Below are 57,671 nucleotides of genomic sequence, written 5' to 3'. Positions count from 1 at the left end.
GAACCGGCCACGCCTGCACCCTTGCCCAATCCGGCGGCTAATGCGGCTGCGCCGAAAGCCGCACCCAATGCCGCACCCAACCCGACGGCTCCCTTGCCCAGCCCAACGGCCCTTGCGCCTACTCGGGTGGTGCAACCGAGCCTGATTGAGCGGGCAATTCAAAATCTCCGCAGCGACAACGCGGCCGATCGCCGCAAGGCCATTTGGGAATTGGGACAACGGGGCGACTCTCGGGCCCTGCGTCCCCTGATGGATGTGCTGCTGAATGGGGATTCCAAACAACGAAGCCTGTCGATCGCAGCTTTAACCTCGATCGGGTCGCGGGTGTTGGAACCCACCCTGGAGGCGATGGCCCTGGCCCTGCGGGATCCAAATCCGGAAGTGCGCACCAATGCGATTCGGGATTTAACGCAGGTTTATGAACAAGTGACTCGCCTCAGCCAAATGATGGGCATGGCGGCCCGCGACCCGGATCAACAAGTGCAACAGACTGCGAGTTGGGCCCTGGGCAAGTTGGAGCAAGTACGGGCGATCGCGGAAACGGTTCAAACCGGCGGCAGCAGTGCGTTTAATGCTTCATCTTTGACGGAATCGCCCCTGATGGCGGGCATTGCGCTGCTGGACAGTGACCAACCGGCGGAAGCGGCTCCCCTACTGGAGGCGGCGATTCGGCAACATCCCAGCGATCCCGATGCCCATTTGGCTCTGGCGAAGGCCCTGGAGGCCCACGGCGCACAGGCCCAGGCCCTGCAAGCGGCGATCGCGGCGAGAGATCTTTACGCCTATCAAGGCCGTGGCGAAGCGGCTAAGGCGATTGAACAGACTTGGCAAGCAAGGGGGCTTGACCCGGATCAGGCGGCCTATCGGGTGGCCTGGGCTGGGGTGCTGATCCAACAGGAACAGTGGGACGAGGCAACGAAGGAACTGGAGCAGGCGATCGCCCATAATCCTCACGACCCGGAGCCACACCTGGTGCTTGCCCGTCTACGTCGATCTCAACACCGTTCTGCTGAGGCGATCGAGCATCTGAAACAGGCCCGAGATCTTTACTTGGCCTTGGGAGACCAACCGGCGGCCGATCGATTACAAACCCTGATTCAGTCTTCTTGATTGGTCTTCCTGAGAGGATTTGGGTCGGGTTTTGCTCGATTGAATTTGCCCGGTTTAGCTTGCCTAGTTGAATCTATCTGGTTAAATTTGCCCGGCTTAACTTGCCTGATTGAATTTGCCCGGTTGAATTTGCCCGGTTGAATCTGCCTGACTCAATCTGATCCGTTTTTAAACGCTTCTGATCTCACACGCTTCTGATCAAGGCGATCGGCTATGGAACCTCTTCTCAAAACATTGGCGCAGTGGCTGCGGATTACGATCGCACTCTGGGCTGATAACAGCTATTGGATGGCTTGGAATTTATTCTTGGCCATTGTCCCTTTGGGAATTGCCGCTTGGCTTTTTCGACACCGCCCCGCTCGATCGCCCCGATCGCCCCTGTGGTGGGGGCTGGCGATCATGTTCATTTTGTTCTTACCCAATGCGCCCTATGTCTTGACCGATTTGATTCATTTGGTCAATGACATTCGCTATCGCTACACGTCCCTTTGGGCCACGGTGATGATCGTGATTCCGCAATACGTTCTGTTTGTGGCCGTGGGCTTTGGGGCCTATGTTTGGTCGCTGGTGTGGCTGGATGGATGGCTCCGGGCGATCGGGCGCAGCCGCTGGATTCCGCCCATGGAACAGTTGCTCCATGGCCTGTCGGCGGTGGGGGTGTTTGTGGGTCGGTTTTGGCGCTTTAACAGTTGGGACTTGTTCACCCAGCCCCATACCTTGCTGGAGCGGATGGCCAACGACTTGGCGGCCCATCGTCCGGCCCTGGTGATTGGATTGATTTGGGGCGTGTTGGCTGGTTTGTATGGGCTGCTGAAACCCTTCGCCATTGGCTATGGTCTCTATCGCCAGCAACAACACCAGCCCGATCGCCCCTCGTCTCCGGGCCAGCTCTGAGCCATTGGTGACCGGGCCCTTTGGCTACAAGGCCATCACAGCGCTGCTGACTAATTGGGACAGCAATTGCAGCGCCAAAATGGCCAGCATGGGCGAAAAATCTAAGCCACCCAGGGGCGGGATGATCGATCGAAACAGGTTCAGGTAAGGATCGGTTAACTGCCCCACCGTGGCAAAGGGTTGGGAGAACCAATCGATGTTCGGAAACCAACTCAGCAGAATCCGAATGAAGATCACCAGCGTATAGATATTGACGAATTGCAGGATGGTGTTGGCCAGCAGGTTGATTGAAGTATCCATGGGCAAGTACCGGAAAAAAATCGCGCCTTCAAAGGCAGCAGCGCAAAAGTGCAACGCACATCATAGTAGGCATCATAGGCGCAAACACCCGTGGCGGGGCGATCGGGATCCTGTCCCGCTGTGAGGAGATAACCGATCGTCTCTCGGAATTGCCCCCAGGAATTGCCCCCAGGAATTACCCCCAAGAATTACCCCCAGGAATTTAGAGGGCCCCCCTTGGCAGTGATCGGGATCCAGCTCTTAAGCTGGGAATAGCCCCTCAAGTTGGCCCCTCGATCGCATCACCGAGGTGGCGGCAGTTGGTGACATGGGGCCCCAAGCGGAAACGCGGAGATATGAATGGACGATTGGAAAGATGATTGGGCCGGGAGCTGGGCTAAGAATCTTGAACAGTGGTTGACTCCCATCGCTCGAGATTGGGAGCCGATCGCCCGGGAAGTGGAAGCCACGTTGGATGCAGTGATCATCACCATGGCCGAGTCGGTGGAATCAACCGTGACCCAGGTGGATCAATGGCTGACGGATTCGGCTCGGGAACTGGAGCAAACGGCCCTTGACCTTCAGGAGCAAGTGGAAACCCATTTGGCTGAACAGTGGGGAATTGAGGTCGATCGACTGTGCCAGGAGGTGGACGGGGCGATCGAACAGTGGGCCACCGAGGTGAACGATTGGTTAGCGCCCCTATGGTCAGACTGGGCGGAAACCGGTTTTCCGGCCAATCCTTTCACCACCGAAGAACCGGAATCGGAGGGCGATCGGGCAGCTTTGGCCCCGCCGACCCTGAACCAATACGATGCGCTTTACGACCAACTCAACCCCAAAGTGCCGCCGGTTGACCGCCATGCCGCCTGTGTGGGCTGTCGTCACTACCATGGCCGGGTCTACAACGGCACGCTGCTGATCTGCGGGATGTATCCCTTTGGTTGGACGGAGGGTGCTTGTCCGGATTGGGAAGCTTAGGTGCAATTCCAGGACTGGGGTGCAATCCTGACCCGTTTCTAGGGCGATCGCCTCAGATCGGCCGGAACGATCGCCCCATCCAGCTTGGCTCCCGTTAACCGCACCATCAGCCGCCCACCGACGGTCATTTTGGCATTGGTCAAATTGGCTCCCCGGAGATCAGCCCCACTCAGGTCAGCCCCGATCAAGTCCGTGCCGCTCAGGTCGGCCCCGCTCAGGTTTGCTTGCAGCAGATTGGCCCGAAACAACCGGGCCCCGCTCAGGTTGGCCCCGCTCAGGTTCACGCGGTGCATAAAGGCATCCGTCAAATCAGCCCCCGCTAGGTCAGCCCCGCTGAGGTTTCGGCTCGCAAAATCCCGTTCCCGCAGGTTGGCCCCGCGCATCTTGGCTCCGCTCAAATCGGCAGCAGGACGAGGCGGCGGTTGATCTTGCCATTGGGGCGGCACGATCGGGGGGCGCGGTCGTCTTGGGGGCGGTTCGGGCGATCGATTGGCGGTCGTTTCCGCCGTGGGGTCACCGGGGGGATGGCTATTAAAGGGCGATCGGCGTGGTGTTTTCCAAGCGAACGGTTCCGGTTCGGGATGAATGCCTTGGCCATGAACCGAACCCGTTGATGGGCCTTGGGCGCTGTATCCATAGGCGCTGTATCCACCGGAACCATTGGCACTGGCTCCATAGGCCCCCGCCTTGGGGGTTGATTGCCCATTGACTCCAAATCCTTGAGCGGAGCCGTTATGGTTCGTGCTGTGGTTTGTGCTGTGGTTTGCGCTGTGATTCGCACCGTGGCTGGCACTATGGCTAGCCCCTTGGTGATGCACACCGGCATGGTATGGATTTTTGTGGTGATGGGCCGTCGATCGCCCGTGGGGTTGGGCGGTGGTTCGTTCCGTTGGGGCCCCGCCGTTGGGCCGCTGCCGAAAATGGGCCCGAAAAAAGCCCCGCGCTTCATTGAGCTGCTTCAGCTTCTCTTGGGCCTTGGCTTTCAAACGGGGATTGTCGTCTGGGATCCGATCGGGATGCCAAACGAAAGCCAGGTCTTTGTAAGCCTGGTTCACTTCCTCGGCTGAAGCGCCAGGTTCCAATTCCAAAATTTGATAGTAGCGCCGACTGTCGCTAAAGGCCATGTAGCGCAAGCACTTGCCCCAACCATGAGCAAGTGGTGAGTTGTTGCCATTTTAGCCGGGTGGCTGCCATCGCGCGATCTGGGTTTCGCGGCGGTGGGGGATGATGGGCTGTTCTGATCAAAAATTCAACTCAACAATCCAAGGTGCTGTATGGGTCGCGATCGCCAATCATGTCGCTCAGGAGTCTGGTGGCTCAGGAGTCTGAGAATCGTCGCCGCCCACAGCCACGGCCGCCGGTAGCGCCTGTTCTGAGTTGGAGTTGATCGCCCCTTCGCGGCTCGATCGCAGCCAACGCGGCCCCTGATCCCAATGATCCAGCACATCCTCAACCAACAATGCCTGGAGCCAAACTTGGGCCACCACGGTCAGCGGCAACGCCAACACCAGCCCCGTGAACCCAAAAAAGGTCGCAAAAAAGATTTGGGAAATCAGTGTCACGGCCGGTAGCAGGGACACCTGTTTGGACATCACCATCGGCGTGAGCAAATTGGTTTCCAACTGCTGCACAATCACGTACCAACCCAGCACCAACAGGGACTTGAGCGGATCATCCAACAGCGCCACCAACATTGGCGGCAACACGCTCAACACCGGCCCCACATTGGGAATGAATGTCAACAAACCCGCCAAAACCCCGTGGGCCAGGGCCAGCTTCACCCCCATCAAGGCCAACCCCGTGCCGCTGAGGACACCGATGATCGACATGTTCAACAAAATGCCCAACAGCCAAGCATCGAGAGAATTGCGGCAGCGATCGAGAATCGTGATTACCCGCCGCCGATAGAAGGAGGGAAAGAGCTGCACGAAGGCATTGCGATAGGGCAATGGATCGAACAGCATCATCAGGGCCAAGATGGTCACCAACAGCAGGTTGAAGAACCCGCCCAGGGTGCTGGCAAACAGGGCAAACCCACCCCGAAAGAGCGGATTAATGGCCGGTTGGGCCTGGGTGAGCAAACTGCGGAAGTCGGGGTTGGGAAGAACCGTTTGTAACCACTGGCCCAAGGGTTGTTGGGAAAGGTTGCTGAACCAGGTATCGAGGCGATCGAGCGCCACGGGAACCAACTCGGTCAGCTCCCGAAACTGAGCCGCAAAGGGGGGCACAACCAACAACATGGCCCCCAAGAAAAAAGCCACCAACAGCCCGATCGCCCCAAAAATTGCCTTTGTTCGATCCTGGAGCAGGTTGCGCCCCCGAAACTGGAGGGTGAGCAGGGCGCGGGCCAACCGGTCGATCGCGACGGCAATGGCGATCGCCCCAAAAATCATCAGCACTAACTGCCGCACAGCCCACAGCACATACAGGGCCGCAATAAAAACCAGTAAGCCTAACCAGCGTCCGAGGGTCATGAACCGAGCGTCCTGTGCGATTTCTTGTGCAATTTCCTGTGCAATTTCCCGTGTAACTGTCTGGGCGATTTGCGGGGTGATTTACGGGGCAATTGCTTGGAGTGATCTTGGGGTGATCTGGTGATCTATGGTGATCTATGGATGTTGGGGTGATTTACGGATGACTTACGGGCAATCTACGGGCGATCGGGTTTGTTCTGCTGCCACATCCAACCCGCCAAAATCAGCGATGGCAACAGGATCATGACCCAAGCCACCCAGTCTGGCGGCGTGCCGATCGATCCATAGGCAATTAGCTTGATGGCCACCGACAGCACCACGGACAAGACCGCGACTTTCAGCACCATGCTCAAGGTTTCTGGGTTGGGCGATCGCATCAAGATTCAGGGTTTCTTCCCTAGGCGGCGGTTTTCGCAAATTCAGGCAGCATCATAGCTCACGGCTTGGGAAGCGACCAACTGCGCGATCGCCCTGCGCGATTCAGTTGTCCTGGTGGTGGGGCGATCGAACCGCAACCGTGAGGACTGATACAATATCCAAAAAATCCAAATCCAACCCTCAAAACTCAATCTTCAAAATTCAAAGAAATTCAAAAAACTTCCAAAAACTCAATTAGCCCCAAAGATTTCATCCCAAAGATTCCATCCCAAAGATTCCATCCTAAAAATTCCATCCCAAAGCTTTAACTCAAAAAAGCTTTAACCCAAACAACTATTGCCTGACCTTTCCATGACCGCCACTGCCTTTGTGAAACCCGGCCCCGCCTCGCGTTTGGTGAATGGGCTGCTGTCCATCAAACCCCTGGCTAATTTTGCTCGTAGCCGCGCCCGCAAGATGATGATTGAGCGGGCCGAAAGCATGGGCATTCCCTGGCGCAAGACGGCCGCTGAGTTGCAAAGTCGGGATTGGTCGGCGGAACTGGCCCAGGTCAGCAACCCCAACCTCACCTATCCGGACTATTACCTCAATCCTTTCCATGCCTATCCTGAGGGGAATTTGGGCTGGGAGCCGGCCAGCGAGGTGGAAGTGGCGGCCTATTCGGTGCATTCCACCATTTTTGGCGAAAAAACCCCGGAAGGGGACGCAAAATTGCGGGCCGCTTACCATGATGTGCTGAAGGCCACGGTGGCGATCGAGCCTCGGGAGATTGTGGACTTGGGATGCAGCGTGGGGATGAGCACCTTTGCCTTGCAGCGAATTTATCCCCAAGCCCAACTGACGGGGGTGGATCTGTCGCCGAATTTCCTGGCGGTGGCTGCCTACAACACTCACCATTCCCCCATGAATCCCGATCGGGCCCAGCCCCGTTGGGTTCATGCGGCAGCGGAAAACACCGGCTTACCGGCCGCGAGCTATGACTTAGTTTCGGCTTGCCTGCTATACCATGAGCTGCCCCAGACGGCGGCGATCGCGATTTTGCAAGAGGCTCGGCGGTTGCTGAAGCCCGGCGGCTATCTGGGAATTATGGACATGAACCCCAAATCCCAGATTTATGCCCAAATGCCGCCCTATATCCTGACCCTGCTCAAGAGTACGGAGCCGTTTTTGGATCAGTACTTTGCGCTGGATTTGGGCGAGGCGATCGAGCAAGCGGGCTTTGAGCTGATCACTGTCCAATCCACTACGGTGCGTCACCGGGCTTTGGTGGCTCGGGCGCACTAGGGTTGCTGGGCCACCAGGCTCAGGAGTTTATCCACGGCGTGATCCCAGGTGAACCGGCTTTGCACCCAAGCGGGGCCGGCCACCCGGGCTGCCGTTTGCCATTGGGTGCGATCGAGCCAGGTTTCGAGACAATCAACCAGGGCATCGCAATCCGGCTCCCACATCCAAACGGTTTCGGAAACGCCATCCGGGTATTGAACGGGTTTCTCAATCAGTTGGCTGGCGATCGAGAGGGTGAAGGCGGGGTTGGTGAATTCATCGGTGGGCCCACCTTGGGTGCAAATGACCGGTAACCCACAGCCGATCGCTTCCAACACGGGCAGGTTAAACCCCTCCGCGCGGTAGGGCGACACATAGCCATCGGCCGCTTGATAGAGCTTGGCCATGTCTTGGTAGGACAAAAATTTGTTGAGATAAATCGTTCGATCGAGCAACCGTTGGGCCCGATCGGTCGGCAACAGCGATCGCACCTGATTCACCCAGGCAGCTCGCCCCCGATCGCGTCCATAAACCGCGTCATTGGCCTTCAAAACCCAGCGCAATTGGGGCGATCGCTCCATCACTGCCCCCAACGCCAAAATCAACAAATCGCCACCCTTGCGGGGAATTGTGCCCCCCACGTTCAGCAGGACTTGGCAACCCTCCCAACCCCAGGCCAGCCGCAGATCCGCCCGATCGGCCGCTGCCAAGGGGTGATAAATCTGGGGATCGACCCCATGGGGCAACACCACGACCCGATCGGGCGCTGCGCCGCTGTGGATTAGCCCTTGTCGCGACCAGGCCGAAGGGGTGAGCACCACGGCTCCCCGATCGCCCCCGGCCGCCGCCCATTTGCCCGTTTTTTGGGCGCACCCCATCCATTGCCAATATTCATGGTGCAGCTTGCCAAATTCCGCCGTGGCAAACACAAACGATCGACGGGCGATCGGGTCTGGCTCCAATCGGTAGGGCGAATCGATCCGCAATAGTCCATCCACCGGGTCGCCATCGGGGGCCGGAATTTGGGCCAATCGACGCGATCGCTCCGGATCCAATTGCCCCGCGATCGGCTGCCAACCATGGGCCAAGGGTTGCTCGCGATGAAACAGTTGCAGCCCCGATCGCTCCAGCAGCGCCAAGCATTGGAACTGATTCACCGTTGTGTAGGAGTGGGGAGCCGACAGCCAACCTTCCACTAAAAACCGCATTGCCGATCTGCCCGCCACCACAACGCCATCAGTCCCCACTTTCGCTTGTTAAGATTAGGCCGAAACAAGAACGGACTCAACATCCTGTTGGCCACAGTCCTCAATTAATCCTTCTGAATTGATCTTGCTGAATGACTTTTAACCACCACTCGGCCAACAACAATCATCACATCCATTCATCGCAGGCCAAAATCATGAACGAAGAGCTAGTCACACCTGATAATGCTTCAAAAGCTCTGTTGCAATCCATCTTTGATGAAGCGCTGATGGATGTTTCGATCGATGACGATGGCGACATTCTGATTCAGGAAGAAATCAAGTGCTATGTGTTCCTGAGCGAAAACAAGGATCGGGTGCGATTGCTGACTCTTTTTGGCATTGCGGAAACGGCCACCCGCGCCCAATGTTTGGAGTGCGTGAATGCCATTAACAGTGAATATATTATGGTCAAGGCCTATATTGCTTCCGAAAAAACCCTGGCCATGGAATATGACATTTATCTCAAGGGCGGCGTTCCTAAAAAGACAATTGCCCTGACGGTCAAGCGTTTTTGCACCATTCCCCGTCGGGCTGTGAATGAAGAATATGCCCGTGATGTGGTGGAGTAACCGCGCAGGTTGAAGCACTCCTAGGGTGTTGGTGATGAGACACAACGATCATTGCGCCCGGCTCGCAGGGAACCCAGCAAGGTTTCCACATAAACACAGCTTCGATCGGTCAAATCAGGACGGCCTGCCATTTGGAAGGTGATCCGCTTTCCAGCGTTGTCATTGCTACTAAACTCAGTGCCGTCCTGAGAAGAAGCTAGCCAGCCGCGACCATTAAACTGCACCACATAACTCCCGCTGTCGCGAGTGAAGTCTGATTTCCCGCCGTCGATCGCGGCATAGGTCGATGCTTCGGCTCCCAGGGGCCGCCAAACGGCTTTGCTGCATTTTGCCCCCACGGCGGGATGCACAGAATATTGAATGGCACGCTTGTCCTCTGGGTTGGTGCGAAAACAGGCTTCCCAGGGTCGTCGTTGCTGTCTGGCTTTGGATTGGGCCGATCGCAGGGCCCGAAACGCATCGTCTTGGGCGGCTCCGAGCCGTTGGCCATCCACCATCGACAGCCAAACGGGCGCGCTAATGGCCATCAGAATGGTCACCATCAACAGCACCACCAACAGTTCCAGCAAGGTAAAGCCCGATCGCGCGGTTGGTTGCGGGGTTGCCTGGCGATGGCGCAGGGTTTGGGCCAACAGCCAATGGATTGTTTGGCTTCGAGATTGGCTCCGAGATTGACTCCGAGATTGACTCAGAAATTGCAATAAACGATCGGGACGGGGAAAACGGCGAGAGGCAATCATAGGAAACCTCGGGTTCGGGGAAGGGCAACAAACAGCAGAACAAGAAGCAGAAACCCGCCGGGCACTAAGGTTCGGTGTCGCGCCGCTGGTAATGCAAGAACACTTCTTGGCCTTGGGCTTCGGCACTGACCAAATTGAGCCACTGGGCCCTGTGAAGCGGCAAACCCACACCATCCATGGGCGTGGGGGCGGCGGCTCCACCCACCAACAGGGGGCAAACCGTCAGCCACAGGTGATCGATCGCTTTCATTGACAATAGGGAGCCGACCAAGTTCCCACCACCCAAGACGGCGAGCTGTTGGATTCCTTCCTGGACCAGTTGGGCGAGAATTTCGGGCCATTGAAAATCCCGATCGCCCAACGGGCCGAGCAAGATTCGATCGAATCCATTGGCTGCTTTTGAATGGGGGGATGGATCCTCGGAATCTCCTGAGGCAGACCAGCGATCGAGCCATTGCCGAGATCCGGCTTCCGTGGTCAACAGCCATCGGGGCACGGCCTGGCGAAAGAAGCCATAGCCAGGGTCGATCGCCCCGGAGGCAGAACAGATAATTTGGGTGGGTTGCGGAGGTTTGCCCTGGTCAACTCGCCCCTGAATGAGTTCTGGACTCAGAACCGGCATGGCCAACCCTTCCGAGCGGAGGGTTCCGGCTCCCATCAACACCGCATCGGCTTGGGCCACTTGTTTTTCCAAATGTGCGCGATCGGCCGGACTGCCAAAGCGTCCCGGCGACCCATGCGCATCGCTGATTTTGCCGTCAGCGGTGATGGCAAACACCACCGTAATTTGGGGTCGATCGTTCACCCGCGTTCACCCAATGCCACAAAACAACCAATGCCACAGGACAACTGCGATCGGGGCAGCCGCGATCGGGAGCCTGTCTGCAACCCTGTCTTCAGACCCTCATCGGCCACCGGGGCTTCGGGGCTGGCCCCTTTGAAGTGGAATTGAGGGGGCTGAGTCAGATCTCGCTGATCAGATCTTGCTGATCAGATTTCGCTGATCAGATCTCTGTAGATCTCTCAGATCGGTCAGATCTCTAGGTACACTTTGCCCAAAATTACCCCGATCGGGATCAGATTGAGGGAAATTCTCCCGGTGATCGCCCCCATGGCTATCCTAGAGCGATCGGAACTGGTGGGTTTGGGTGTCGTAACAGCGCGATCGGGGTTTTTCGGGAATTTCCAACTCCTTCATGGCCCAATCTTGGCGCGTAATATCCAAATTAGGATTGAAGTAGGGATCAGTTGCTTGAATCATCGATTTCCAGCGTTTAAAAAACTTGGCGGAATCTTCCGGGTGTGGATCCCCTTCAAAGGTTTTGCCCCTTGTGTAGGATTCGTGGTGAACCAAGGTGGCATCGGCACAAAAAACCGCCCGATAACCCACTTCTCGGGCCCGCAAACACAGATCCACATCCCCAAACCCAACGGCCAAAGACTCGTCATAGCCACCAATTTTGGCGAAGGTATCGGCCCGCATTAGCAAACAAGCGGCCGTGACCGAGGACATTTCGCGACAGGAAATTAGAGCGCCAATGTAGCCCGGTTCTGCCTCTCCAGAGGGCAAGGAATCCCGCATGAATTTGCCGAAATGTTCCGCCATGCCATGCATTCCCACGCAAACGCCCGCATGTTGGATGTAGCAGCGATCGGGATAAAGCAACTTAGCGCCCACGATGCCAATGTCTGGTTTTTGGGCAAATTCTGCCATTCGCTCCAACCACCCATCCTCGATCGCCTCAATATCGTTATTGCAAAAGAGATAGTGGGTAAAATGCCCGGGCGGCAACTGGGCAACGGCCCAATTATTAATCGCTGAAAAGTTAAAAGGGCCAGAATAATTTAAAACTCGATGTTGATCCTTAAGGGATCGAAAATAGCGAATGGATTTCGGATCATTGGAATCGTGATCGATCAAAACAATTTCGTAGGCGACCTGATGCACGGTTTTGGCAATGCTATCAATGCATTGTTTAACCAACTCTCCGCAATTTTTGGTCGGGATCACAATCGCGATGCGGATGGGGCCCTGGAGGGGATAGCGCACTCGGAAATAATTAAACCGAAATCCCGTTTGCACTTCACCCGGATCGCCCGATCGATCTAAATGTTCGCTTAAAACAGCCCGTGAAATCTCCAATACATCCGATCGGCGCTGATTGCCGGTGCTGGTCAGGTGTTGTCGCCACAGGTAAAGAATTTCGGGAATGTGGCTAATTCGTTTGGCCCGCTCACAGGCTCGCAAAATCAGGTCGTAGTCCTGGGAAACGGTCAAAAACTCCCGAAACCCGCCAATTTCCTGCAAGAGAGACCGCCGAAACCCCACCAAATGCACGATGTAGGGGTGCGATCGCAGCAACTCCAGCGAAAAGGCCGGCCGAAAAGCAAACTCGATCGGCTCGCCTTCGGGAGTTACCAGCACTTCATCGGAATAAAACAAGTCTGGATCATCGGCCAAGATGGTTTCCGCCACCCGCAGCAGGGCATGTTCCGGCAGTTGATCATCATGATCCATCAGCACTACAAAATCGCTGGTGGCCAAGGCCAAGGCCGAATTGGAGGCGGCGGAAATTCCCCCATTGTGATCGCGGTAGGTCACTTTGATTCGGGAATCCTCGGCCGCGAGTCGATCGAGCGTGGCCTTCACCTGGGGATCGGGCGATCGATCATCGGCAATGCACAGCTCCCAATGGGGATAAATTTGGGCCCGCACAGACTCGATCGCTTCCGTCAGCCAGCGCTCTGGCGTGTTGTAAACGGGCATGATGATCGAGATTTGGGGCGGATTTTCCAGGGCCGCCGCTCGATCAGCAAATCGCCGTCGATTCTCGGGCGACAGACCCCGGCGATATTGATCCCAAGCGGCTAGTTGGGCCCGTTCTCCCAACAGTCGCCGCCGGAGTTTGGTGCGCAATTTTTGGGCGATCGCCCCCAGGCCGCCTCGTTGCCACAACCGCCAAGCTCGTCCGGGCCAACTGGCCAACCGCGCAATCGCCATACCTGTTGATTAGCCCTATGCCGTGAGCAGTATATCGCTTCAGGGCCCGCCCAGAATCATGCCCCGAGGATTCACCATCCTCGCCTCGCGGTGTTTCTGAATTAACGCCCCACTTCCTTGAGTTCTCGGCCAAAGGGCAGCAGCGCCATCACCAACAGCTTGAAATGTTGTTTAGCAAAGGGCAAACCAATGATTGTGATCGCCAAAATCACGCCATGGATCAGATGTGAAAGGGCGATCGCCCAACCAAAGAAAAACACCCAAATCACATTCAAAATCACCCGCAAAGGGCTATCAGCATTTTCCACCGCCACCACTTCTTTACCGAAGGGTGTCATGGTTGCCAAACCAACTTTAACCTGTTGAAGACCAAAGGGAATTCCCACGATCGTTAAACACATGCTGAGACCGCCGATGATGTAGCCCAACCCACTGATGAGGCCACCGAAAATCAGCCAAATGATGTTACCTAATAAGCTCATGATTTTAGGTTTGGTGATCTAAGTCTTGCTTGGTCAAATTAACTCAGCTAACCTTGTGAATCTCGTCACAAAGAAACAGTTCAAACATTTCTCGAAGCTCTAATTTAGGCTTGATCCTGAGAGCCTGCCAGACTTTCTAAATCAGCTAAGTCTTGGGATCTGCCCGATACTTTTTTATTCAGCCGCAAGTTTTCCAAGTCAATCCAGCAAATCTTTAGCCCATCTAGATCAGACTCGATTTTGCTCTGATAGCAGGTTTCAAAATCAACTCCATCCGGTGACGTGATTAAGTCAATTCGATTGGGAGGATAACCGAGCTGAACCACTTGATCGGATTGGGCAAAATCAGAAGCTACTAGATTCAAGCTCGCAAAGCCAAAGGCAGCGAGAGCCTGAATCACCTTTTGGGCATTTTCTAGGGTTGGCTGAATCCAAATGTCTAGATCTTTGGTGTATCGAGGATGTCCATGGAATGCCACGGCATAGCCACCCACAACGAGATAGCGAACTTGGTTAGCGTTTAAGCACTCGATAAACTCTCTGAAATCGGGGTTCAAAACCATAGGCCCATTGATGATATTCGCGGCGAATTTCTTCGAGGGCGGCCAAACGGGCCTCGGCGGGTTGACTGCGCCAATAGGCTAGGTCGCTTGCTTTGGCTGCCTGATCATCTTTCATGTTGAGAATGCGGCAGCTCATCACCATTTTACGAACCATTTTGGACTCCTATTTGGACTCCTGATTGAGCAAAATTGTCCCAATGGCCCCAGGATAGCGAAATTTCAGCGATTGCCTACTCTAAAAACAGCAGACGACGCAGCAGTTGTTCCAGTTCGTTGGCCGTGCGATCGATGCCGAGGGTTTCCACGGTGGCTCGTCCCGTTTGGGCCAGGTTCACCCGCGACACTGCGTCGGTGGTCAGTTGCAGCAGGGTTTGGGCGATCGACTCGGCCACGGGCAGCACCGTGCCGTAGTGAATCCCGGCGGAAAGGGTGGGATGCAGGGGCAAATCTTCGCCCACCAGCAGGGCCGCACAACCGCAGCCGATCGCTTGCAGGGTGGGGAGGGCGCTGTTGGCGGCGGAGGGGGCCAAGTGCAGTTGGGCCGTTTGCAACGCGGCGGCCAAGGTGGCCCGATCGGGCCAGCCCAATTCCTCGCAAGCAAAGGGCAGTGGCTCCGGCGCGTGGGAACCATAGCGGCGAATTTGGAGATCCGGTTGCTGGGCGGCCAGGAGGCTTAACCCGGCAATGATGGCCGATCGCTGGTCGGCATCGGCGGCGCGATCGTCTAACCAAAGGATCGATCGGGCGGGGCCGCTGTGGCGTACCCAATTGGGCGTGGTGGGCAAAAAGTCTGCCGTTAATCCGCCTTCTAGCCACAGGGGCGGCACTCGCAGGGCCCGGGCCGTTTCCCAGCGATCGGCGAGGGCCTGGCCGAGGGCGATCGGCCGCAACGGCAGCCCACAGGAACCGAGGGCCGTTTCGCGCTCAAGAGTGCCTGGGGCTTCGCAATCCACTTCCCAGTTTTGAACCAAACGCACCCGCAGCCGCACGGTGGCCCAATCGGCCACCGCACAGGCCGATCGCCAATCGGTGGCCAGGGCCACATCCAAGGCCGGTAGCCCCGTTTGGCCTTCTAACACCTGCACACCGCTGCCTTGCAACTGGGTTTCCCAAGCACGACAGGCCTGATGGACTTGGCCGCTGCTGCTGGCTCCGAAGGGTTGCACCACGAGCCGCACCTCATGGCCTTGGGCATCCAGGGCCCGGGCCAGGGCGGCGACTCGATCGACCTCCACGCTGTCGCTGGCTGCGAGGGAAACCACCACGGCCACGGTCAGCGCAATGGGTTCCGGGATCGATCGGGCTAACAGGTGATGCCAGCCGGCCCAGGTTTCTCCCAAGGCGGCGCGGGTGAGGTAGCGCTGGCGGGCCGCTTGGTTGGCCGCTTGCCCCAGGCGATCGCGCAAATCCTGATCCTCAATCAACTGGCCCAAGGTGGCGATCCAGTCTTCGGAGTCACCACACAGGAACCCCGTAACTCCCGGTTGAATGGCTTCCGCATAGGTTCCCCAATGGGAGGCCACCGTGGGCACGGCCAACAGGGCCGCCTCAAAATATTTCAGCTCGCTCTTACCGGCGGTGAATTCCCGATCGCGCTCTAGGGGAGCCAAGTTGATATCCAAACGGGCATACACTTCCGGCAGTTTTTCCCAGGGCAAAATCGGCAACCGCTCTAGTCGATCGCCCCAGGTTGCCGCGAAGTCCGCCGATAGTTCCAAATGCCCCACCACCAACAGTCGCGCTTGGGGATAGCGGGTGGCAATGACCTGCAAGGCGGCCTCACATTCCGCAAAGTCCCGCTGGTGGGTTTTGGTGCCGCTGAGATAGCCCAGGCGCACCACGGAGCGATCGCGCTCATCAGTTCTGGCCGCCAGGGTTTCGGCCGCTTGCCGTTCCATTTCGGCGCTGGCTCGGTTGGGCAGCAGCGCCACGGGAGTGCCGGGGAATCGCTGTTCGATCGACCGTTTCAAGTTGGCAGTGCTGGTGCTGACCCCATCCACCCGGGCGATCGCCCGTTGGTATTGGTGCATCATCTCCTTGTAAACCTGCCGCAGTTCCTCTTCGCCGCTGTTGGCATCTTCCAACTGGTAGAGCAGATCCGGATCAAAGACCAAATCATCGGTTTCAAACACAAACCGCACGCCCTGTTTTCGCCCTTCCTCGATCGCTGACTCCAGATTGGGATGGAAGGTGGGCCGGTGCATCACCACCACTCGGTATTGATCCAACAGTTCTCGGTAAGGATATTGGGCAATGTCGTAGACCTCAACGCTGTAGCCCAAATAGCGCAGGGCTTCCGCCTGGTGCAGACAACGGTAGCGGTAGGGCGCACCGCCGCAGCCGCTGATGAAGGCAAACATCCCGATCGGGCGATCGTCCGCCGTTTGCACCTTCACTGGAGCCGCCAAGCGTCCTTCGCGCACCCCCACCAACAGGAAATGCTCAAAGGCACTGCGATATTGCCCCAGTTCCACCGCCAAGGCCGCGTCGCCGTAGGTTTGCAAATAAAATTCGCTGTCAAAGTTGGGATTGGGATTTAGCCCCTCCGCCATGCCCACTTCAAGGAAATGTTCGATCGCGCTGTTGAAGTCCTTGGCCGCCAATCGCGCTTTCACCTGGGGATAGGTTTCCAGGTAGTAGCGGGTTTTGAAGAGGGGGCTGGGGTCGCGCCCTTCCGTTGCCCCGTTGGCCACAAAGTGGGTAAAGGCCTGGCTATAGGTGGCATTGGGCAGACAGTTCGCCACATCCGGCTGAGTTTCCAGATAGTAGGCCGCATCAAACAGCCGCAGGAGGGCGTGGGGCTTGCGCAAGTCCAGGCTGGGCAGCTCTCGCTTAATGGCCTCATAGATCGCAGACTGTTGGGCCGCCGGATCGGGGGCGATCGCCAGTTCCGGGGGAATTTGCGACAGGGCCACCAGCGTGCGCGCAAACAGCTCCGGATCAAAGTGATCGGCCGCTGGCGGCCGCAGTTTGTATTTCAGCTTGATCCAAAAATTCCGCAGGGCCCAAAACTTGCTGCTGCGAATGATGTCTAACAGGCGACGGGTTTCCTCAAGGCGAGATCGCAACTCCCGAAACTGATCTTGGGCGGCGGCGATTTGGGCCTTGGCGTGATCCCGCAGTTCGTTGGCCCGGGCGATCGCCTGGCGACCGTGCTTCACTTCCAACTCCGCCAGTTCCAATTCCTCGTGGAGGTCGGAAATTTGATCCCGCAGGCTTTCTAGGTCTTGATTAGCCGCTTGCAGCAGGTCTTCTGTGCATTGCAGCCGGCTGTCATAGGTTCCAATCAGGGCTTGGTACTGATCCACTTGCAATCGCCCCTCGATCGCCCCCTGTTCGGCGGTCAGGACTCGGGCCTGATAGCGACTGAGATCCGCGCGGGTTTGCTCCAGTTGAAATTGGCTTTGGGCCAAGGCCGGTTGCAGTTGGGCCAGTTGTTGTTGCAGTTGCCGAAACTGCCCTTGGCGATCGCGGGTCTGTTCAGCCAAGGCCCAATCCTGCAACCAGGTGAGGGCATCGGTGGGCGCGCTGGGGTCGATCGGCAATTGTGGGTGTGGAGCCAGGGCCCGGGCGTTGAGCTGCTGATAAAGGGCGGTGGCCGTGGGATAAAAATGCTGGAAAAGGGCTTGGCGTTCATCGGCGATCGCCTCCCAGTCGGGCAAAATCAGGGTTTCGGGGCCCCATTCCACCGCCCCGGCTGCCAAGTCCACCAAAATGGCGCGATCGCCCAATTGCTCAAGGGCCACCAACAGCGCCTCGTGGTAGGTTTGCCAAACCCGCAGGGCCCATTCTGGATCTTCGAGGGCCCGATCGCCCGCCGCCCGAAACAGGGCCGAAACGCCCACCCAAGGGGCACAGGACACCAACACAAACCGAGCGGTGGGGAACTGGGTTTGCCAATCACTCAAAAACAAGGTGGCCAAAGCATCCGCTACCACCACCGGGCCTGTGGGCCAGCGGCGACAAAGCTGCCCCAAGCGATCGATCCAAAGGGCCGAAACCGGCTCCGGTTGCCGCGTCACCCAACCGGACTCTTGGAAACCTTGGGCCCGCAATACGGCCTGATGCCAGGGTTCCACGGAAACCGGTCGCCAGCCCAACTCTTCGAGGGCCGCCGCCACCCGATCGCATCCCACCGGCAACAGTCCAGTAACGATCGCAATAGTCGGCTCAGTCATAGGAGGGGGTTGCAAGATCGACAACGGGTGCGTGGCAATGGGCGTGCATCTGGGCGTGCATCTGGGAACCGGTGGGGTTCTCAGGAAAAATACCACACCGGCCCGGCCCTCCAATGGCTGGCCCTCCGAATGCCCAGCTCGCCCGCCAATGGCCATCGCATTCCTTGGCCAGTGTTGGCCATTGGACGATCGCCCGCCGGTCGCTATCCTGTCTGTGTGTTGCCTGTGCCCCGAGCAATTATCGTTCCTGCGTCTTCTGTCCCTGCCCTCCGCTGCTTACCCCTTGCCATGACCGCCATCGATCGCGCCTTTTGGACTGATGTTTTAACCTTCACCGCCGACCTGGCCCAGCGCACGGGTCAGCAACTGCTGAAGGACTTTGCGGGCGATCGAGCCACCACCGAAAAAGACGACGGAACCTTGCTGACCCAATCGGACACCTGGGCCGATGCCACCCTGCGCCAGGCGATCGCCGATCGATTTCCCGATCACGGCTTGCTCAGCGAAGAGGGCAACCATGATTTGCCCGATCGGGATTGGTGTTGGATCATTGACCCGATCGATGGAACCACCAATTTCAGCCACGGCATCCCTGTTTGGGGCATTTCGATCGGGCTGCTCTATCGCGGCTGGCCCGTCTTTGGCTATCTGTACTATCCCCCCACCCAAGAAGCTTGTTATGGCTTTTGGCCCGGTGAAACGGGATTGGATCTCGAACCAGGAGCCTTTCGCAACGGCCGCCCGATTCGAACCACCAGCGCCGACCCGGGCCCCAACCAAACCTTCAGTTTTTGCACCCGCAGCATTGAGCGGGCCCCACGCCCCTTCTGTTGCAAAATCCGGGCGATCGGGTCGGCTAGCTACAACTTGCTCACCGTCGCCACCGGTAGCATGGTGGGAGCCTACGAGCTAACGCCCAAAGCCTGGGATATTGCCGCCGTTTGGCCAATCCTGCAAGCGGCCGGAGCCACCTGGATTTCCCTAGAAGCCTATCCACCCTTTCCGCTCACCCCTGGCGACAGTTATGGCAAACGTTCTAATGCCTGTCTGGTGGTGGCTCGGGCTGATTTGGGCGATTTTTTCCGCCGGGCGATCGGGATTTAGGAGCCTCTGATTTGGCGGCGGTTGGGGGCAGTTGGGTCATGAGATCCCCAGGTCTCAGATCTCCGATCCCATCTTCGATCCCCAAGTTTTAGATTCCCTGGGAATCTAAAATCAAAATTCCCGTAATCTGCAAAACCCCTCCCCAAAACTTTCCCGCACGAACCCAAGGCCCGGAAGCCGGGCGGCTACCCGCACAAAATTCAGTGGACAACCAGGCTCGGAATCCTTATATTGGGATGTTGTCTAGATTGCGACGGTGTTCTTAGGAGGTCATTATTCCCGAGCAACTTACCCTAACCGTCAGCTTACGAGGCACGCGCGAAGTTAAGGGAGATTGTCAACTGTTCCGCCTCACAGGGCTGCTCGATGCATTTTCGGAACCCACGTTCCGTAAAAAGCTGGGGCAGTATGTTGAAGACGGCCCGCCCCATGTGGTGCTGGATCTAGCGCATATCGATTTTGTAGATAGTTCTGGGCTAGGCGCTCTGGTGCAACTGGCGAAAAAGGCCCAGAGTGCAGGTGGTAGTTTCCAGATTGTGACGAATCCCCGCGTCACCCAGACCGTTAAACTCGTGCGTCTCGAAAGCTTCCTATCGCTCCAGGATTCGGTTGAAGTGGCGATTAAGCGCGTTTCTGAATCGAATCAAGGCTAAGATTGGCTGTGGAGTTACAACCGGCGATCGCGACGGATTCTCCGAGTGTCGAAGCAGGCTGGCTAGCCGCCGCGGCCTTGCGATCGCCCCTCCCCCTCAGTTCGTCAATTCCCGCAGCCGAAATTCAACGTCTGTCGCCGGCTGCCTTGGCCTATTTAGGCGACTCCGTTTACGAACTTTACATCCGCTGCTATTACCTCTTGCCGCAATCACGCACCCGCACCTATCACGATCGCGTGGTTGCCCAAGTTCGCGCTGAAACCCAAGCCCGCCATCTAGAGGCGCTGCTGCCCCACCTGACCGAGGCTGAACGTGAGATAGTTCGGCGCGGTCGCAATGCCACTGATAAGCGTCCAAAACGGCTCGCGGGTGGAATATACCAGGCCGCCACGGCCTTTGAAACCTTGGTGGGTTATCTCTACCTAACCCAGCCGTCCCGACTGACCGAGTTGTTGGCCCGGTTGGATTTGTCGCCGTCTGTTTCCTCTCATGCGACTTTAGATCGCAACTCTTCATCATGACTGATTTTTCGTATCGTAAGGGTCGTACCGGCAATTCAGCAGGCCAAGCCGGTCAATCCAGCAAGTTTGAGCGTCCGGGGAAACCGGTTAAGGGCGGACAGTTTCAGGGCAAGGGACGGTATCAAGGTTCCCAAGGGGGAGAAGGCTCGAAGGGGCGTTACGAGGGACGGCGCGATCGCGCGGATGATTTCGGGTTCTCCGGGGAAGACCGGGAACGCCGCAACTATGACGGGGGCGAGCGCCGGGATTTTGGCAAAGACCGGGACTTTGGCAAGGAAAAGAAGGACTACGGCGGCCAGCGATCGGGCTATGGCTCCCAAGGTCGATCGGGTTATGGTTCCCAGGGTCGATCGGGCTATGGCTCTCAGGGATCGCAGGGATCCCAGGATCGATCGCAAGGATCGCGGGGCTATGGCTCCGGCCAGCGTGATGGCGAGTCCCGGGACTTTGGCGGCAAATCCTTTGGCCGCAAGCCTTTTGGTGGCGGTCAGGGCGGCCAGTCCTTTGAGCGCCGTGGCCGGGATGGCGATCGCCCGAACCGTGGGGGCGATCGACCCTTTAGCCCTCGGGGCGATTGGAACCGGGAAGAGAACCGGGACTCGCGCGGTGGCGAGGGTTCAGACTTCCGGGGCAAGAAATTTGGCAAGGGTCAAGGCAAGTTCAGTCGGCCCTTTGGCGATCGACCCGATCGTCCTGACCGGCCGGAGCGGAACCGGGATGAGCGTCGGGATGGTGACTATGGCTCACCCCGGGGCGATCGGGGTGAACGGATCGATCGCAGTGATCGCGGTGAACGGGGGGATCGGTCTCCTCGGTTCGATCGCGGGGGCGATCGCCCGGCCTTCAGTCGCCGTCCCGAAGGGGGCAAGTTTGGCGGCCGCCGGGATGGGTTCCGCGAGCAACACCGGGACGGCCAAGGCCGGGACTTCGGCGGGCGCGATCGCGCTGCCCATGCCTTTGATGGCAATACCCAAAATGGCAACCCAACCACGGGCGAAGCCGAAACCAACAATGACATCATCTACGGCCGTCATTCGGTGTTGGCAGCCCTAGAGAGCGAGCGTACCCTGCACAAACTCTGGATCGTGCCCCAGTTGCGCTACGATTCCCGGTTCATGGGGCTGCTGCAAACGGCTAAGACCAACGGCACAATCATCGATGAAGCCACCTATAGCCAACTGGCACGGCTGACGGATGGGGGCAATCACCAAGGTGTGGCAGCCCAGGCGGCGGCCTACGATTACTTGGACTTGGCGGATGTGATTGAAAAGGCCAAGGCGGCCACCGATCGCGCTGTGTTGGTAGCAGTGGATGGGGTGACGGATCCGCACAATTTGGGTGCGATCGCCCGCAGTGCCGAAGCCTTGGGCGCAAAGGGTATCATCATTCCCCAACGGCGGGCCGTGGGCGTAACTTCCACGGTGGTGAAGGTGGCGGCCGGCGCGATCGAACACCTGAACATCGCGCGGGTGGGCAACTTGGTTCAAGCCCTGGAAACCCTGAAGGCTGCTGGTTTCTGGATCCATGGCTTGGCCGCTGAGGGCAGCGAACCGATCGACAAGGTAGACCTCACGGGCCCGATCGTGCTGGTGATTGGCGCAGAGGGCGATGGCCTGAGCCTGTTGGTGCAAAAAACCTGCGATGTGTTGATGTCGATTCCCATGAGCGGCCACACGCCCAGCCTGAATGCTTCGGTGGCGGCGGGAATGGCGCTCTATGAAATGAGCCGTCAGCGTCGCCATCAGTCCTTGGACTTGCGGGACTCCTAGAAGCGCGACTGCGATCACGCCCTAATTTTGCCTCCCAGCGGGCCATTTGCTAGGCTGTCCGGAGACTTAGCCGCCACCGAACCTCAAGGGGCCGGGAACGGTTAAGCCCCGGGGTTACCTCGTGCCTCCGGTGCGAGTTGATGAAAACCCCGGCCATGGCCTGAGTTTGGAGGTGGTGCGTGTCTCAATTGCCGGATGGGCCCTTGCCCGAGGATCGATCGCGATCGGCCCGCGAGACTAATGATGAATGGATTGCGGTCTTAGTAGCCCTGCTAATCTTTGGGGGATTGTTCTGGTGGTTTGCCAGTCGTCAATCAATCCCAGCGGGTTGGCAGGGCTTGCTGCGATCGCGCCCCGTTGCCCCTGAAGCGCCTAAGGGCACAGGCAAAGAACCCACGAGGGCGATCGCCCCGAAGCCCCAACCCGACGCGCCCGCCAAGGCCCCAGCCGCCTCCCCCACGGCTCCCCCGGTGGCTAGCCAAACCCTGGCCCCTGCGGCTCCTGCGCCCATCCCCGCCGCCCCAGCCCAGCCGATCGCCCCTGCGCCGTCTGTTGCCCCAGCCCTTGCGCCAGCCGCCTCGGAGCCAGTGGCCGCGCCCTTTAAGGATGTGGACGGGCAACATTGGGCCTATCCCTTCATTGAAAAACTGCGGAAAGACAAAATTATTGCTGGGTTTGAGGATGGTTCCTTCAAGCCCGATCAACCGGTGACCCGGGCCGAATTGGCGGCCATTTTGCGAGATGCCTGGGCGGGGCCCACGGTGCGATCGCCCCTACCCTTCCCGGATTTGGCTGCCGACCATTGGGCAAAATCCGCTGTCGATCGAACCGTTGTGTTAGGGCTGATGCGCGGCTATCCCAATGGACAATTCGCCCCCGACCAACCCATTTCTCGCCTTGAACTCTATATCACCCTCGCCTCTGGGCTGAATTTGCCGCTGCCGGAACCGCCCGATCGCCAACGACAACTGGAGCGTTACAGCGACGGCTTGGCCCTGGCCCGCTGGGCCCAGCCCAAGGTGGCCGCCGCCAGCCAAAGCAACCTTGTCACTTACTATCCCTTGCGCGATCGCCTGGATGCCCAGCGGCCAGCAACCCGCGCGGATGTGGCCGTGGCGCTCTATCAAGCCTTGGTTTGGCAAAAACGCCAAGCCCCGATCGCCTCGCCCTATCTGTCGCCCCAACCCTAGGGAAGCGATCGGGCAGTTTGTTCAGGGCAAAATCAACCCCCCAGCGGATTTCCGATGAATGCGGTACGGGTTCCCGGTGTGGATGCTGCCTAGGGCGATCGCGCTAGGTTGGGAACCGAACAGGCTGATCAACAGCCATTCTTCAGCATTCCGCACCGCAACCAGCCCAGAGGGAGGGGCGATCGCCGTGAATCGATCGGCTAGGCAATCTCGATTATCGCAAGTCCGTTTCCAGCCACGGCCCGGCGTTCCCACCCTCGGGGCGATCGCCCTGCTGTTGCCCTTGGTGGGCTGTGGATTCAGCTTTAAAGCCGACATCCAAAACGGCAACTTGGTGGTGAACAGCGGCTACGAAATTTCCGAAACCCTGCTGAACCAAAGCCCCATCAGCTTCAAAGGCGATCCCGCTTCCTTTGTGGAAACCATCGATCGCTTTGAAATTCAAGAGGGACAGGTGCGCGCCTTTGGCAAATTCGTTTGTCCCGACAAGCGCCTAGAACCGGGGAGCCTCGATTTTGTGTTGCAAGCCAGCTCCCGGCAACTGCTTGAGGCCAAAATTGCCCGTGTGGATTCCCCCTGTATCACCTTGGCTGACCCTCGAATCATCACCGTGAATCAGCTTTTGGCGGATAGTTTTCAGCGCCTGGCCGCCGGAACCCGAGAAATTGAAGTGACCCAAGTGAAGGTGGGTGACCAAAAAATCGCGATCGACTTCCAATGGGTCACACCGCTGGAGTCACCCAGCCCCGCCGCCAGCCCCGCCGCGCCCGATCGCCCCGCCAATTCACCATCCACCCCCAACAATCAAGCCCCTAGCGATTCATTGCCCAACAATCCGCTACCTAACAATCAACCTGGCACAGATATCTAGCTAGCATTGAGCCAACAGAGATTGGGTTAATCCAAATCTTGCTAAATCTCGCCCGATTTCGCCGTTAGCCAGCATTGATACCTAAGATGCAATTAGGATGCAATCTGAGGTTGATCCAAAAGATCGATTCAAGAGGTTGATCCAAAAGATCGATTCAAGAGGTTGATCCAAAAGATTGATCCAAAAAATTCAAGCAGCATTAATTCAATAGGGCAAATTGGGATCAATGAGGGTGAATTAGCGGTATCTAGGATATTGGAAAGTAATTGCCTGTGTGAAACCATGACTGACCTAACCCGAGACTATATTTTGGCCGTGGACGCTTCCAGCTCCATGGGCATTCAGATGCCGAACGGTCAAACCCGTTGGGCCGCCGTTGCCGAAGCAGCCTTTGGACTGGCCCAGGCGATCGAGCAATTTGATCCCGATGGCATCCAGGTTTATACCTTTGCCTCTGGGGTCAAGGAATACGGCAACGCCAACGCTCAAACCGTTGCCAATTTGTTTAGCCAAAATCGCCCATTTGGGTCAACCAACCTGGCTGGACTGTTGAACTTGGTGTTGCTGCAAAAGTGGGTTCCCGAAGTGCCCACCACCTTGATTATCGTCACGGACGGGCAACCAGACGACAAAGCCGCCGCCGCCCAATCCCTGGTGGCTGCCACCAAAAAAATGCAATCGGACGAGCAACTAGCGATTACCTTTGTCCAAATTGGTGATGATCCGGGTGCGACCAATTTCTTGAAATTCCTGGATGACGAGTTAATGGGATTGGGCGCTAAATTCGATGTGGTCGATACCTTTTCCGCTAGTGAATTTGGCAATCGATCAATTGAAGAAATTCTGCTTGCCGCCATCCAAGATTAAGAGAAATCAATGGGCGCAATGTTCAAGCATCAACGATCAGTGAAAACGATCAGCGAATGGGTCATGATTCAGCGACCAATTTCCTGAAAACCATGGGCATTAGTTGCATCAATTCTCTAGACGCTCTGATCGTTTAACCACCTTTTTTCTATCAAATTGAGACATGATTAGCCTCAAGCGTGATTACATTTTGGCGATTGACGCTTCCAGCTCCATGGGCATGACCCTTCCCAATGGGCAAACCCGCTGGGCCGCCGTTGCTGAAGCGGCTTTTGGGCTGGCCCAAGCGGTGGAAAAACTAGATCCAGATGGAATTGAGGTCTACACCTTTGCCAGCAAAATTCGTGAATTTGGGAATGCAACGGCGGCGACGGTGGCCGAAATTTTTAGCCAAAATGAACCCTTTGGCTCCACCAATTTGGCAGGGCTTTTGAATACAGTTTTGCTGAAGAAATGGCAAGGCGGAAGTCCCCTTAACCCTGCTGGTGATTACCGATGGTCAGCCCGATGACAAAGCCGCCGCGGCCCAAGCGATCGTCGCGGCCACCAAAAAGATGTCCGTTGATGAACAATTAGGCATTAGCTTTGTGCAAGTGGGGAACGATCCGAGCGCAACCAACTTCTTAAAGTTTTTGGATGATGAATTAATGGGGCTGGGAGCCAAATTCGATGTGGTTGATACGTTTCCTGCCAGTACCTTTGGCGATCGCCCGATCGAGGAATTGCTGCTGGCTGCGATTCAAGACTAAAATCGTTGGCTGAGAAATGTTTTCTAGCCAATATTTTTTAACCTCGGTTTTTGACCATTTCTCCACGTCACCTCTGAGAACTTGAGAGATTTTATATGACTCAATGGACAATGCGATCGACCTTGAAATCGGCCTTGGCGGCCACTATTGCAGTGCCGATGGTGGCCCTGTCGGCAGCCATGGCCAAAGCGGACACAGAGTCAGTAACTTTCACGTTGGTGAATGGCACTAGCTCAACCATGACGCATTTCTATGCTTCGCCCCCCAGCACCAGTTCTTGGGAAGAGGACATTTTGGGGGTTGATGTATTGAACCCTGGCGAGTCCGTTGACATCACTATTGATGATGGCCGTGAAGATTGTACCTATGACTTCATGGCTCGCTTTGCTGATGGCTCAGATTCGGTCAGTTCAGGCACAATTTGCGGTGGGGAAACCTATACGTACACCGATTAAGCCCAGGTGTCTCGATCGATTCAACACTGAAATGGGCAAAGCTCGATCGAATCAAAAGACATTTCAGAGCGAGCCGATCGGCTTGTTTTGATTAATTCCACCACTGCACAGATTTCATAGAACCCCAGGAGATGATCAATGACTCGTGAATCGCTCCTGGGATTTTGATTTTGATGAAGGTCGATTCTGGGAGGCTGATAATGGCTAATTTTGCCGAAGAACATAGCGAAAAAAGCAAAATGATCGCAGGGCAACTATACCTAGCCTCCGATTCCCAACTCATCCAAGAACGGGCCCGGGCCCGCCAACTTTGCCGTCGCTATAATGCCACCACCGAGGAAGAACCCAACCTAAGGTTCAGCATTTTGCGCGATCTTTTAGGCACAGCGCCACCGGAAATTTATATTGAACCGAATTTTAAATGTGACTACGGCTATAACATCCATTTGGGCAATCATTTCTACGCCAATTTTGATCTCATCATTCTGGATGTTTGTGAAGTACGAATTGGCGATTATTGCCTAATTGGCCCTCGGGTCAGCATTTTGACGGCAACTCACCCGATCGACCCAGATTTGCGGCGATCGGGTCAGGAATTTGGCAAGCCGATCTCGATCGGCAATAACGCTTGGATTGGTGGCGGTGCGATTATCAACCCCGGCGTAGCGATCGGTGACAACGTGGTGGTTGCTTCCGGTGCAGTGGTCACCAAAGATGTGCCCGATGGTTACATCGTGGGCGGTGTCCCCGCCAAAATCATTCGACATTGCACCGAAAATTCGCGTGAAAATCGGAATTCATGAATCAAAATTTTGGTTTTGTTGCTCAATCGCGATCGCCCATTCTATCGGTTTTTTCTCTGCTGTGATACCGGATCAACTTTTTCAGTTTGCTCTAACAGGTTTGTTCCACTGCTGGTACTTATCAACTAGTTTCCTCTTCTTGAAACGGATTTGCGTACCACTGTACGTACCACAGTTCTAAATCCTCATCATCTGGATAGTCCTCATACTTTGGAATATGAATCTGGTAAGAATCATGAAAAAACAAGTTGAGACTGCTATCTTCCAAAAATTCATATCCTGTGAATACGCTTTGATTTAACGGATGAAATAGATTGCACCATTTTTTGAATCTTGGATTGTAATCAATATCTTCATAATGTGGGCAGAAAGAGGCATCTGTAATCAGTTCTCTATGCTGCATGAACGACCAAGGTGGGTCAATCCAAATGTAACCTTGCCTCTTTAACTGGCCTCTTTCTTCAAACCTGATTTTGATTGAATTACAAGCGATCGAGTGGGAGCAAGTTTTCCCAACAAAATCTCTCAGAATTGGTTCATACTGCTGTCGGTCACTAACGGTGTAATCCAATTTTCTGCCTCATTCCCAGTGCTACAGATATGCTAACAACCTTCCATCTTCGAGCTATTAACCTTGACGACTGACAAGGGGTCTGCCAGACACGTCTATAACCTTACCGATCGCCCCAGCAACACCACAGCCCTAACCCAACAGCGCGATCGCCCGTTTCGCCAGGTTCTCAGCCATCAAACCATTGAGGCTCATCAGACGATCGGCTCCAGCATCGCACTTGTGCCACCGGTCACGCCCGACAACGCATCACTGAGGGGCGATCGAACGTCGCATCATCCATAGCAAGATAACGACCCAGGCTCAGCGACCCGGCGCATGGGGCGTAACGATTGCAAACTAGGTGTCATGGTTTGTAACTTCCTCACTTCAGCCTCCAACTCTCCGGCAAGAATCGCCCTAACTACGCGAAAACGTCTTCACCGTAGGCTTTCGCAATCGCGGTGTCGAAACGGCTGGCAAACTCGCAGAACTCCTGCCCCCAACCACTGCTCACACTGACCTCCTGGATTGGGCCGGTGGGAAGAAACAAAAGCTCAATGTCGGAACGCTTGGGTATGTCACCAGACTCAATGCGAGTAACAATGCTGTCAATCTCTCGAAGTGCTGCCGGTGCATCCTTCCATGAAGACCAATCAAAGTTATTGTCGGGCCGCGAAAGGAACTGGCGCACCTCTCGGAGAACCTCAACCAACTGTTGGTGCTTGGAATTCATAGAGACGTACGAATGACACCTAATTATTTATTAGACCGCAGTTGCGGGATGACTCTTTCAGCAGAGCGTTGTCAAGCAGTTGCAGTGTAATTTCAGTATGAAGGCTATTGTTCCGCAGTTACGAGATAATACCCCCACTTATAGAACTTCTACCGCAACGATCGCCCTGGGATCATCACAGCCCTAACCCAACAGCGCGATCGCCCGTTTCACCAGCTTCTCCGCCGTCAGACCGTTGAGGCTCATCAGATGAGCGGCTCCAGCATCGCACTCGTGCCGCCGGTCACGCCCAACAACGCATCACCACCGAAGGAGCGATCGAACCTTGTGCACATCATCCACAGCAAAATAACGGTGAAGCTGTGCGACGGCAGATCAACTTGAGCACTCATCGATAGCCTCTATTACGTCTGAACGAAAGCAGTGTTAGCCGTCGCCACTGCGCTCAAACTCACGCTCAATAATCTCTTTGACCAACTCAGGTAGTTCCTTTTCTACGCTGACAGCCCTTTGCTTGAGTCTTTCATAAATCTCAATGTCATCTCCTTCCCAAAGCAGATCTATTCTTCTAATCTGTCGCATTGCAATATGCTCATAGCTTTCTGGATAAGCCCAGTAGCAGGATAGACAAATAGATTTATCCTTAATGCTGTTCCAGTTTTCGCAATGTTCGCATGACCACGACTTAGCCCGGTTAGCTGAGCCACAAAGCAACATGAAATTTTCTGGGGCTAGATCCGGCTCACCAGCAACTTCAAAAGGAACACGGTGATCAATTTGTAATTCGCGTTCATTGACCTCTTCAAGATAAATAAAACACCTGCATCCATATCTGCTAATCAGTGCCTCTTTAATTTGCTTGGATAAACCTGTTCTGCCAGAAAGGCGAGTGAATCTTGCCTTGCTAATATCTCCAAATCGATATGCAGCTATTTTTCTGCCATCGCTTCCAGTAACACGAAAAGTTTCTAATGGGATACCGTTTTCTCTGACATCTCTAGCGGCTCTTGGAGGATGGTTATAACCGTAAGTTTCTTTTAATTCCTCAGTTGTAATAAATCCGTGTTGCAAGATGTGATCAATGACTGCTTTCGGTCTCTTTGCTGTTACAGAACGGCAAAGTTCCAGGAAGTCACCGGGTAGCGGCTGCGAATTCTCCATGCGTTTCCAAGAGGGTTAGCTGCTTTGGTTGCTGGTCAATATAGCTAAAATGATAAATTTTAGTATTCATTAAGTTTTTGGATAAACTTGGCGACAAGTACAACGATTCGATTGTATTTTCTGCTTTGCCTAGTAAGGTGGACTGCGAAGATCTGCCAACTTCGATTTCGATTTTTTCAAGGTTTAAGCACTTAGGAAGAACTTTGCCAAATGCCTTATCACCCAATTTACCGTCATAACTGATGATAAATGCAGATCCTTTGCGATTTAACTGTTCAAGCGCTAACACAAAATCATCGAAGTCTATCCCAGACAAATATCTTGAATCTCTATTTCCGCAGACACCTTGATATGGAGGATCCATGTAGATAAAATCATCTTCCTGGATTTGTTCTAATACTTCTCGGTAATCCAAATTGGTAAACTTACATTTGCTTCTGAGCAAACTAGAAACACCAACTATGTTTTTTCTCATTGTTTCTGGTCGCGTTCCTTTTCGTCTTTTGTCCGGACTTTGGTTAAACAGTCCTTCGGAGTTGTAGCGAACCGAACCTTTAACGCATCTTGCTAGTAGATAAAGAAGTAGTTTTGGATCGTTGGTCTCATTGAATTTTGATCTGACTTCAAAATAATGGTCTACAGAATTGGGATGTTGTTGATTCCATAGCTCTAAGTAAAAATCGGCTATTTCGTCTGGTTTTTCTACAGCTAGTTCTAGAAGCTTGATGAGCGGGTGGTTCAGATCATTTAACCAAAAACTCTGGGTGATCTGACTTGCGGACGTAGCAACACTAATTGCAGCAGTTCCAGCAAAAGGCTCTACTAGCCTATTGAGTTTTTTTGGAAAGAACTGGAGGATGTGTTTTGCTAGCTTCCTTTTGCTGCCTTGATATTGAATGAAGTGGGGTAGGTTTGCCATCGTCATACAAGGACAAATGATCTTACAGTGGCTTATCAGGATGGTTTGAGCTTATCGCTTAATTCAAGCATTTTTTTGAGGGCGACAGGGGGGCGAGGCTGAAGTTTAAGACGGCTAACGATTCATTCGGCTGCAATGATCGCCCGTTTCACCAGTTTCTCCGCCGTCAGACCGTTGAGGCTCATCAGTTGACCAGCGGTGGCTGTCGTTTCGCCGCGCTTCCAGGCGAACACATCGTGTGGGGCCGTGCTGCACAGGACGATCAGCTCCAGCATGGCGATCTCATCCGGTGCGGTCGTGACCAAGGATGTGGCCGATGGTTCCGTCGTGGGCGGTGTCCCCGCCAAAATCATCCGCCATTCTATCTTGAAGGAGCCTGATAAGGTGTGACAAGACTATTAGTCTGATGACCCTTCAGAGTGCTTGGTGTATCCTCAATCGCGCTTTATATCCATCCATTGAATTGACTTGTCAGCAATGGATTTTTTCTTGCAAAGCTAAGAAAATCTTAACTTTTTTGCATCAGAGTATACCTTTAATATAAAATTCACATAGACGTTGCATCGGATTTCGATCATGGAACTATCAAGAGTTGAGTACCTTTTGGAGCAACTTCTAGATAAGCAAGATACTTTAATTGATCGAATTGAATCATTAGAACAAACACTAGATTCACATCTGAGCAGTGTTGATGTTGCAGTTGATGGATTAAAAAGGCAATTATCTCAAGTCAATGAGGAATTAAACTGGTGGAGTGATAAGCACTCGCTTGCCAAGCAAATCCTAAGTGCAATTAGTAGCTTAGAGTCAAACAATAGTATGGAAGCCAGTAATATTGTCTCTAGTATAGAAAGCCTTGAGCAGTCTGTCGAAAAGATTAATGAGGAATTGAATTGGTATGGGAGTCAGCCTTCATTCGCTAAGGAAGTTTTAGAAGAGCTAAGGAAAGAGGCTTGACGCTTTTTATAGATAAAACCTATAACGTCTCGCGCCCAACAATGCATCACTGCTAAAGAGGCGATCAAGCGTTCTGCATCATTCATAGCAAGATAACGACAAAAACGGGCAGTGATAGACATCTATAGCAATCTCGCCAAGAGGATGTCTGAAAAGTGTTTTGAGGCACTGATAAAGTACCAAAATCATGGAAGCAAGGGGCTTAAGCTTATTTTTTTCAAGGATCGCTGGGGCAAGCAGAGTATCAATCCTGACTTTTTAAACATCCTCTTAGATATCAACTTTGCCTGAGGTTGGCGATGGTTCGCGATTAGTTGCCTTCCACAAGGCTGTGATAAACGTATATGTCTTGTCAATGGCTTGATACGCTTGTTCTATATCAGCTTTGTAACAAGCTACAAAGTCAATATCTTTTAGTTCTTGCTTTCTAAAATCAATATAGCCTTCTCTATGTTTGAACGAGTTTACCATCTCGCGCACTTGAAAGAAAGTATCTGCTTCCTCCAAGTCTTTTACTCTAATCTTATATTTGTTTTCAATAAGCTTGAGAATATCCTTGAAAGGGAGGTCATTCACTCTTTTTAATGACCGAATAGAGTTCAAGGTCATATTGTGCCAGTCCAATGCTTTGGGCCCGCTATGTTTTTCTGACTCCAGCCATGGGACATGAGCAGATCTTTGAAGCTCACTCTCGCTTAGAGCGTTGAGTTCGTAAAAAACAGTACGAGCCGCCATCTCTTGACGTTCCATTGGGTAAAATAAAGCATTATCGAAGTCATCTATGTCTTCATATTCGCCAGCATGATACTTTTCAAAAACACTCTGAATCTCCACTCCAGCTTCAGCGTCAGTGTGTTCAAGGAAATTCTTGATCGCACCGAGTCTGATATGGAGAATGATGTAACTCCCTCTCACGGCTTCCATAACCCAGGTTTTTTATTAAATCTTAAAAGTGGCGGTGGATTTTTGATGTAAAGATTGTCCAGTCTCACGGGCCATCAGCCACGTACATAGCTCAGATTCATCACTTTACTGGATAGAAGCATAGCTAAGCTGTCAAAAAAATTGGGGCAACTTTCTGGGGCAGACGATCGCCCGCCCCCTGAAATTAGAAACCTAGCCCAACAGCGCGATCGCCCGTTTCACCAGGTTCTCCGCCGTCAGACCATTGAGACCCATCAGTTGACCAGCGGTGGCCGTCGTTTCGCCGCGCTTCCAAGCAAACACATCGCGCGGAGCCGTGCTACGCAAGACGATCGGCTCCAGCATCGCACTCGTGCCGCCGGTCACGCCCAACAACGCATCACCGCCAAAGAGCCGATCGAACGTCGCATCATCCACAAAGTGAGCATCCGGCTCCGAGCACATCTCCACCGCCACATCGGTCGATCGGTACAGGCGACGGGGGCTGATCACCGCCACAATCCGCGAACCGATGCCCTGGGCCGCCAACTGTTCCGCCGCCGCGATCGCCGGGGTCAGCGTCATGTCACCAATCACCGCCAAGACCACGGTTTTCTCACCGGGCGTTTCTTGCAACACAAAACCGCCATCCTGCAAGGCTTGGCGCGTTTGCTCAAAGGTCGAGACGATCGGCAGCGGCGACTTGCTGACCGTAATCGTGATCCCCTTGTTCACCTGAGCCAGCGCCCACTCATAGCAAGCCTGGGTGCTGTTGGCATCGCAGGGGAACAGCGGGAAGATGTTGCCGTTGCGCATCATCGCCGCGAAGTAGTTTTCGATTTCCGGGCGTTGGTGCGTCCAACCGTTGCGCCCTTGCTCCAGCGCGCCCGCCGTGAACAGGCAGACCGTGGCGGGGGTGGGGCGGCGCAGTTCGGCCATGGCTTGGGTGACGGTTTGCCAAATCGGCAGCCCGTTGATCGCGAAGGACTCGTAGGAACACCAGAGCGATCGCGCCCCAAACAGCGCTTGACCCACCGCCAACCCGGCGCAGGCATCCTCGTTCAGGGGTTCGTAGACCTGACCATCGGGCTGTTGGAAATAGGTGGGGTCAGTGGTCGGGTGAACGATTTTCAGACCCACGTTGATGTTGTTGATCCCCGAGGCGGCGTTACCGTCGGCATTGGTGACGATGAAATCCGGGTCGGCCTTGCCCACTTGCACCACCAGATCGCCCATGGCCGTAGTCGAAACTTTCTTTTCGCCGGCCGGGAATTCCACCAGGTTCAGCTTGCCCAAATCTGCCAAGGGCCGAACGCTTTCGGTGACGGCCACTTGGGAGCCGGGGCCACCGCCCGATCGCTCAAAATTCGTCCGCACCAGTTGCCAGGCTTCCGGCGACAGGGCCCGTTCCTTCAGGGCCGCCACAATGTAGTCCCGTTCCAGGTTGTCGCCGGGATAGAGGTTGTGAGATTGGGCCCCGCGCTTGTGAACACCCGCCCCCTTCAGTTGCTTGATGATCAGCACCGTCAGTTTGCCGCCCAAGGCCAATTTTGCCGCCTTGTCCGTGGCTTCCAGCACCGCCTGGGCAAACACCAACCGCTGGGCAAAGGAGAACTGGGTGCTATCGACGTAATCGCCCGGCTGGTTGGCATCGTCGAAGTCTTTGGCATCCAGCAGCACCACTTCTTCAAAGCCATTGCCGCGCCAGTAGGCTTCCATGGCGGCGTTGGACTTGGTGGAGACCATGCTGTGGTGCTCTTGGCTGTAGCCGTTCCAAATCAGAATCGGCAGGAAGTTGGTGGCTTGCGGATAGGCGGTGTTGAAGTGGCCAAAGCTGCTCATGATGTAGGGTTCGCCCAGGCCGCCATCCCCGATCGTCACGGGGAACAGCGTGCCGGGGAACAGCTTCGCGCCGGCCATGGCGAAGTGCTGACCCTGGCCGAGGGGGCCGGCGGGGGCGAGCAAGCCGGGAATTTGTCCCGACAGGTGACCCAGCAGACCGTGGGTTTCCCGGAACCGATCGCGCAGTTGCTGTACCGTCGTAATGCCCATGGCTTCGAGCGATCGATCCAAGAACACCTGGGAATAAAAACCGGGCGCGTGGTGGCCCACTTCCGTGGTGAAGTTCTTGTAGCCCAGCATGATCAGCGCCGCCATCACATCGGCGGAACTGGCATAGCCGCCGGGGTGGCCCGATTCCTTGCTGGCGGTCATTTGCACGGTCAGGTAGCGCAGGGCATCGGCCGCCAGGAGAGTTTGGAAGGCCGCCGCTCGATCGCTCGGACTGGCGATCGCCCCTGTGGTCGCATCCACGGCTGGCGCAGCACCCAGGGTGTCAAATTCGGGCCAAGGCGCACCGAAGTATTGAATGCCGTCGCAAAATGCAGGCGTGGTCGTGGGTGCGGGGGTTGTGGCGGTCATGGGCAATTCACCTAGTGGTTCGACTCTCTCGACTGTAAGGCCAGTCTTGAGGCGATATTTTACAACCTTGATGTTGCTAAAGTCGCAAGCCGATCGAAACCGGCCCCTTGGCTGCCTGTGGTGCGGGTGGCCGGTTGGCGGGCCGCGGGCGGCGACCATCGGTCAAACTAGCTGATAAAAATCAAAATGGGTCACTGGTAATGTGGTCTTCCCAGTTGCGATCGCTGTTAATTGGTGAACTGAGTTGGCAGCGATTGATTCGATCGATTGTTTTTGTCTATGTGGCAATTACGCTGTATGTCTTCTTTCGGGCGGATAGCATGATCTTTTTGCCACCGCCGCCGAGCTATGTTGACAGTCCTGAAATTTTGAAAATTCCGGTCAATCCTCGGGAAAAAATTTCAGCCCTTTATTTGCCACAGAAAAACGCCCGATCGACCATTCTTTATATTCACGGTAATGCCAGTGACTTGGGGCAAATTCGGCCCTGGCTGTTTCAGTTACATAACTGGGGCTATCCGGTGTTTGCCTACGATTATCGTGGTTATGGAACCAGTGACGGCAGCCCCAGCGAGGCCAATGCCTATGAAGATGCGGAAGCGGCCTATCAATATCTCACCCAAACTTTGAAAATTGCGCCGCGCAATCTTCTGGTTTATGGGCAATCGCTCGGGGGCGGATCGGCCACGGAGTTGGCGCGACGGCATCCGGTGGGAGGCTTAATTTTGGAAAGCACTTTCACCTCTGCTTTTCGGGTGGTATTGCCGATTGCGATTTTCCCCTTTGATAAGTTCACCAATCACAGTAAGTTGCCCCAGGTGCGATCGCCCGTTTTAGTCATTCATGGTCAACAGGATCGAACGATTGATTGGTCCCACGGGCAGCAACTCTACGCCGCCGCCCCCGGAATGAAGCGATCGCTCTGGATCGCTGGTGCTGGCCACAATGATTTGAGTGAAGTGGCAGGCGATCGATTGCGGCAGTCTCTCGCGGAATTTGCCGCCCTAGTCGAGACCCAAAACACCGCGCCCTAGGCCATCAAGCCTGTTGATAGACTGGGGGAAATTCCCCGATCAAAACTGGTCGCCTATGTTGACCCTGGCCCAATGGACTGTGGCGGAATATCACCAAATGATCGCGGCGGGCCTATTGGTCGATCGCCGTGTGGAACTGTTGAACGGGCAAATTATTGAAATGTCACCGGAAGGGCCGGAGCATACCTATCGCGGCGAAACCCTGGCGGAGTGGCTGCGCGATCGCCTGCGGGGGCGAGCCTATGTGCGGGAAGCGCGACCGATTACCCTAGACCATTCGGAACCGGAGCCGGATATTGCAGTGGTGCGGGGCGATCGATCCCAATTTGTCCAACGACATCCCGGCGCGGCGGATCTGTTTTGGGTGATTGAAATTGCCCGATCGACCCTGAAAACCGACCTAACCCACAAGCGGGATCTCTACGCGCGGGTGGGAATTCCGGAATATTGGGTGGTGGATTTGGTGAATCGGCGGGTGGTGGTGTTTCGGCAACCGGAAGCGGGCCGCTACAGCCAAGAGGAAACGGTGAGCGATCGCCCGATCGCCCCGCTGGCCTTCCCGGACTGCGCGATCGACCTAGCCCAGCTCTTTCAACCGTAGAGTCTGCCGCGTGACGACGCGACAACGCAATTATGTTGACCCTGGCGCAATGGACTGTGGCGGAATATCACCAAATGATCGCGGCGGGCCTGTTGGTCGATCGCCGTGTGGAACTGTTGAACGGGCAAATTATTGAAATGTCACCGGAAGGGCCAGAACACCGCTACCAGTGCAGCAGTTTGGGCGATCGGTTGCGGTTGTTGTTGCGCGATCAGGCTTGGATTAGTGAGGCACACCCGATTACGCTGGATGACTCGGAGCCGGAGCCGGACTTGGCAATTGTTCGGTTGCCTCGATCGGCCTTTCGCGATCGCCACCCGGGGCCAGCGGATCTGTTTTGGGTGATTGAAATTGCCCGATCGACCCTGACCACAGACCTGACCCACAAGCGGGATCTCTACGCGCGGGTGGGAATTCCGGAATATTGGGTGGTGGATTTGGTGAATCGGCGGGTGGTGGTGTTTCGGCAACCGGAAGCGGGCCGCTATAGCCAAGAAGAAACGGTGAGCGATCGCCCGATCGCCCCGCTGGCTTTCCCGGACTGCGCGATCGACCTAGCCCAGCTCTTTCAACCGTAGGCAAATCGGGCGTAGGAAAATCGGGAATTTCCTGCACTAGGGGCCAGTGCGAAACGAGGGCAAGGCTTCAAATTGGGCAAACTCCGATTCAAGTTTCCACTGCACCCGGGCGCGATCGCTTTGGGCCAAAAAGCCCCGACAACCCGCCGAAATGGAAGCAGCGTTGGGCGAATCTTGGGCACAGGCGGCAGTCACTGCGTCAAAATTTGACGAATTCCAAAGACTGGCTCCCGAGAGGAAACTATATTCCAAACTATTGCGCGCCAACCGTTTGAGATCGGCATAGCTCAACTGATAGCGCAAAATCGCCAATCCATACTCGTTGCTCAAATCAATGCGAGCAATGCCCTCATCATCGGAAGCCAACGTCATGGGCACACCGGCCGCCAGATATTCGCGGAAGGGATGTTGGTTGCCAGCCACATTCAAAATCACCTCATTACTGGTGAGGCAAATTTCGACTAACACCCCCCGTTTGCGCATTTCTGCCATCAGTTGAAAGGGGTTGTTTTCATAGAGAATGCTCACCCCATGGCCAATGCGACTGGCCTGAGCCACTTCCACCGCTTGCCGAATATGAAAACGCAGATCATTCGGTGGCACTAAGCCCAGGGTTAATTCCCCCGCGTGAAGAGAAATTTTGACTTCCGGAAACTGCGTTTTTAGAAATTGCAACATCTGCATTTGTTGCTGGTAGTCGCGCAGGGCCACCGGATTATCTTCGGGCGCAACTAAGTTGATCCCCACAACGCGAGAGTTTGCTTTAGCCAACTCAAAGGCATAAACAAATTGGGCAAAAACTTCTTCGGGCGCTTTGGTGCGTGTGGTTTGTTGCAAATAGCGCACCGTCACTTCACAGCCCGGTTGAGCCATGGGCGTATCGCAGCGTAAAGTGCTGGCGACCTGGCGTTCAAGATTCGCCACCTCCTGGCTCCCTCGGGCCACCAGATCCATTAAGCCGCGATCGAGCAGCGCGCGCCGCATTTGGGCAAAGTCGCCACTCCAGCCCACCGCCCGCCCCAGTTGACGCACTTCAGCGCCTTGAACGGTCATCAACAGTTCTAAATAGAAAATATGCTGATCAGCGGCGCGATTGGCCACCTCCGCCACCATGTCATCCTGGCGCGACGGAGCAGAAGAAATCTCCGAAAAGCCGCCAAATGCCTGGAAAAATTGATCATGTCCCGATCGATTGGCAAAAGGCAGATTGCGCGTTGACCACAGATTAATCAGGGCATCGTAGGTGTCAGGACGATTGGGCAACTGCGAGGCGGGAAAATAGCGGCTGTTTTGGCCACAGGCACTCGGTGGAATCAGGGTTAGGGCCTGGGGATCAATGCAGTAGCCATCGGCGGCGGCCCACTCCAAATAACGCTCCGCATAAACGGCCCCGCTCAGGTGTGTATGAATGTCGCCCCCTTTCGGCATTCGCTGCACAAAGGCCCGGATCGCAGGGGGACTGGCGCGGTGTTGCTCCAGCCATTGGCTCACTTGGGCTTCGGCATCACGGCGCGATCGCGGGTTTACGGGAGCTTCTTGGGCGGCAACGCTGGAAACAACCAGGCCAGAACCAAGCAACAGTCCCCATAAAACAGCGAAGGAGGAAAGTTTGGGCATGGAAAACCGGGGGCGGTGGGAGAATTTTGGTGAACTGTACCGCCAATTTTTGCTCAATCATTCAACCATATTCAAATTCTAAATAAATTTACATTTTTGTTCTCAATATCTGTCTAAAAATCGGCTAAGGATTGCAATATTTTTCTGGAAATTATCCATTATTTACATCGTTTACCTCGCCAACAAGGGGATCAAGCCCCTTGTTCCACGTGATTTCATGGTGGCAATGTCAAGATTTTGGGTGATTTGATTAATAGCCTGAAGCCCTTTTTTTTGATTAATAGAGTGAGAATTAGATCGACATTTGGTTTGATTTGGCTTGATTTGACTTTTTAAGCATCCTCTAGGGGCTGTTTTTGGGTTTGGAATCAGCTTGAAATGGTTGCAAAATTGCTTGAGTTTCCGGGTTGTAGAGCCGGAGATAATTCCAATAATTGCCCAACACGTTTTCCACATAGCCGCGCGTTTCTGAAAAGGGAATTTGCTCCACAAATCGATCGAGATCCGCCGTGCCAAATTGCTTCACCCAGCGGTTCACATTGCCCGGCCCGGCGTTGTAAGCGGCCACAGCTAGCAGACTGTTGTTGTTATATTCCCGGTGGGTATAGTCCAAAAACCAAGTGCCGAGTTTGATGTTGTCCGGGGGATTTTCCAGGGTGTAATCCTTGAAGCCGATTTTGTTGGCTACCCATTCGCCCGTGGAAGGCAACACCTGCATTAAGCCCACGGCATTGGCGATCGAGCGGATGTCGCGCTCAAAGTGGGACTCTTGGCGAATTAGCCCCAACACGAGGGCCGAATTCAGGTTTTGGGCCCGGGCCCCGGCGGTGATCGCATCCCAATAGGGACGGGGATAGAGCCGCCGCCAATAGTTCAAGTCTCGACGGGCGGCCGCAAACTGTTCCCGATCGCCCGGTTCCTCTCGCCACCGCAAATTGGCCAGGGCAAAAAGACCGGCTAAATAATCGCCATTGCCCAGTCGCAACGTGCCGTCCGTATATTGCTCTGCAAAGGTGGGCTGGTTGCGGTTTTGGAATTCCGTTTGCCAATAGTCAAAGGCAGCGCGGTCTTGCTCCAGTTGATAGAGCGCTTGCAGGGTGGGCGATCCGGCGGGTAAGGGGGCGCGGGGGGGCGGCGGTTGCAGGGTGGGTTGCCCCGATCGAATGGTGGTGAAATCTCCGACCGGTAACCCCAACTTCACCGCCGATCGCCAGGCGTAGTAGGACTCGGGATACTGTTGCAGGGTGTGGCGGTAGGCCGCTTGGGCGGCAGCTTGGTCTCCCAACTGGGCGGCCCATTGCCCAGCCCAAAAGCTGGCCCGGGGGGCATCTTCATGCTCAGGGTTTTGTTGCACCAGGGCGATCGCCCATTGGCGGGCCGCTTGGGGGCTGGTGGTGGCGGCTTCCTCGGCCAGTTGCCAGCGCAAATCGCCGGCCGCGTCGCTGTTGCTGAAGGTTTTGAAGAGTCGATCGCGATCGGCCGTGGTGGGCTGTTGCTGATTTTTCAGGATCCGCACTCGCTCCAGCAGGGCCCGAGGGGCATGGGTGGGGTTGGCCAGGGCGCGATCGAGCAGGGCCAAACCTTCGGCCGGCGGCACTAACCGGGCCAAACGGGTCATGCCAAAGGCCGCTTCCGGAGCCTGGGGAAATTGCTGAATCAGGCGACGATAGCGGGCGATCGCCTCGGGCCGTTTGCCCCCTAGTTGGGCCCCCCGCCCGGCCCGATAGGCATGGAGCGGGCTGGGCGTGGCTTTGGCGTAGGCATCACCGGCCTTGGCGTATTGACGACGATCCCAATAAATCCGCCCGATCATGGCCCAATCGGCGGGGGTGATGGCGGTGGCGAACTGACTTTCTAAGGGCCCCAGATAGTTGCCCACGTCCCGCGCATCGGGGGCATGGCGCAATAGATATAGGAACCAGTCGGGGCGATCGGGCGTTTGGGCTAACCGTTGCTTGGCTACCGCGATCGCCCGGGGATGGGATTTCCAGGGAGAATCGGCCGCCACCAGGCGATCGAGCCACTTTGGATCCTGTTGACCCAACCCATAGAGCGCTTCCGCCGTGGCCGGATCCTGGGGAAATTGCTTCAGCAGGGTTTGCCAGGTTTGGCTGGCCCCAGCCCGATCGCCCCCTTGGAGTTGCGCCTTGGCCCGCAGGGCCAACACCGGAGCCAACAGCACCGGATCATCAGCATTTTCCAGCCACTTCAGGGCCGTTCCATGGTCTTTGACGCTCAGGGCTTCCGTGGCCAACACATAGCGTGCGCCCGATCGGGTCAAGGGGCTGGCCGACTCCGCCAACTCCGTCAGGGGAGGCACTTTAGCCGCTTTGGGATCCTTGGCCTCGGGACTGGGCGTTTCTTGGTAAATTCGGGCCGCGGCCACTTCGGCTAATCCCGTTGTGGGGGACTGGTTCGCCTGACGATTGGCCAACCAATCTCCCATGGGCGACAGGGCCGCACCAACCCCCAAGGCCACGGCTCCCGCAGCCCCCAAACCCACCACCCAAGGGCGATCGCGCCACAGATGACGTAACCCCACTGTCCAAGTTGCAAACTTCACGGCCGGCCTCGATCGCAAGACACCCTAGCCATTGTGCCGCAGTCCCTAGGCCGATGTGGGTTGGGCCACCACCTCCGCCACCGGCACCACCTCCGCCCCTTGGCAAGTTGGCAAGGGTTCAATCAAGGGTTGATTCAACAACACCATGGTGGTGCTTTGGTTTTCCTGGAAACCAATCCGTTCATAAAACGCCTGTTGATTGGTGGTCATTAAATAGACTCGCTCCACCCGGCAGAGTTGCGGGTGCGCCAAAACCGTTTGCACCAACTTGCGCCCAATGCCAGCCCCTTGATAGGTGGGATGAACCACCACATCCCAAATCGTGGCCCGATAGATGCCATCGGAGGTGGCTCGGGCAAACCCAATCAACCGATCGCCATCCCAAGCGCTAATCACCGGCAAACTGTTGGCCACGGCTAATTCCACGTCCTCTCGGCGGCGATCGCGCGCCCAAAATGCCGTGTCCTGAAACAGTTGATGGAGTTGGTCAAAATCAATCTCTTCGGCGCGATCGCGAAACTGAATATGGCTGCAATCGAGAGGCATGGCAGTCGCAGGCAAACAACGACAATTGCAGTTGATGGTAAACGACCCATCCCAACTTTGGCAGCGTCCTGGCACACGGAAATGCAGCCAGGTTCGATCGGCCCAAAATTCCTTCCAAAATCCCTTGCTCCAAAACCTAACCCTAATCAGTCTCTAACCTGTCCCTAATCGATCCCTAATTTGCCTCGGGTAGGGTGTTGGGGAATGGCTGCCGGGAATGTATCGCCCTCCGTCAGCGCCCGATCGCGCCCTTGGTTCCAACTCGCTCCGAAAGCCGGGATCAACAAGCCGGGATCAACAAGCCGGGATCAACAAGCCGGGATCAGCCCTTGCCGGAACATCTGAACTATGAAGGGCGATCGCGTCAATTTTCCCCAACCCGCTAGCAAGCACTATTGGGTTCATAACCATTTGTAAGTAAATCGCAACTAAAAAGCCCCATTTCTGACTTCTTTATTGCTATAGATCGCATTTTTTAACAGTTGCGAATTATTTCAACCTATGGGGATCAAACCCATTAGAATCAAATCAGTTAGCGCTAGACAACCTAGTTAGTTAACTCCCTTAACCATCGTTTCAAGTTATTGCCTCGTTTCGTAGAGGGCTACATAGATCTTGTGGCTCTGTTCGTTAACCAAAACCCCAGTGGTTTTGATGGGCTTGTAACATGCAGCATTGTCATTGATTCTGAATCAGAATCCTCTCGGAAGTCTTAGTTGGCTAAAATAATCATTAGCCAATCCGTTAGCCAATTAGTTAGCTCAGCTAAAGCGCAGTTGGTTATCCGTCTTTCGCAGTTGGCTTGTCACTATTTTGCGGTTCGCTGTTTCTCATTGATCGTTTGATCAGTCAGTTCTTGCTTGTTTTGTGGAACTGCTGGCAACTGAAGACAGGTTTTCTTGGCTTTTTGACCTTGATGATGTTGATGGCTGGCTTGAGTTCTGATTAACTCGCTGGCTCCGCTGAACATCACGGGTCACCCTTTCGATATCTCAAAGTCTCAAACATTTCGTCTCAAACATTTCTGATGACTTAGGAGGCTCCCTAATTCCTCTCTGATTGCTGTTTGTGTTTGATTTTGATTTGACTTGCATTTGACGACGATTGATGATGTTGGATTTTGGTTGGGCTTGGTTGGAAGAGAACTGGATTAAGTCGTTTTCAGTCTCCAAGATTCAGTTGGAAAGATTCAGTCGGTCTGAATTCTCCTAAGACCAAGCCCCCATTCCACCATCCAATTTTCAAGTATCGGCCATGAGCATGGTGATCTGAGGCTCAAAACAAGACCGGAAACGGCCATGTCGGCAACCGCTGGAGCACTGTCCTAGCAATCGCCAGCCCAAGCATTGGCCTTGATTTGGTCAAAGGGTTTGGGTCGCTTGTGTCGGTTGCAAGCCTGCCCATGGCAACGTTTGTTGCTGATGTTTCTGAGGTTTCTGAGGTTTTTGAACGTTTCTTGCCAGAGGCTTTTCTGCCGAAGGCTTGCTGTTGAATTCCGAACTGTTTCCATTGTCGAATTGAGTATTAGCTGATTGAACGCTGATCGAACATTGCTTGAATAATGGATCAAAGAGCCACCCTCATTGGGTGGTTTCTTTTTGGGATGACTTGCTGGGAATTGGCAACAGCTTGCTGAAGGAGAAATTAGGGGTTAGGAGAGGTGCGATCAGGCGGCTTTGGTTGTGGCGCAGTTTCTTGGGCGATCGGTTGCACCACTTTCGCGATCGCCTGTTGCACAAACCGTTTTACAAACTGATCGCGTTGTTCTAGCTGAAACTGTTTTTTGACCACTTCGCTAATGCCACCATCGCCCCAATCTTGATCGTGACGAAAATATTCAATGAAACTGCGGCCGGCAATGCGGGTTAAATAGGCCGCTGTCACCGCTTGGATGGCTCGGCTGATGATGGCGGTGGCGATGTTCACCTGGAGCGCGGTAGTCAAAATTCCCATGGCTCCCTTGACAATGCCCAAGCCGGTCATGGTTTTGGCGAGGGACAGGGCTAACTCCTGTGCCCGATCGCCACTTAAGTTGCAGCCATAGACCTTGCCCAATTCCAAAATCATCTGGGCATTGACCGCCGCCGTGGCCAGCAAATCCACCACCGGAATAGGCGTGACGGCGACGGCCCCCGCCCCCAGCCACTGATAGCGATCGACCACGGCTTCGGCCTGTCGTCGTCGCTGGGCATCAATGAGTTGGCGGGCCCGATCGCTCAAGCGCTGGGCTTGCAGCAACATATTGTCCGCAATCAGTTCTTCCCCTTCGGCCCGCAACACCGCCACGATCCGCCGAATCAGGGGCATAATTTCCGGGTCGGGGGTCAGGGTTTCCCCGTTGGGCAACCGCACCGCTGCCGGCCGCGCCGCGATCGGGACAATATCCGCCGTGGGGAGCTGTTCTGCCAACCGTTCCCGCAACTTGGCCAAAATCGCGGTGCGATCGGCCTCGGGGTAGCGATCGGTTTTGTTGAACACCAGCAGCGATCGCTTCCCGATCGCCAACAACTGTTGCAATGGCTCCAATTCCGACTGCTGCAAGTCGCCTTCCACCACAAAAATCAGCAAGTCCGCTTCAGCCGCCAGCCGCCGTGCCTGGCGATCGCGCTGGGTTCCCGCCACCCCCGCTTCCAAAATGCCCGGCGTATCCGTAATCAATAAGGCGCGATCAATTTCCGGCAGCGCCAGCCGATAGGTTTCGCCCTCTTCCGTTGTGCCCATGGTGGGGCCAATGGTTCCGGCCACCCGTCCCAGCAGGGCATTCACCAAGGAGGTTTTGCCCGCTGACCCTGTGCCAAACACCACCAACAGCAACTCGCCCCGGGCCAAGCTGCTTTCAATTTCGCGCGATCGATCCAACAGGGCCTGCCGCGCCACCCGATCGCGAATTAAGTCCACCTGGGCCCGCACAGCCTCCAGCGCCGCGCCGGCCGCTTCGGTTTTCACTTCGGAAACGGTGGGGCTGGGTTCCGGCGGAGTGGGGGGCGTTTGTCCAGTGATCGATCGCTGGGTCACCTGCCAGAGCGATCGCCAATCTTGGGGCCAATCCAGGGGCCGCACATACCGAAAAAACGCCACCAGCAAGGCCCCCAACAGGGCCAAGGTCAACACCACCACCACCGGCCCCAAAAACGGAGCTGTCCAACTCACCTGCCAGTAGAGCTGTTGCAGGGCGCTGACGAGCCAGAGCACCAGCGCCAAGATGACGCAAAGCCCAGTCAGGACAACAATAAAGCGAGTTAGGGTCATAAATACTGAATCATGAATACTTGACGATATCGATGGATGCTGAATAAAGTGTGAAAAACTTAAGTTTGAATCCAAGCTTCAAGAAAGAACACCTTATTCAAGTATCACATTCTGCGTCAAGCTAATAAGTCGCAAAGTTAGGCGGAATCAATTCAATGAATAAAATTACAGAGGCTGTGAATCTATTCAAGTCTAACATCAAATTATTTAGTGCTATTGTTCTCACGGTCTGGCTACCAGGCTCGCTCATTTGCAGCTATTTTGACTTCTATGTTTTTCCAGAATGGGCTAATGGTGATGAGATGAGTTTTCTAAAATACTCAATGCGTCTCTCAAGCACCATTGAGTTTATTGTCAAGCCAATCTACATTGGCGGATTATTCTATGGAGCATCTCAATTCCAAAAAGGATTGGCCGTCAGCTACCAACAAGCGATGACCTATGCCTTTCGTAGGAGCTTTAAGATGCTTGCGACGAGTATAACGACAAATTTAATTATTTTGGGAGGAACAGTTTTATTTATTATTCCCGGTGTGATTTTAGCATTGCGCTTTGCACTAGTAGATCCAGTTGTTGTTTTGGAAGGAACCACTGGCTCTCAGGCTAGACAGCGCAGCACCCAGTTAACTCAAGGAAGGCGATGGAGAATTGCTGGAACTACGGTATTGAGCGTTTTAGTTACAATCCTGCTTATGGGTATTGCTTCTGTGGCAATTTACATTCCTTCTGGATTCATGGGGCTGGAAGAAAGTTTTATCATCCATGTAATTGCTACGGTGCTGACTAATGTTATTGCTATTCTTCCTTATCTAGTGATTTTCTGTTTTTATTGGGAGAGTGCAGAACCCATCAACAAGGTCAGCAAAATTAAAATTTCTCGCTATCTCTAGTTTTCTAGCCTGAATTCCTATTCAATCCTGGCGGCGATCGACCATGGCATTCAGCAGGCGATCGCCCAAACAATTGAGCCGCTGCAAAGCCAGATTACCGGTTTACAAACCGAGATGCAGCGGGTGATTAAGATGATTGAGGGGATGCAAAACAGCTAGCTGTCTCCCTTCGCTTGCAACGATCGCCCAAATCAGGCTCCCGTTGCATCGCGGGGGAAACTCAGGGTCGCCCGTGGGATATCCAGCTTGCAGCGATCGCCCAAATCAGGCTCCTGTTGCAACATTGCGGTTTCTCCAATCGATTAGCGATTTTCGGCTCTGCTTGCAACGATCGCCCAAATCAGGCTTCCGTTGCAACGGAAAAGCCGCCGACCCGGCAGCGCGGGGGACTTGAGCTTGCAACGATCGCCCAAATCAGGCTTCCGTTGCAACCACACTTTAAAGCCGCTGGCAATCAGTCCAGCGATCTTGCAACGATCGCCCAAATCAGGCTTCCGTTGCAACCACCCGTGTTACGCGGCAATGCGTAAAATAGACAACTTGCAACGATCGCCCAAATCAGGCTTCCGTTGCAACAGCTGATCGGCCCAGAAGGTGACTATCGCTTTGGTCTTGCAACGATCGCCCAAATCAGGCTTCCGTTGCAACCCCGATCGCCCTGTCGGGGCGGACACTGATTGACGATCTTGCAACGATCGCCCAAATCAGGCTTCCGTTGCAACATGACAGCAGAGCGCCTTGACCAGCTTGCCGAGCTTTATCTTGCAACGATCGCCCAAATCAGGCTTCCGTTGCAACCTTTTGGCCCTCAAGGATCACGAGCAGTTTGTTGCTCTTGCAACGATCGCCCAAATCAGGCTTCCGTTGCAACCGCCCAATCCCACAAAGTAAGCTGGCCGGACGTTTCGGGTGCTTTGATCGCGAACCTGCTACGGGTATCCTGTTTTTGGGTGTTGGCCAGATCGTCGTGCAATCCTACCGATGCTGGGATTGCAGATGGGGCAAGGCTTTCACGACTCGCGCGAACCTTTTTATCGGCCCTCACCGCCGTCTTTCCCGCTGGGCGGGGCTTTCGGGTCGATTCAGCCACCAGACCTTCAGCCATAGCTTCCGGTACGCGCGTAATGCGTGGCGACCTATCAACGCACTCAGGCGGTCTACTCCCGGTTAAGGGCGGCCCTCCAAGGGGCTGGGGTCTGGCTGCGCCAACGTGCAACCGACCTGCTTTTGACATCGCTGGACTGATTGCCAGCGGCTTTAAAGTGTGGGGTACAATTCGCCCCGAATCCGGCCAAGCCGGATCAATTGATCGTGCCAATATGTTAGCACTCCCAACCGCATCTCGATCGCCCTGCCATCCACAAGCCCGACAGCGATAGAGCCGCCCCCGTGGTTTGTGCCGGGCCCCACAGTTTGGGCAGGTCTGACTCGTAAAATGCTCATGAGCCTTGTGGAGTGTAGCCCCATATTCCTCAAGCTTTTCGACCATCATCTTTTCTTGGTTCCCGTATTCCCACTGGGCGTTGCGTTTCACCTGCTTCAGCCGCTTCGATCCCTTTTTGCGGCCCTTGGGGATGGATCCAATGTCTCCCAGGTAAACCTTGCCCACCTTGTTACCCCGCAACCAATCCACCGCCCGCCGGGTAATCGAATGGTTGGCATATTTAAGGTTTCGGTTCACTTGGGTGGCCACCCGCTTTTGGGTTTGCCACAGGTGATGATCGCGACGGCTCCGTTTCTTCAGCCCCAATTCCTTGCGAGCCGCACCGACCATCCGCCTTGCATACTTAGTCCCTTGCCCCGGTGACTTAGCCTCCATCGCTGCCATGGTGGACTTTTGTTCATCGGTCAGATATTGGCGCACCTGGGCCCGAAACACCCGAGCGCGGGCCCGTTGGATGCCCCGGAACCGGCGATCGCGCTCTCGTTTCAGCCCGCAAATTTGCCGACCCGACAAGCTAACCGACTTGCCACTATCCAAGGTCAACACCATGGCCCGGATCTGGCCCATGTCGATACCAGCCGATCGGGTCAAGTCCGGGTCGGGTGCAAACCCATGTTCACCGGCCGCCACATAGGTCAGGTGCAACCAAAAATCACCGGCTCCATCGCGGGTGATCGATGCCTTATTGAACGAACGACCCACATAGCACTTGGGGACGGGTATCGACACCACGCCGCCAATCTGGGTTCGACTTCCCAGCAACAGGCGATCACCATCCCATTTCAGCCCATTACCTTTGACTCCCCAGATCCATCCCGATTCATTCTGAGCTGATCGAAACTGGTTTGGCATCTGGGCCGCAAAGTCACCGCCTTTGCGTTTTGTCCAGTAGCCCCTTATGGAGCCCTTGATTTCTTCGGTTAGCAGAGTGGCAGTGCTGGAATCAATACCGTATTTGCTGCCACGTTTATCGCGATCGTGGTAGGGGTACAAATCGCAATGGCCCTTCAGTGCATCCCATGGCTTAAATTGCTGCCAATCTCGCCATTCCCGCACGATGTACCCTTCTGCCAACTCACCATCGGCTAAATATTGCTTGCGGTGCTTGGGCGCTGACTTGAGGGAACAGGCTCGCACTGGGCCAACACCAGGGACGATCGGGTAAACCGGTGAATTGGCGGCCCGCAACGCTGCAATCACGACGTTGTAGCACCACCGCTGGGCACTCATCAGCCGCCGAAGCTGGTTTTGCTGGCGGCGCGAAACCTTCAGCGAGATCTTGGCCGTGCGATAGATCGGTTTGGGCTTGCCCATGGGTTCTTACCCAGTGCTATAGGTTAGGTTAAAGTGAAACCCCTGCCGAGGGGTGGGTTCGGCTTTGTGTTTTAACCCCGCTTGATTCTTTGTTAATTCTAATGTTTTTCCGTGTGAGAAAAATCAAGAAAGACGTGATCTAAGAACCGGATTCAACGCTCTGTTTACCAACCGGAATGAGATAAATTGCGCCGGAGATTATGGTTAGGGCCACAGAAGCCCAAAAGAGACCGATCGCCCAAAGGGAGTAAGCATCCATCACTGGGGCTAACAACAGGGCGATCGCGGCGATTTGGCTGACGGTTTTCAGTTTGCCCCAGAGGTTTGCCCCCGAAATGCTGGTTTGGTTTACGCGCCAACCGGCGATCGTCAGCTCCCGCGCCAAAATCACAAAAACGCCCCAAGCCGGAATCCGCCCCAGCTCCACCAACAGAAGCAAGGGAGCCAAAACCAGTAACTTATCGACCAACGGATCCAAAAATTTGCCCAAGTCTGTCACTTGGTTCAGCTTGCGGGCCAAGTATCCATCCAGCCAGTCTGTGCCCGCAGCCAACAGAAACACACCCAATGCCCACCAGCGATCGGCTGTGGTGGGTTCGCCGCTGAGCCACCACAACAATAGGGGCACTGCTGCCAACCGCGACACGGTGATCCAAGTGGGCAAATTCACGGCTGTTTCTCCAACGCTTGAACAATACTTGTAGCGCGATCGGGCTGGGAAGGCTAGCGATCGCGCCCAAAGTCAGCAGGAGGGCGATCGGGGTTGATTGCAGCCTATTCAAACGTTAAGGGCTGCAGGTCGATTGACTTTCGATAAATGAGGTTCGAGGCATATTCCAGATAGCGTGTGGCGGCGGTTTCTAGGCGATCAATGCTGGTTTTCATTTGGGCAATGTCGCCCGCTGTGGGTTGACAGGTCTTGCTCCGCACACAGTTGGTGACTCGGAGGGTGGATCGTTCCGCGATTGCGAAAAAGCCCGCTAAACTTTTGGGATTTTGCAAGTTAGGATCTTGGGTCTCATTGCCGGTGCGTAACAGCTCTTTCATACCCGGAGCCAAGAGTAAGTTGGCTTTGCTTTGGTGCAATGGTAAGTCCATGTACCACTTGTTACGGCCCTCTTTAAAGGCAGTCCAAACCTTCTCTAATTCTTCGGGGTTGGCCGGCGTGGCTCCTGACAGTAATAGCTCCAGTTCGCGCAAGTTCCAAAGATGAAGGCTCACGGAAGTTGAAAGCCTTTCCATGAATTTTTGGGCTTCGTCCAGTTGGCGTTTTTCGTATTCAAACTGGGATTGTCTTCGCCAATTTTGATCTTGATACCACTGGGTGAGCAATCCACCGACTAGGGTGGTCAGCACAAAACCAATGATGAGGCGCGATAGATCAGAGTTTAATGATTGCCAAACTTTTTCGCGATCCATAATGAAGGATTGATTGGGTCATGAATTCGATGATTTGATGATTCATTGATCAATCATGGGGCGATTAATCGTCATCAATGATCGTTATTAATCATTGATCGTGTGAATCGTGTGATTAGATTGCATGGTTCAATCGTGCGATTAGATCGTGTGATTCAAAATGGCCTGCTGACGGGCAACGGTGAGCAGACCATCGGCCAGGCTGGCTCCATTCACTCCCAAAATCGATCGATCCTGAACGGCTTGAATGCCCGCTTGGGCGTGCCACCAGGCGGCTGTGGCGGCCCAATAGCCCCAATCGGTGAGGGTGGTGGGGCGGGCTTGGGCCACCAATCCCCCCAGCAACCCAGCCAAAACATCACCACTCCCGCCCCGAGCCAGGCCGGGGGTGCTTTCGGGTACTATCCAGCTTTGGCCGCCGGGTTCGGCCACCACGGTGCGGGCCCCTTTCAACAGGACGATCGCCCCGGTTTGCTGGGCCGCCCGCTGGGCTAGTTCCAGTCGATCGCTGGTTTGGGCGACCAAGTTGGGAAACAGCCGCTGAAATTCTCCCCAGTGGGGGGTGAGGACAACGGGGCCTTGGCGATCGCGCCAACCCAGTTGGGCCAGGGCGTTTAACCCATCTGCATCCAGCACGAGGGGCCGATCGCTCTCCCAAACCGCTTGGACGATCGGGGTGGCTTCTCGGGTGAGGCCACAACCACAGGCGATCGCGTCGTAACGAGCAAGATCCAAATCAACGCGGGCAATTTTGCCCATATCCGTTTCGGGACAGGCCACCACGAGGGCTTCGGGAATTTGGGCCACCAACCAGGGCTTCAGACTGGCGGGCACGGCGACGGTTAACATGCCCACGCCGCTCGATCGGGCCCCCAAGGCGGCCAGGAACGCGGCCCCCATATAAACAGCGGAACCCGCCACCACTAGCAAGTGACCTTGCTCGTATTTGTGGGTGGCGGGCGATCGGTTGAGGGGTAATTGGGCGAGGTGGGCGGTGATTCGGTTCAGTTGGGGGTCTGGGCCCAGGATGGCTTGAATGTCGGCTAGGGGCAGGTCAAAGTCAATCAGTTCCGCTTGGCCGACCCAATCCAGGGCCCGATCGAGCAGAAGGCCCCGTTTCCAAAGGCCCAAACAGAGGGTGAGGGTCGAGCGAATCGCTTTGCCCAGGACTGCGCCGCTGTCGGTGTGGAGGCCGGAGGGGAGGTCAATGCTCACGATCGGTTTGCCGCTGTTGTTCACCTGATCGATCGCTTCGGCCAAGGATCCCTCGATCGGCCGTTCCAAACCAAAGCCAAATAATCCATCCACCAGCCAATCGGCCGCCAAAACGGGGGCTAGATCAGGGCTGACCTCAATACCCAGGCTGGCGGCGTATTGGGCATGGCGATCGGTCAGTTCCTTGCGCTGCTCAAAGGGGAGGTAAACGGCAACTTGATAGCCGCGTAGGTGTAGCTCCCGGGCCACCACCAGGGCATCACCACCGTTGTGGCCGGGGCCGGCCAAAATTCCCACCCGCGGCCCTTGGGCGATCGATCGCCAAGCCATGACTCGCTGGGTAATGAGTCCGGCCACTTTTTCCATCAAGGCTGCGACGGGCATTCCCGCCGCAAACACCCGAGACTCGATCGCCTGCATTTGGGCCGCCGTGACGACGTAGCGATCGCGCATCCCCCCCATTGGCCCGTTTGACGGTTGCACACCAAGTCTCCTCAAAACCATGCCTCCTCAAAACCACGGAGCAGGGACTGGCCAACCCAGCCAGACCCGATCGTACAGGATTGAGAGGCTAGGGATAGCTCAGTGGCTCAATCCTGTTGATGAATGGCTTTGCTGCAAAAAATTGGCCCCATCGGGTATTTTGCGCCACAAATCTCGGTTTTAGTGGCTAATTTTGGCGTTGAGTCCTTGTGGACGGCGCTAGCGGCTGATGGTCGGGGCCATTGCTAGATTAGCGATCGCTGGCCTGTTGCGCCTCTTTAATCATGTCTACCAAAACATGATGGGCGGCCTTTGCATCGGCCAAAGGTGCTTTGAATTCGATGCGCAGGGGCTGGAGATGGCCGTCCACTTCCACGGCTAAGTCCATGCCAGCCGCGTCGATCGACCGCATTCGGGCGCTGGTAGCCGTCGTGATCTGGCCGAAATATTGGGCATAGACCAACACCGCGTCGGCGTGGTCATCGTTCATGTGTTTACAGATTCGATCGCTCACTTGGGCCGTGAACGGATTTTCGGGGGCTGCGGTTGCCGAGTCGCTCATGGGTCTGGATGGTTTGAAATCGATTTTGCTGTTTTGGGGTTACGAAAGCCGGTTGAAATCGGGATGCAACCCAGGCGAAATGTTGGAATCTAATCTCCAGGCTTTTCCTATTCAACCATTTCTGCCACCACGTCCCGGAGGGTTTGGGCCAGCGATCGGGGTTGCCAGCCCAGCTCTTGACGGGCTTTGGTGGCATCCACTCGTACACAGCGATCGTAGATGTAGCGAACACGCTCGCGGCTGAGGGGTGGTTGCCAACGAAATAACCGCCCGATCGGGTCGAGAATTGCCCCCAAAATTCGCACCAACCAGGCGGGCACTTCCTTGGGGGGAGGGATTTCAGCCGTCTCGCCCACCATCCGAAACATTTCCCGCGTGGGGCATTCTCCAGCCGAGAGGATATACCAGCCGCCCGGTGTGCCCCGTTCGGCCGCCAAGATCATGCCCGCCACCAGGTCATCCACATGCACAATCCCGGTGGGGCGATCGCCCCCAACCCAAAAGGGCAATTTCCCGCGCAAAAACTGGCGCAGGACGGGGCCAAAGTGTGGATCGTCGCCACCAAAAATGCCGGAGGGCATGACGCTGATGGTGTCCAGACCGTTTTGGGCCGCGCGATCGACCAGCACTTGGGCTTCATATTTGGTGTGGTCGTAGGCGGAATCAAACTGAGCCTGCACCCGCTGGAACGTTTCGTCCACCACTTGACCAAAGGTGTGGCCAAACACCCCGATCGTGCTGCAATAAACCAACCGCTTCACCCCAGCGGCCTGGGCTGCCGCCAGCACTTGGCGGGTTCCTTCCACGTTGGTTTGCCACATTTTTTCGCTGTCCACCAGGCCCAATTCCACATAGGCCGCTGTGTGAAACACCCAATCCGCTTCGGCCATCCCTTGGGCCAGGGCAGCGGGCTGCTGAAGATCGCCTTCAATGATTTCAATGGGCAGGCCGGCCAGGCGCGATCGATCCGCCCGGGGCCGCACCAGGGCCACCACCCGATCACCCCGTTTCACCAGGGCCCGCACCAAATGAGACCCGGTAAATCCCGTTGCACCGGTCACGAATACCCGCACGATCGCCCCCTGCTGTCCTAGCCCAATGGTGTGGATTTGCGGTTTTCGAGCCACAGGGACACGGCCACCACCAGCCCGATCGCCAGCAGCGCCACCCAAGTGAACTGACTAGCCCAGCTCATCAGGGTTTCCAAGGACACCAGCCGCCCGCAGAAGTAGGCCGCTGTGACCGTGACTCCGGCCCAAACGGCGGCCCCGGCTGCGTTATAGGCCAAAAATTTGCCATAGGGCATTTCCACCAAGCCCGCCATGGGGCCCGCAAAAATCCGCAGCAGGGCCACGAACCGGCCCCAAAACACGGCCTTACCGGCGTTGTTGCTAAATTGCTCGCGAGCGCCTTCCAGCTTCTCTTCACCAATCCGGAAGAGTTTGCCCAGCCGCACCAACAGCGACCAACCGCCCCAGCGGCCCAGCCAGTAGCCCAGGTTGTCGCCCAAAATTGCGCCGCCGATGGCCGTTCCCAGAACGCCGCCATAGCTCAATTCGCCACTGCCCGCCAAAAAACCGCCCACAAGGGTGATGGTTTCGCCCGGCAGGGGGATACCGGCGTTTTCCAGGGCAATTCCCAGGAATACGGCCCAGTAGCCATATTCTTGCGCGAGCGCTTCGATAGTTTCGAGCGTAATCAGCTCGGGAATCAAAGCGAGCATGGAGGAGGATAGGGGTGGTGTAAAACTTTGTTAACTCATTCTAAACGGCGGGTTGGCGATCGCGGCCATGGCGTGACGAAGTTTTGGGTGGTTGGGGCGAATCCACACCCGATCGCCCGGATCCGGCAATTCAAAATAGCCAGTGATAGCCAAGTCAGAACAGCCAGTTCAAGACAGCCAATTCAGGACAGCAACCGACGAATGGAACCAGCGCATTACTCGGAACGGGATCCGGAACGGGATTCGGAGCCTCGGGGGACGCGATCGCCCCGGCCCTATTTGGATGCGATCGCCTATGGCCAGGCCCTGAGCGCTTTGGTGATTACCTGTGTGGATTTGTTGTTCTGCGAGGGCGATCGACGGCTTTTGGGCTTTCGACGACGGCCGCCCCGGGTGGGTTGGTGGTTGGTGGGTGGGCGAATGTTTCCCGGCGAAAGTCCCCAGCGCACCGCCATCCGCAAGGCGAAGGAGGAAGCTGGCCTAGAAATTTTGCCCAGCCAGTTGCAGTGGATTGGGGCCTATTCCACGGAGTTTGCGGAGCGATCGCAACCCCCGGCCGAGGAAGGGTTACACAGCGTGAATCTGACCTTTGCCGTGAGGCTGACGGCAACCCAGGCGGCCCAGGTGCAACTCAGCGAGGATGAATATTCCGAATGGGCTTGGGTGCGATCGAGTGAGTTGCCCCAGTGGGTGACGGGCCAGGGCCCGATGGATGAAGCCCTATTGGCGATCGGGCGGGCTTGCGATCAGTTGAGCAAGTGAAGCGTCTGATCGAGATTTCGATTCACTTCGATCAAGATATCGATCAATATTTTGATCGATATCTTGATCGATATTAATTATTGATTAACTTAATTGATTAACTTATTGAAGTCCATTCCAATTGCCGACCTTGATCGGAATCCCCAACGTGATCCAGAGAGCAATCCAGCGAGCAATCCGAACCATCATCCAACGTCGCTCGGGGCGATCGGCAGGACGACGCTGGCCATTGGGGGCGATCGTCCTGGGGCTGATCCTCTGGTTGGGGGCCAGCAGTCCCCTGAATGCTCAGGCTCCTGCGGCGGCTGGCTCGACCCTGGAAACCAACTGGGCCAATAGCCTCATTCAGCCTTGGGCTGCTCCTTGGGTGGGAGCCGAGGCCGATCGCCCCCAAGCCGCATGGATTGAATTTGATGGGCGGCCGGTGTTCCAGATTGCGGCTCCCCCCAAAGAGTTGGCTCGGCGGACTGCCACCATCACCACCCAGCTACAGGGAGCGGGCGATCGCTTCCTCAGCGACCCCAAGGGATCGTTGGCGGTTACGATCGAACTCAGCGCGTCTGCCCCCGCTGCGGCTCCCAATTCCAATGCGGCGGTTCCCGGCTCGGGGTCAGCTCCCGCCGTTGCTGCTCCTGCGGCCCCCGCTGCGCCCTTGCCTGCTACGGCCTTGCCTGCTGCGGCCCTGGTCGATGCGCCTCGAATTTTGGTCAATGGTCGCTACATCATGACGGTGACGGCCCTGGATGCGGGAACCCAGCTCACCCAGCCCCGAATCTATGCCACTTCCGTGAAAACGGCCATTGAGGAATCTTTGCAACAGGCCCGGGCCGATCGACAACCGGCGGCCTTGGGGCAACAGGTGCGATCGAGCTTGGCCATTTGGTTAGTAGCCTTGGGGGCCCATCTGATGTTGGGTTGGGGTCTGCAACGGCTCGATCGACTCAGCCACAGCACCCCGCCCGTTGACCCGAAACCCAACGACAGTTTTCCCCTGGCCGCTTGGTTGCAACGCCAGCGCCGAGACCATTGGTTGGCGATCGGGCGGATTCTGATTCAAATTGCCCAGCCTTCCGTATGGGCCACCGCCAGTTTGTGGGTGTTGGGCAACTTCCCCGTCACCCGCTGGCTTCAGGCCCGAATCTTTGATGCCCTTGAGGCCTATCTCAAGCTGGGTTTGGCCACCCTGGTCACCTACATTGCAATTTTGTTGAGTTACATCGCTGTCGATCGGGCAACGGCGATCCTCACGGCCGGAACCCAAATTGCTCCCCGCACTCGCCCCCGTTTGCAACAGCGTGTCCTCACCCTATCCAGCATCCTCAAAAGTTTCCTGACCGTGTTGCTGGTCATTTTGGGGGCGATCGTTGGCCTGGCTGGCATTGGCGTAGATGTGGGGCCACTGATTGCCGGGGCGGGGTTAATTGGGGTGGCCCTGTCGCTGGCTTCCCAAAACCTGATTAAGGATGCGATTAACGGGTTTTTGATTTTGGCGGAGGATCAATTTTCCGTGGGCGACGCGATCGCGGTGGGCAACCTGACCGGGCGGGTGGAGGCGCTCACCCTGCGGGTCACGAAGCTGCGGGATGCAGAACAGCGGCTGATTGTGATTCCCAACAGCGAAATCCGCACGGTGGCCAACCTGTCCAACCACTATTCCCAAGCGGATTTGCGAATCCCGATCGCCTATGGAGCCGATTTGGATCAAGCCCTGGCAATTTTGAATCAGCTCAGTGATGATTTGGCGGCGGATCCGCAGTGGTCAGAAATTTTGCTCGATCGACCCCAAGTGTTGGGGATTGATGAGTTTTCCGCCAGTGGTTCCATGGTGCGGGTTTGGATTCGCACCACTCCCTTGCAACAGTGGGGCGCGGCCCGAGAATTTCGGCGGCGCGTGGCAATTGCCTTTAATGCGGCCCAAATTGGCCTGATGGGTCAAACCGATCCACCTGCTCCAATTGTGCCTTTGGAAATGGAGGACAATGGGGCGCGCGATCGGGCAGAGGAGCGCGACAATGCGGAGCGTGACACCCTGGCCCAGCAGTCCCAGTCCCGAAACCCAGACCCCACAACCAAATCACCAAAGTCCGACAGTAACGGCCAGGGCGCTCACCATGCCCATGCTTCCCGCGATCGGGATGGCGGCGACCCGGCCCCGATTGCGGATGGAATGACCGCTTCCGCGCCCAATCCGGGAGCTGATCTAGATGCGGGCCCGATCGACCCGTCGGCCAAAACCAGTTAGGCCCCCTCCGTGTCTAGGGACTTGTGCCAGTCTGATTGAGACAGGTCTTGTCCGTATTGGTTGTGTTTGAATAGGTTGCAATAATTACCCTTGCCCCCGTGCGATCGTCTCCGATAGGCGATCGCTTCTTTTTTGCACCCATTTGCATCCCGCCAAGCCAGGTTCCCTCCGCCGCAATCCTGTTGTGGGCCAGAGTTTAGGCCTAGCTGCGAACGTCACCCTAAACGGCCATAGAACTGTTAGGCAACTGTGAAGCTTTCGTAATAGCCAATTTGGGCAGCTAGAACCCAAATTTGACGAAACAGGGTTTATTTAGGAAGCAGAAGTGTTGAATCTAAACACAAAACTTCATATTCTAGGCAACAAGAGTTTCTGGCAGTAAATCATAGCTCCAATGACTGATTGAGCCATAGCGACCGAGTACAACTTGCAAATATCGCAATTTATCTAGTAGCGTCTGACTATAGAATTGCGGCAATTCTATTAACTGCAAGATGGCATAAGCAATTAAGACCATGTAGATCTGTATTGCTACGCCATTTTGATTTTTCGTAATGAGCTGATCTAATTTTAAATGCATCTTTAAGAACTTCCATAGCAACTCAATCTGCCAGCGCTTTCGATACAGTTCTCCAATCTCT

56 protein-coding genes, 1 pseudogene and 1 CRISPR repeat array (1 of these 58 running past the window's edge) are annotated in these 57,671 nt (G+C 55.5%); of the genes and pseudogenes, 25 read left to right on the top strand and 32 right to left on the bottom strand.

Annotation, left to right across the window (positions count from 1 at the left end):
• Together H6F46_RS17050 and H6F46_RS17045 are read left to right on the top strand one after the other, a co-directional pair.
• Nucleotides 1-1,110, top strand: the 3' portion of a protein-coding gene (locus H6F46_RS17050; protein WP_190355942.1) for a tetratricopeptide repeat protein. The gene continues 975 nt to the left of window position 1, outside the view; 1,110 of the gene's 2,085 nt are visible here — the last part of the coding sequence; its start codon lies off the left edge, out of view; the stop codon is at nt 1,108-1,110.
• A 213-nt stretch (nt 1,111-1,323) separates the two neighbouring features.
• Nucleotides 1,324-2,004 (top strand): DUF1361 domain-containing protein, encoded by a 681-nt coding sequence (locus tag H6F46_RS17045; RefSeq protein ID WP_190355943.1) that lies wholly within the window; start codon nt 1,324-1,326, stop codon nt 2,002-2,004.
• Between the two features lie 24 nt (nt 2,005-2,028).
• Here the strand turns inward: H6F46_RS17045 and H6F46_RS17040 are convergent, their stop codons facing one another.
• Nucleotides 2,029-2,304, bottom strand: coding sequence for a YggT family protein (locus tag H6F46_RS17040; protein WP_099532210.1), 276 nt, complete (start codon nt 2,302-2,304; stop codon nt 2,029-2,031).
• A gap of 396 nt (nt 2,305-2,700) precedes the next feature.
• Between H6F46_RS17040 and H6F46_RS17035 the strand changes: the two genes are divergently transcribed.
• Nucleotides 2,701-3,264 (top strand): hypothetical protein, encoded by a 564-nt coding sequence (locus H6F46_RS17035; protein ID WP_190355944.1) that lies wholly within the window; start codon nt 2,701-2,703, stop codon nt 3,262-3,264.
• Nucleotides 3,265-3,302: 38 nt separating this feature from the next.
• Here the strand turns inward: H6F46_RS17035 and H6F46_RS17030 are convergent, their stop codons facing one another.
• The 3 genes from H6F46_RS17030 to H6F46_RS17020 all read right to left on the bottom strand — a co-directional run bounded on the left by H6F46_RS17030 (nt 3,303) and on the right by H6F46_RS17020 (nt 6,115).
• The gene (locus H6F46_RS17030) at nt 3,303-4,388 is read right to left on the bottom strand and encodes a pentapeptide repeat-containing protein (RefSeq protein ID WP_190355945.1); all 1,086 of its coding nucleotides are present in this window, start codon (nt 4,386-4,388) and stop codon (nt 3,303-3,305) included.
• Between the two features lie 177 nt (nt 4,389-4,565).
• Nucleotides 4,566-5,738, bottom strand: a complete 1,173-nt coding sequence (locus H6F46_RS17025; RefSeq protein WP_190355946.1) for an AI-2E family transporter — start codon at nt 5,736-5,738, stop codon at nt 4,566-4,568.
• A gap of 176 nt (nt 5,739-5,914) precedes the next feature.
• On the bottom strand, nt 5,915-6,115 hold the full coding sequence (locus H6F46_RS17020; RefSeq protein ID WP_190355947.1) for a hypothetical protein: 201 nt from the start codon (nt 6,113-6,115) through the stop codon (nt 5,915-5,917).
• A gap of 352 nt (nt 6,116-6,467) precedes the next feature.
• Here H6F46_RS17020 and H6F46_RS17015 point away from each other — a divergent pair, with 352 nt between their 5' ends.
• Nucleotides 6,468-7,400 (top strand): class I SAM-dependent methyltransferase, encoded by a 933-nt coding sequence (locus tag H6F46_RS17015; RefSeq protein WP_190355948.1) that lies wholly within the window; start codon nt 6,468-6,470, stop codon nt 7,398-7,400.
• Here the strand turns inward: H6F46_RS17015 and H6F46_RS17010 are convergent.
• Nucleotides 7,397-8,626 (bottom strand): glycosyltransferase, encoded by a 1,230-nt coding sequence (locus H6F46_RS17010; RefSeq protein ID WP_190355949.1) that lies wholly within the window; start codon nt 8,624-8,626, stop codon nt 7,397-7,399. The two genes, H6F46_RS17015 and H6F46_RS17010, sit on opposite strands and share 4 nt — an antisense overlap.
• Before the next feature lie 155 nt (nt 8,627-8,781).
• On the opposite strand from H6F46_RS17010, the gene H6F46_RS17005 reads away from it, so the two are divergent.
• Nucleotides 8,782-9,195, top strand: coding sequence for a YbjN domain-containing protein (locus tag H6F46_RS17005; RefSeq protein ID WP_158234344.1), 414 nt, complete (start codon nt 8,782-8,784; stop codon nt 9,193-9,195).
• A 20-nt stretch (nt 9,196-9,215) separates the two neighbouring features.
• On the opposite strand, the gene H6F46_RS17000 is transcribed toward H6F46_RS17005, so the two are convergent.
• The 6 genes from H6F46_RS17000 to H6F46_RS16975 all read right to left on the bottom strand — a co-directional run bounded on the left by H6F46_RS17000 (nt 9,216) and on the right by H6F46_RS16975 (nt 18,159).
• The gene (locus H6F46_RS17000) at nt 9,216-9,935 is read right to left on the bottom strand and encodes a prepilin-type N-terminal cleavage/methylation domain-containing protein (protein ID WP_190355950.1); all 720 of its coding nucleotides are present in this window, start codon (nt 9,933-9,935) and stop codon (nt 9,216-9,218) included.
• 64 nt (nt 9,936-9,999) lie between these two features.
• Complete coding sequence (locus H6F46_RS16995) at nt 10,000-10,740, bottom strand: dihydrofolate reductase family protein (protein ID WP_190355951.1); 741 nt, start codon at nt 10,738-10,740, stop codon at nt 10,000-10,002.
• 315 nt (nt 10,741-11,055) lie between these two features.
• On the bottom strand, nt 11,056-12,936 hold the full coding sequence (locus H6F46_RS16990; protein ID WP_190355952.1) for a glycosyltransferase family 2 protein: 1,881 nt from the start codon (nt 12,934-12,936) through the stop codon (nt 11,056-11,058).
• Between the two features lie 101 nt (nt 12,937-13,037).
• Complete coding sequence (locus tag H6F46_RS16985) at nt 13,038-13,418, bottom strand: YccF domain-containing protein (RefSeq protein WP_099532221.1); 381 nt, start codon at nt 13,416-13,418, stop codon at nt 13,038-13,040.
• Between the two features lie 513 nt (nt 13,419-13,931).
• Complete coding sequence (locus H6F46_RS16980; protein ID WP_199291641.1) at nt 13,932-14,135, bottom strand: hypothetical protein; 204 nt, start codon at nt 14,133-14,135, stop codon at nt 13,932-13,934.
• A gap of 76 nt (nt 14,136-14,211) precedes the next feature.
• Entirely contained in the window at nt 14,212-18,159 is a 3,948-nt protein-coding gene (locus H6F46_RS16975; protein ID WP_190355953.1) for a glycosyltransferase, read from the bottom strand.
• A 9-nt stretch (nt 18,160-18,168) separates the two neighbouring features.
• Here H6F46_RS16975 and H6F46_RS16970 point away from each other — a divergent pair, with 9 nt between their 5' ends.
• From H6F46_RS16970 to H6F46_RS16920, 11 genes are all read left to right on the top strand, one after another.
• Nucleotides 18,169-19,263 carry an inositol monophosphatase family protein gene (locus tag H6F46_RS16970; protein ID WP_242028012.1) on the top strand — a complete coding sequence of 365 codons (1,095 nt, stop codon included), beginning with the start codon at nt 18,169-18,171 and terminating at the stop codon, nt 19,261-19,263.
• 275 nt (nt 19,264-19,538) lie between these two features.
• Entirely contained in the window at nt 19,539-19,916 is a 378-nt protein-coding gene (locus H6F46_RS16965; protein ID WP_099534531.1) for an STAS domain-containing protein, read from the top strand.
• Nucleotides 19,917-19,993: 77 nt separating this feature from the next.
• Nucleotides 19,994-20,437 carry a Mini-ribonuclease 3 gene (locus tag H6F46_RS16960; RefSeq protein WP_199291639.1) on the top strand — a complete coding sequence of 148 codons (444 nt, stop codon included), beginning with the start codon at nt 19,994-19,996 and terminating at the stop codon, nt 20,435-20,437.
• On the top strand, nt 20,434-22,206 hold the full coding sequence (rlmB, locus tag H6F46_RS16955) for a 23S rRNA (guanosine(2251)-2'-O)-methyltransferase RlmB (RefSeq protein WP_190355955.1): 1,773 nt from the start codon (nt 20,434-20,436) through the stop codon (nt 22,204-22,206). Before H6F46_RS16960 ends, rlmB begins: the two co-directional genes overlap by 4 nt.
• A gap of 179 nt (nt 22,207-22,385) precedes the next feature.
• A complete protein-coding gene (locus H6F46_RS16950) occupies nt 22,386-23,396 on the top strand; it encodes an S-layer homology domain-containing protein (RefSeq protein ID WP_190355956.1) in 1,011 nt (336 codons plus the stop codon).
• A 58-nt stretch (nt 23,397-23,454) separates the two neighbouring features.
• On the top strand, nt 23,455-24,267 hold the full coding sequence (locus tag H6F46_RS16945) for a hypothetical protein (RefSeq protein WP_190355957.1): 813 nt from the start codon (nt 23,455-23,457) through the stop codon (nt 24,265-24,267).
• Nucleotides 24,268-24,549: 282 nt separating this feature from the next.
• Nucleotides 24,550-25,134 (top strand): hypothetical protein, encoded by a 585-nt coding sequence (locus H6F46_RS16940; RefSeq protein WP_190355958.1) that lies wholly within the window; start codon nt 24,550-24,552, stop codon nt 25,132-25,134.
• 163 nt (nt 25,135-25,297) lie between these two features.
• Complete coding sequence (locus H6F46_RS16935) at nt 25,298-25,645, top strand: hypothetical protein (protein ID WP_190355959.1); 348 nt, start codon at nt 25,298-25,300, stop codon at nt 25,643-25,645.
• A complete protein-coding gene (locus tag H6F46_RS16930; protein ID WP_190355960.1) occupies nt 25,620-25,883 on the top strand; it encodes a hypothetical protein in 264 nt (87 codons plus the stop codon). The genes H6F46_RS16935 and H6F46_RS16930 overlap by 26 nt, the downstream gene beginning before the upstream one ends.
• A 95-nt stretch (nt 25,884-25,978) precedes the next feature.
• Complete coding sequence (locus H6F46_RS16925; RefSeq protein WP_190355961.1) at nt 25,979-26,338, top strand: hypothetical protein; 360 nt, start codon at nt 25,979-25,981, stop codon at nt 26,336-26,338.
• A 200-nt stretch (nt 26,339-26,538) separates the two neighbouring features.
• Nucleotides 26,539-27,141: a sugar O-acetyltransferase gene (locus H6F46_RS16920; RefSeq protein ID WP_190355962.1), complete on the top strand. Its 603-nt coding sequence runs from the start codon at nt 26,539-26,541 to the stop codon at nt 27,139-27,141.
• 121 nt (nt 27,142-27,262) lie between these two features.
• On the opposite strand, the gene H6F46_RS16915 is transcribed toward H6F46_RS16920, so the two are convergent.
• Entirely contained in the window at nt 27,263-27,712 is a 450-nt protein-coding gene (locus H6F46_RS16915) for a hypothetical protein (RefSeq protein ID WP_190355963.1), read from the bottom strand.
• A gap of 63 nt (nt 27,713-27,775) precedes the next feature.
• Between H6F46_RS16915 and H6F46_RS16910 the strand changes: the two genes are divergently transcribed.
• On the top strand, nt 27,776-27,997 hold the full coding sequence (locus H6F46_RS16910) for a hypothetical protein (protein ID WP_190355964.1): 222 nt from the start codon (nt 27,776-27,778) through the stop codon (nt 27,995-27,997).
• Nucleotides 27,998-28,115: 118 nt separating this feature from the next.
• Here H6F46_RS16910 and H6F46_RS16905 read toward each other — a convergent pair whose 3' ends face one another.
• The 5 genes from H6F46_RS16905 to H6F46_RS16885 all read right to left on the bottom strand — a co-directional run bounded on the left by H6F46_RS16905 (nt 28,116) and on the right by H6F46_RS16885 (nt 30,860).
• Complete coding sequence (locus H6F46_RS16905) at nt 28,116-28,427, bottom strand: hypothetical protein (RefSeq protein WP_190355965.1); 312 nt, start codon at nt 28,425-28,427, stop codon at nt 28,116-28,118.
• A 245-nt stretch (nt 28,428-28,672) separates the two neighbouring features.
• The gene (locus tag H6F46_RS16900) at nt 28,673-28,819 is read right to left on the bottom strand and encodes a hypothetical protein (protein WP_190355966.1); all 147 of its coding nucleotides are present in this window, start codon (nt 28,817-28,819) and stop codon (nt 28,673-28,675) included.
• A gap of 34 nt (nt 28,820-28,853) precedes the next feature.
• Complete coding sequence (locus H6F46_RS16895) at nt 28,854-29,588, bottom strand: HNH endonuclease (protein WP_190355967.1); 735 nt, start codon at nt 29,586-29,588, stop codon at nt 28,854-28,856.
• Entirely contained in the window at nt 29,560-30,507 is a 948-nt protein-coding gene (locus H6F46_RS16890; RefSeq protein ID WP_190355968.1) for a DNA adenine methylase, read from the bottom strand. The genes H6F46_RS16895 and H6F46_RS16890 overlap by 29 nt, the downstream gene beginning before the upstream one ends.
• 122 nt (nt 30,508-30,629) lie before the next feature.
• Entirely contained in the window at nt 30,630-30,860 is a 231-nt protein-coding gene (locus H6F46_RS16885) for a hypothetical protein (RefSeq protein WP_190355992.1), read from the bottom strand.
• 223 nt (nt 30,861-31,083) lie between these two features.
• Here H6F46_RS16885 and H6F46_RS16880 point away from each other — a divergent pair, with 223 nt between their 5' ends.
• The gene (locus H6F46_RS16880) at nt 31,084-31,464 is read left to right on the top strand and encodes a hypothetical protein (protein ID WP_190355969.1); all 381 of its coding nucleotides are present in this window, start codon (nt 31,084-31,086) and stop codon (nt 31,462-31,464) included.
• A gap of 270 nt (nt 31,465-31,734) precedes the next feature.
• Here H6F46_RS16880 and H6F46_RS16875 read toward each other — a convergent pair whose 3' ends face one another.
• Entirely contained in the window at nt 31,735-32,388 is a 654-nt protein-coding gene (locus H6F46_RS16875; RefSeq protein ID WP_190355970.1) for a hypothetical protein, read from the bottom strand.
• A gap of 192 nt (nt 32,389-32,580) precedes the next feature.
• Complete coding sequence (locus H6F46_RS16870; protein WP_190355971.1) at nt 32,581-34,788, bottom strand: phosphoketolase; 2,208 nt, start codon at nt 34,786-34,788, stop codon at nt 32,581-32,583.
• Between the two features lie 200 nt (nt 34,789-34,988).
• Between H6F46_RS16870 and H6F46_RS16865 the strand changes: the two genes are divergently transcribed.
• From H6F46_RS16865 to H6F46_RS16855, 3 genes are read left to right on the top strand one after another with little or no spacing between them, the layout of a single operon-like run.
• Complete coding sequence (locus H6F46_RS16865) at nt 34,989-35,822, top strand: alpha/beta hydrolase (RefSeq protein ID WP_190355972.1); 834 nt, start codon at nt 34,989-34,991, stop codon at nt 35,820-35,822.
• A gap of 55 nt (nt 35,823-35,877) precedes the next feature.
• Entirely contained in the window at nt 35,878-36,423 is a 546-nt protein-coding gene (locus H6F46_RS16860; protein WP_190405024.1) for a Uma2 family endonuclease, read from the top strand.
• Between the two features lie 32 nt (nt 36,424-36,455).
• A complete protein-coding gene (locus tag H6F46_RS16855) occupies nt 36,456-37,001 on the top strand; it encodes a Uma2 family endonuclease (RefSeq protein ID WP_190405023.1) in 546 nt (181 codons plus the stop codon).
• A 36-nt stretch (nt 37,002-37,037) separates the two neighbouring features.
• On the opposite strand, the gene H6F46_RS16850 is transcribed toward H6F46_RS16855, so the two are convergent.
• From H6F46_RS16850 to H6F46_RS16840, 3 genes are all read right to left on the bottom strand, one after another.
• Entirely contained in the window at nt 37,038-38,618 is a 1,581-nt protein-coding gene (locus tag H6F46_RS16850; RefSeq protein ID WP_190355974.1) for an adenosine deaminase, read from the bottom strand.
• A gap of 343 nt (nt 38,619-38,961) precedes the next feature.
• On the bottom strand, nt 38,962-41,181 hold the full coding sequence (locus H6F46_RS19940; protein WP_190355975.1) for a transglycosylase SLT domain-containing protein: 2,220 nt from the start codon (nt 41,179-41,181) through the stop codon (nt 38,962-38,964).
• 45 nt (nt 41,182-41,226) lie between these two features.
• The gene (locus H6F46_RS16840; protein ID WP_099534201.1) at nt 41,227-41,727 is read right to left on the bottom strand and encodes a GNAT family N-acetyltransferase; all 501 of its coding nucleotides are present in this window, start codon (nt 41,725-41,727) and stop codon (nt 41,227-41,229) included.
• Between the two features lie 197 nt (nt 41,728-41,924).
• Between H6F46_RS16840 and H6F46_RS16835 the strand changes: the two genes are divergently transcribed.
• Complete coding sequence (locus tag H6F46_RS16835; RefSeq protein ID WP_190355976.1) at nt 41,925-42,113, top strand: hypothetical protein; 189 nt, start codon at nt 41,925-41,927, stop codon at nt 42,111-42,113.
• 422 nt (nt 42,114-42,535) lie between these two features.
• Here the strand turns inward: H6F46_RS16835 and H6F46_RS16830 are convergent, their stop codons facing one another.
• On the bottom strand, nt 42,536-42,697 hold the full coding sequence (locus H6F46_RS16830; RefSeq protein WP_190355977.1) for a hypothetical protein: 162 nt from the start codon (nt 42,695-42,697) through the stop codon (nt 42,536-42,538).
• Nucleotides 42,698-43,371: 674 nt separating this feature from the next.
• The gene (locus H6F46_RS16825; RefSeq protein ID WP_190355978.1) at nt 43,372-44,976 is read right to left on the bottom strand and encodes a YcjF family protein; all 1,605 of its coding nucleotides are present in this window, start codon (nt 44,974-44,976) and stop codon (nt 43,372-43,374) included.
• 155 nt (nt 44,977-45,131) lie between these two features.
• Between H6F46_RS16825 and H6F46_RS16820 the strand changes: the two genes are divergently transcribed.
• Nucleotides 45,132-45,866: a glycerophosphoryl diester phosphodiesterase membrane domain-containing protein gene (locus H6F46_RS16820; protein WP_190355979.1), complete on the top strand. Its 735-nt coding sequence runs from the start codon at nt 45,132-45,134 to the stop codon at nt 45,864-45,866.
• Nucleotides 45,867-46,038: 172 nt separating this feature from the next.
• Nucleotides 46,039-46,737: a CRISPR direct-repeat array (repeat unit 37 nt; unit sequence CTTGCAACGATCGCCCAAATCAGGCTTCCGTTGCAAC).
• Between the two features lie 450 nt (nt 46,738-47,187).
• Here the strand turns inward: H6F46_RS16820 and H6F46_RS19935 are convergent.
• The 7 genes and pseudogenes from H6F46_RS19935 to H6F46_RS16785 all read right to left on the bottom strand — a co-directional run.
• A pseudogene (locus H6F46_RS19935) lies at nt 47,188-47,355 on the bottom strand (zinc ribbon domain-containing protein); the annotation flags it as partial.
• 1,408 nt (nt 47,356-48,763) lie between these two features.
• Entirely contained in the window at nt 48,764-49,294 is a 531-nt protein-coding gene (gene pgsA, locus H6F46_RS16810; RefSeq protein WP_190355980.1) for a CDP-diacylglycerol--glycerol-3-phosphate 3-phosphatidyltransferase, read from the bottom strand.
• 104 nt (nt 49,295-49,398) lie between these two features.
• On the bottom strand, nt 49,399-49,980 hold the full coding sequence (locus tag H6F46_RS16805) for a hypothetical protein (RefSeq protein WP_190355981.1): 582 nt from the start codon (nt 49,978-49,980) through the stop codon (nt 49,399-49,401).
• A gap of 204 nt (nt 49,981-50,184) precedes the next feature.
• Entirely contained in the window at nt 50,185-51,720 is a 1,536-nt protein-coding gene (locus H6F46_RS16800) for an NAD(P)H-hydrate dehydratase (RefSeq protein ID WP_190355990.1), read from the bottom strand.
• Between the two features lie 271 nt (nt 51,721-51,991).
• Nucleotides 51,992-52,303, bottom strand: coding sequence for a DUF2470 domain-containing protein (locus H6F46_RS16795; protein ID WP_190355982.1), 312 nt, complete (start codon nt 52,301-52,303; stop codon nt 51,992-51,994).
• A gap of 107 nt (nt 52,304-52,410) precedes the next feature.
• Nucleotides 52,411-53,376: an NAD-dependent epimerase/dehydratase family protein gene (locus tag H6F46_RS16790; protein ID WP_190355991.1), complete on the bottom strand. Its 966-nt coding sequence runs from the start codon at nt 53,374-53,376 to the stop codon at nt 52,411-52,413.
• A gap of 17 nt (nt 53,377-53,393) precedes the next feature.
• On the bottom strand, nt 53,394-54,026 hold the full coding sequence (locus H6F46_RS16785; RefSeq protein WP_190355983.1) for a DedA family protein: 633 nt from the start codon (nt 54,024-54,026) through the stop codon (nt 53,394-53,396).
• 27 nt (nt 54,027-54,053) lie between these two features.
• Between H6F46_RS16785 and H6F46_RS16780 the strand changes: the two genes are divergently transcribed.
• The gene (locus H6F46_RS16780; RefSeq protein ID WP_190355984.1) at nt 54,054-54,788 is read left to right on the top strand and encodes an NUDIX domain-containing protein; all 735 of its coding nucleotides are present in this window, start codon (nt 54,054-54,056) and stop codon (nt 54,786-54,788) included.
• Nucleotides 54,789-54,936: 148 nt separating this feature from the next.
• Complete coding sequence (locus H6F46_RS19930; protein WP_190355985.1) at nt 54,937-57,030, top strand: mechanosensitive ion channel family protein; 2,094 nt, start codon at nt 54,937-54,939, stop codon at nt 57,028-57,030.
• A gap of 355 nt (nt 57,031-57,385) precedes the next feature.
• Here the strand turns inward: H6F46_RS19930 and H6F46_RS16770 are convergent.
• Nucleotides 57,386-57,671, bottom strand: a 286-nt coding sequence (locus H6F46_RS16770) for a transposase (protein WP_242027764.1), incomplete at its 5' end; no start/stop codon positions are given.

The sequence above is a fragment of the Limnothrix sp. FACHB-1083 genome, from assembly GCF_014696485.1.
In the GTDB taxonomy this organism is placed as follows: domain Bacteria; phylum Cyanobacteriota; class Cyanobacteriia; order CACIAM-69d; family CACIAM-69d; genus CACIAM-69d.
The sequence above is the reverse complement of the archived record's forward strand: the minus strand, read 5'-3'. Positions and strand labels throughout refer to the sequence as shown.

Excerpts from the sequence above, each read along its gene's own strand:
- H6F46_RS16885 (WP_190355992.1), bottom strand. The coding sequence starts at position 30,860 with ATGATTTTGGCGGGGACACCGCCCACGACGGAACCATCGGCCACATCC.
- H6F46_RS16940 (WP_190355958.1), top strand. The coding sequence starts at position 24,550 with ATGACTGACCTAACCCGAGACTATATTTTGGCCGTGGACGCTTCCAGC.
- H6F46_RS16920 (WP_190355962.1), top strand. The coding sequence starts at position 26,539 with ATGGCTAATTTTGCCGAAGAACATAGCGAAAAAAGCAAAATGATCGCA.
- H6F46_RS16990 (WP_190355952.1), bottom strand. The coding sequence starts at position 12,936 with ATGGCGATTGCGCGGTTGGCCAGTTGGCCCGGACGAGCTTGGCGGTTG.
- H6F46_RS16820 (WP_190355979.1), top strand. The coding sequence starts at position 45,132 with ATGAATAAAATTACAGAGGCTGTGAATCTATTCAAGTCTAACATCAAA.
- H6F46_RS16860 (WP_190405024.1), top strand. The coding sequence starts at position 35,878 with ATGTTGACCCTGGCCCAATGGACTGTGGCGGAATATCACCAAATGATC.
- H6F46_RS16880 (WP_190355969.1), top strand. The coding sequence starts at position 31,084 with ATGGAACTATCAAGAGTTGAGTACCTTTTGGAGCAACTTCTAGATAAG.
- H6F46_RS16975 (WP_190355953.1), bottom strand. The coding sequence starts at position 18,159 with ATGACTGAGCCGACTATTGCGATCGTTACTGGACTGTTGCCGGTGGGA.
- rlmB (WP_190355955.1), top strand. The coding sequence starts at position 20,434 with ATGACTGATTTTTCGTATCGTAAGGGTCGTACCGGCAATTCAGCAGGC.
- H6F46_RS16980 (WP_199291641.1), bottom strand. The coding sequence starts at position 14,135 with ATGGTTCGTAAAATGGTGATGAGCTGCCGCATTCTCAACATGAAAGAT.
- H6F46_RS16905 (WP_190355965.1), bottom strand. The coding sequence starts at position 28,427 with ATGAATTCCAAGCACCAACAGTTGGTTGAGGTTCTCCGAGAGGTGCGC.
- H6F46_RS17005 (WP_158234344.1), top strand. The coding sequence starts at position 8,782 with ATGAACGAAGAGCTAGTCACACCTGATAATGCTTCAAAAGCTCTGTTG.
- H6F46_RS16865 (WP_190355972.1), top strand. The coding sequence starts at position 34,989 with ATGTGGTCTTCCCAGTTGCGATCGCTGTTAATTGGTGAACTGAGTTGG.
- H6F46_RS16900 (WP_190355966.1), bottom strand. The coding sequence starts at position 28,819 with ATGAGTGCTCAAGTTGATCTGCCGTCGCACAGCTTCACCGTTATTTTG.
- H6F46_RS16830 (WP_190355977.1), bottom strand. The coding sequence starts at position 42,697 with ATGTTCAGCGGAGCCAGCGAGTTAATCAGAACTCAAGCCAGCCATCAA.
- H6F46_RS16875 (WP_190355970.1), bottom strand. The coding sequence starts at position 32,388 with ATGGAAGCCGTGAGAGGGAGTTACATCATTCTCCATATCAGACTCGGT.
- H6F46_RS16925 (WP_190355961.1), top strand. The coding sequence starts at position 25,979 with ATGACTCAATGGACAATGCGATCGACCTTGAAATCGGCCTTGGCGGCC.
- H6F46_RS16890 (WP_190355968.1), bottom strand. The coding sequence starts at position 30,507 with ATGGCAAACCTACCCCACTTCATTCAATATCAAGGCAGCAAAAGGAAG.
- H6F46_RS16985 (WP_099532221.1), bottom strand. The coding sequence starts at position 13,418 with ATGAGCTTATTAGGTAACATCATTTGGCTGATTTTCGGTGGCCTCATC.
- H6F46_RS16840 (WP_099534201.1), bottom strand. The coding sequence starts at position 41,727 with ATGCCTCTCGATTGCAGCCATATTCAGTTTCGCGATCGCGCCGAAGAG.
- H6F46_RS16850 (WP_190355974.1), bottom strand. The coding sequence starts at position 38,618 with ATGCCCAAACTTTCCTCCTTCGCTGTTTTATGGGGACTGTTGCTTGGT.
- H6F46_RS17020 (WP_190355947.1), bottom strand. The coding sequence starts at position 6,115 with ATGCGATCGCCCAACCCAGAAACCTTGAGCATGGTGCTGAAAGTCGCG.
- H6F46_RS16945 (WP_190355957.1), top strand. The coding sequence starts at position 23,455 with ATGCGGTACGGGTTCCCGGTGTGGATGCTGCCTAGGGCGATCGCGCTA.
- H6F46_RS16785 (WP_190355983.1), bottom strand. The coding sequence starts at position 54,026 with ATGCTCGCTTTGATTCCCGAGCTGATTACGCTCGAAACTATCGAAGCG.
- H6F46_RS16895 (WP_190355967.1), bottom strand. The coding sequence starts at position 29,588 with ATGGAGAATTCGCAGCCGCTACCCGGTGACTTCCTGGAACTTTGCCGT.
- H6F46_RS16795 (WP_190355982.1), bottom strand. The coding sequence starts at position 52,303 with ATGAGCGACTCGGCAACCGCAGCCCCCGAAAATCCGTTCACGGCCCAA.
- H6F46_RS16935 (WP_190355959.1), top strand. The coding sequence starts at position 25,298 with ATGATTAGCCTCAAGCGTGATTACATTTTGGCGATTGACGCTTCCAGC.
- H6F46_RS17040 (WP_099532210.1), bottom strand. The coding sequence starts at position 2,304 with ATGGATACTTCAATCAACCTGCTGGCCAACACCATCCTGCAATTCGTC.
- H6F46_RS17015 (WP_190355948.1), top strand. The coding sequence starts at position 6,468 with ATGACCGCCACTGCCTTTGTGAAACCCGGCCCCGCCTCGCGTTTGGTG.
- H6F46_RS16800 (WP_190355990.1), bottom strand. The coding sequence starts at position 51,720 with ATGGGGGGGATGCGCGATCGCTACGTCGTCACGGCGGCCCAAATGCAG.
- H6F46_RS16855 (WP_190405023.1), top strand. The coding sequence starts at position 36,456 with ATGTTGACCCTGGCGCAATGGACTGTGGCGGAATATCACCAAATGATC.
- H6F46_RS17045 (WP_190355943.1), top strand. The coding sequence starts at position 1,324 with ATGGAACCTCTTCTCAAAACATTGGCGCAGTGGCTGCGGATTACGATC.
- H6F46_RS16825 (WP_190355978.1), bottom strand. The coding sequence starts at position 44,976 with ATGACCCTAACTCGCTTTATTGTTGTCCTGACTGGGCTTTGCGTCATC.
- H6F46_RS17025 (WP_190355946.1), bottom strand. The coding sequence starts at position 5,738 with ATGACCCTCGGACGCTGGTTAGGCTTACTGGTTTTTATTGCGGCCCTG.
- H6F46_RS16870 (WP_190355971.1), bottom strand. The coding sequence starts at position 34,788 with ATGACCGCCACAACCCCCGCACCCACGACCACGCCTGCATTTTGCGAC.
- H6F46_RS17000 (WP_190355950.1), bottom strand. The coding sequence starts at position 9,935 with ATGATTGCCTCTCGCCGTTTTCCCCGTCCCGATCGTTTATTGCAATTT.
- H6F46_RS17030 (WP_190355945.1), bottom strand. The coding sequence starts at position 4,388 with ATGGCCTTTAGCGACAGTCGGCGCTACTATCAAATTTTGGAATTGGAA.